Below are 56468 nucleotides of genomic sequence, written 5' to 3'. Positions count from 1 at the left end.
GAGCCGCCGCGAGGACGCCGACCACCAGCGCCGGGGCGCTCGGCATGCCGGTACGGGGGTTCACCCGGGCGAGGCGGCCGGAGAACGGCAGCTGTCCGTCGCGGGCCATGGAGAACAGCATCCGGCAGGCCGCCGTCTGGATGGCGAGCGTCGCCACCGCGATCGCCACCACCACGTCCGCCAGCAGCGCCTTGCCGACCCCGTCGCCGAGGCTGCTGGTGAGGACGTAGCTGAGCCCGTCGACCCCGAGGCGTCCGTCGGTCAGGCTGGGCGCGGCCAGCAGTCCGCCCAGCACGATCAGCCCGCCGAGCAGGCCGGCCGCGCCGAGCGCGGTGAGGATCGTGCGGGGCGCGGTGCGCCGCGGGTGGTGCGTCTCCTCGCTCATCTCACCGGCGCTGTCGAAGCCGATCATCACGTACGCGGCCGTGAACGAACCCACGAGCAACGCGCCGAACAGGCCGTTCTGCGCGGCCCCTTCGGTGTGGAAGGTGATGCCGGGAGTGCGCTCGGAGTGGGTGAGGAGCAGGACGACGATGAGTACCGCGCCGATGATCTCGGCGGTCACGCCGACCCGGTTGATCACGGACATCACGCGGTTGTCCAGGACGTTCACGAGCGTCGTCAGTGCCAGCAGGATCACGCCGAGCAGGGCCGCGTTGGCCGCGCCGTCCGGTGACGTGGGCGCCGGGTCGGTGCCGATCAGCTGGAAGCCCGACCAGATCGCCGGCAGCACCATCTGGAGCGCCAGCGCGGCGGCGGCGACCACGACGATCTGCCCGATCACCATGATCCAGCCGGCGAACCAGCCGAACGAGGGAGTCGACAGCCGCGACGACCACTGGTAGATGGCGCCCGAGATCGGGTAGCGCGCCGCCAGCTCGGCGAAGCACGCGGCGACCAGCAACTGGCCGGCCAGCACGGCCGGCCAGGCCCAGAAGAACACCGGGCCGCCGAAGGCGTATCCGAAGGCGAAGAACTGGAAGACGGTCGTCAGGACGGAGATGAAGGAGAACCCGGCGGCGAACGAGGCGTACCGGCCCAGGCTGCGGTGCAGCTCCTGGCGGTAGCCGAACTCGGCGAGGGAGCCGTCGCCCGCGTCGGGGGAGTGCGGCGGGTCGGGGCGTACGTCGGAGGGGGTCGTTGTCGTCACGGCGAAACCTGCCTTGGTCCCAGTGAACTTAATTCCTGTCGGGCGACAGAAATTAGGGACGGGCTGTTTCGTACGCGTCACGCCGCCGTGTCCGGGGCGGGCCCAAGTCCTCACGTCACCGCGGACCTCGACCGATCGCGTTATGTCGCGACTCGGCTCGGGTGTGTCCGGCGATGGCCAGCGGGTGCCGGTCGGTGTCGTTCGAAGTCGGTCGGTGTCGGTCATGCGAAGGGGGGATGAAGATGCTGCCACCCCGTCAGCCCCCGCCGCTCATGAGCGACTTGGGACCCACGTCGGCCCCCGCCGCTCATGGGCGACTTGGAACCCGCGGGGCGGTCGCACTCTGGGGGTGGTTCACTCGGGGCGGCCCGCTCCACGAGTGCGGGCCGCTTCCGTCGGGTCACGCGGCCGGCGCCGCACCCTCCTGCTCCGCCTCCACGCGCGCGTTCCAGTCCCGCTTCGAGGCCTGCCAGCCGTCCTCGTTGTGACCGAGCCGCCAGTAGCCGGAGATCGACAGGTCCTCGCGCGGGATGTCCAGCTCGACGCGCAGGAACTTGCGCAGCTCCTTCACGCAGGCGGCCTCGCCGTGCACGAACGCGTGCAGGCGGCCCTCGGGGAACTCCAGCGCCCGTACGGCCTCGACGAGCCTCTCGCCGATCGGCCGGTCGCCGCGGTGCAGCCAGACGACCTCCACGTCGGAGTCGATCTTCTGCTCCTCCTCGGGGCCCGTCACCTCGATGAAGGCGTGGGCGACGCTCCCGGCGGGCAGCGACTCCAGGGCGGTCGCGATGGCGGGCAGGGCGCTCTCGTCGCCGGCCAGCAGGTGCCAGTCGGCTGCCGTGTCGGGCGCGTAGGCGCCGCCGGGGCCCATGAAGCGGACGATCTCGCCCGGCTGGACGCGCGCCGCCCACGGCCCGGCCAGACCCTCGTCGCCGTGCACCACGAAGTCCAGGGTCAGCTCGCCGTGTTCGGCGTCCCAGTTGCGCACGGTGTAGGTCCGGGTCACGGGCCAGTGCTCGCGGGGGAACTCGGCGCGGATGCGTTCCAGGTCGAAGGGCTCGGGGTAGGTCACGCCCTCGGGGCCGAAGAGCAGTTTCACGTAGTGGTCGGTGCAGGCGCCCGCCGTGAACTCGGTCAGGCCCTCGCCGCCGAGCACGACGCGCTGCATATGGGGGGTGAGCCGTTCGGTGCGGACGACCTGCGCGGAGTGGGGCTTCCGCGGCTTCCGTGCCGGACGTTCTGCCATGTCGGCCTCCCATGCCTATGGTTAGGTTTACCTAAGTTAGCATCTCTCCCCCCGGTGATGCCCTTCCCCGTTCGAGAGCTCGACCGACTCTCCACCGGATCTCGTCCGAGGATGACTCCCGGCTCCCGGCGCTGTCATTCCTCCACGCGAGACCCATGATCACGCGGGCGGCGCGCCCAGCGTCGTCAGCAGCCGCTGCAGCGACCCGCCGAGTCCCCACCGCCGCCCCAGTGCCTCCAGTGTCGCTCCGTCCCGCGGCGCACGGGGCAGCGCGGTGTCCACGTCCGGCAGCGGCACGTCGTGGGCGACCTCGACCACCTTCGGCGCGACGGCGAGGTACGGCCGGGCCTCGTCCAGCCGCAGCCGCTGCGACGGAGTCAGTTTCGCCTTCGGGTCGTCGACCGCCGCCACGATCCCGGCCAGGTCGCCGAACTCGGCCAGCAGCTTGGCCGCGGTCTTCTCCCCGATGCCCGGCACGCCCGGCAGGCCGTCGCTCGGGTCGCCGCGCAGCAGGGCCAGATCCGCGTACCCGCTGCCGTCGACGCCGTACTTCTCGCGCAGCCACGCCTCGTCCGTCAGCTGCAGCGTGCCGACGCCCTTCAGCGGGTACAGCACGCGCACCCCGCGCGCGTCGTCCACCAGCTGGTAGAGGTCGCGGTCGCCGGTGACGATGTCGACCGGGCCCTTCGCCCGCCCGGCGAACGTGCCGATCACGTCGTCCGCCTCGTAGCCGGCGACGCCCACGCGCGCGATGCCGAGCGCGTCCAGGACCGCTTCGATGATCGGCACCTGCGGCGAGAGCGTGTCCGGCACCTCCTCCTCGTCCGGTCCGCTCTCGCGCTCCTCGGCGACGCGGTGCGCCTTGTAGGAGGGGATCAGGTCGACCCGCCACTGGGGGCGCCAGTCGGCGTCCATGCAGGCGACCAGCTCGTCCGGCCGGTGGTCCTTCACCAGCCGGTCGATGAAGTCCAGCAGTCCGCGCACGGCGTTCACCGGAGTGCCGTCCGGCGCCTTCACGGAGTCCGGGACGCCGAAGTAGGCGCGGAAGTAGAGCGAGGCGGTGTCGAGGAGCATCAGTCGTCCGGTCACGCCTCGCATCATGCCGCACGCGTACCCGGCTGACCGGCCCGTATTCACTCCCGTGGCACTCGTGAACCTCCTGTGAAACCTCCTGTGAACTGAACCACTCGTGCGTTTGCCCTGATCGGTCCAGGGCAGGGGCGGCCTCGGAGCAGTGCCGGTTGCGATTTCAATCGTTTGCTGTTGCCGAGTGCTCCGATTCCTGTCCCCGACGAGAGGTACGCGTGTCCTCCAGGCTTGAGGCCGAGCATCTGTACAAGGTGTTCGGCAGACGACCGCAGCAGGCAGTCGAGCGGCTCCGGGAGGGAGCCGGCCGGGAGGAGTTGCGCGCCGACGGCGCCACGGCCGCCGTCACCGACGCCTCCTTCACCGTAGAACCGGGCGAGATCTTCGTCGTCATGGGTCTGTCGGGCTCGGGGAAGTCCACCCTGCTGCGCATGCTCAACGGGCTGCTCGAGCCGACCGCCGGACGCGTCCTCTTCGACGGCCAGGACCTCACCGCCCTCGCCGACCGCGAGCTGCGCGAGGTCCGGGCGAGGAAGATCAGCATGGTCTTCCAGCACTTCGCGCTCTTCCCGCACCGCAGCGTCCTCGACAACGCCGCCTACGGCCTCGCCGTGCAGGGCGTCCCCCGCCGGGAACGCGAGGAACGCGCCGCCGAGGCGCTGCGGCTGTGCGGTCTGGCCGGCTGGGAGAAGTCCTGGCCGGACGAGTTGTCCGGCGGCATGCAGCAGCGCGTCGGCCTGGCCCGCGCTCTCGCCACCGACGCCGACCTGCTCCTGATGGACGAGTCCTTCAGCGCGCTGGACCCGCTGATCCGCCGGGACATGCAGGACCAGCTCCTCACGCTCCAGCAGACGCTGAGGAAGACCATCGTCTTCATCACCCACGACCTCAACGAGGCCATGCGCCTGGGCGACCGGATCGCCGTCATGCGCGACGGCCGCATCGTGCAGACGGGCACGGCGGAGGACATCCTGATCCGCCCCGCGAACGACTACGTCGCCTCCTTCATCCAGGACGTCGACCGCTCCCGCGTGCTGACCGCCTCGGCCGTCATGGACACCGCCGTGCGCGGCGACGAGGCCGACTGCGGCTGCGAGACCGCCACCCCCGGCACCCCGTTCACGGCGCTGTGCGCGCTCAGCGCCCGGCTGACCCATCCGGTCGCCGTCCTCGACGGCGGGCGGAAGCTCGTCGGTGTCGTGTCGGGACAGCGCCTCGTCCGCTTCCTCGGTGACGAGCGGGGCCGGACGACGGCCTGCGACAGTCCGCGCGACGGCGGGAAGAAGGCGATGGCCCGTGCCTAGGCTCCACCTCGGCGACCGGGTCGACTCCGGCGTCGACTGGCTCGTCACGCACATGTCCTGGCTCTTCGACGCGATCAAGGCGGTCGTCGAAGGCATGTACGACGGCCTCGACGCCGTTCTCACCGCACCCGAACCGCTCCTCCTCGCGGGCGTTCTCGCGGTGCTCGCCTGGTGGCTGCGCGGCCTCCTCGCGGGCGTCCTCGCCTTCGCCGGATTCGCCCTCATCGACTCTCTCGCCCTGTGGGACGAGGCGATGTCGACGCTCTCCCTGGTGCTCGTGGCCACGGCGATCGCCCTGGTGATCTCCCTCCCGCTGGGTGTCTGGGCCGCCCGCTCGAAGGCCGTCGGCGCCACCCTCCGCCCCGTCCTGGACCTGCTCCAGACGATGCCGTCGATGGTCCTGCTGATCCCGGCCATCCTGTTCTTCGGCATGGGCGTCCCGGCGGGTGTCATCGCCACCCTGATCTTCGCGCTCGCGCCGGGCGTGCGGATGACCGAGCTCGGCATCCGCCAGGTCGACGCCGAGCTCGTCGAGGCCGCCGAGGCGTTCGGTACGAGCCCCCGCGACACCCTGCTGCGCGTGCAGCTGCCGCTCGCCCTGCCGACGATCATGGCGGGCGTCAACCAGGTCATCATGCTGGGCCTGTCGATGGTCGTCATCGCCGGCATGGTCGGCACCGGCGGACTCGGCGGCGCCGTCAACGAGGCCATCGGGCAGCTCGACATCGGCCTCGGCTTCGAGGCCGGCCTGGGCATCGTGGTGCTCGCCATCTACCTGGACCGGATGACCGGCGCCCTCGGCACCCGGATCTCCCCGCTCGGCCGCCGCGCCGCCGCCAGGACCCGCGGCTCGGTGTGGACGTACCGCCCGCGCCCGGCCGTGGCCGTGGTCGGCGTGGTCGTGCTCGCCCTGGTCGCCGGCGGCATGGGCGTCTTCGGCTCCTCCCCGGGCACCGCCGAGGCCTCCGCCTCGGACATAGGCAAGGGCAAGGAGGTCAAGATCGGCTACATCCCGTGGGACGAGGGCATCGCCTCCACCTACCTCTGGAAGGAACTGCTGGAGGAGCGCGGCTTCGAGGTCGACACCACCCAGTACGCCGCAGGGCCCCTCTACACCGGCGTCGCCACCGGGCAGATCGACTTCCAGACCGACGCCTGGCTGCCCACCACCCACGGCGAGTACTGGAAGAAGTACGGCGACCGGCTCGACGACCTGGGCTCCTGGTACGGCCCCACCTCCCTGGAGCTCGCCGTCCCGTCCTACGTGAAGGACGTCGGCTCGCTGGCGGACCTCAAGAGCCACGCCGCCGAGTTCGACGGCAGGATCACCGGCATCGAGCCCAGCGCCGGAATGATGGGCCTGCTCGAGGACAAGGTCCTGGGGCAGTACGGCCTCGAAGGCGCCTACACCGTCGTCGACGGCTCCACGCCTGCGATGCTCGCCGAACTCAAGCGCGCGTACGCCGCCAGGAAGCCGATCCTCGTCACGCTCTGGTCGCCGCACTGGGCGTACAGCGACTACGACCTGAAGAAGCTCGAGGACCCCAAGGGCGCCTGGGGCAAGGGGGACGGCGTGCACACCGTCGCCCGCGAGGGCTTCGCCGCCGACAACCCCGAGGTCGGCAGGTGGCTGAAGGACTTCCGGATGACCGAGGCCCAGCTCACCGGTCTGGAGGCGCGGATCCAGCAGGCCGGCAAGGGCAGGGAGCAGGACGCGGTCCGGACCTGGCTGAAGGAGAACCCGGGTCTGGTGGAGAAGTGGGTTCCGGTGGCCGATCCGGGGCAGAAAAGCCGGGCGGCCCGGTGACCTGACAGCACCGGGACCGTCCGACGAGGGGCGGGCGCCGACGCACGGCCTTCGGGCCTGCGACGGGGCCCGCCCCTCGTGTCGGGTGACGACCAGCGCCGCTCCGCCGCTCGTTCCCGGCCCCCGGCGCTCTCCTCGGCCGGCCCGAAGCCGCCCCTCCGCGGGGTCGTCCGCACCGCCCCCCGGCAAGGCCCTCCGCACGGTAAGGATCCGGCCAAGTACGGAGAGCTATGCCCATGCCCGAACCGCGGTCCCCGTGAAGCGGGGACGAGCGGGAACATGCGTGGCCGTTCGCGCATTGAAGCAAGAAGCCGCGAGGCGGATGCGCGTCCGGCCCGTCCGGGGCCCGATCGGCTGGCGCGAACTGTGAGGTCCGGCGTCACGCCGTGTGTCCTCGATGTGACGGGCGCATGAAACGGTTTGCCGAACATGCGTAGGGTGCAGACAACTCCTCAGGGGAAGCAGAGGGAGTAACGGTACCGACGAGCGAAGGAGGGAGCCGGAGCGATGGGCGACCACAAAGATCAGCCCCTGCGGGTGGGCGCGGCCGTACGGCGTCGACGCCGGTCCCTGGAGCTCACCCTCGCCGTCGTGGCCGAACGCAGCGGTCTGTCGGTCCCGTTCCTGAGCCAGATCGAGAACGACCGCGCGCGGCCCAGCACCGGCTCCCTGGAGAAGGTCGCCGACGCCCTGCGCACCACGGCCGTCGAGCTGCTGGCCGCCGCCGACCCCGCGTGCAGCGTGGACGTCGTGCGCGCCGAGGTGACCGAGCCGGACCCGGGTCCGGAACCACGCTCCCGTTCCCTGGTGCGCGGTCATCACCAGATGCACGCCTCGGAGTTCACCGGCGACCATGAGGCGGGCCGCGAATTCCAGTACCGCAACGACCAGTTGATGTTCGTGGCCGACGGCGCCGTGGAGATCGAGGCGGAGGGCCGCGCCTATCGCCTCGGCCGCGGCGACACCCTGTACCTCACCGGCGGGGTCCGGCACCGCTGGCGGGCGACCGTGCCGGACACCCGGGTGGTCGTCGTCGCCGTGGCGGAGCACATCGAGGCGGTACGGGACCGCGACCGGGGCCGGAAGCGGTAGTGCGGATCGTCTCGCTGGTGCCGTCGCTCACCGAGGCGGTGGCCTCCTCCGTGCCCGGCGCCCTGGTCGGTGCCACCGACTGGTGCACCCACCCGGCGGGCCTCGACGTCACCCGGATCGGCGGGACCAAGAACCCCCGGGTCGACCGGATCGTCGCCCTCGCCCCCGACCTGGTGATCGCCAACGAGGAGGAGAACCGGGAACCCGACCTCGCCGCTCTGCGCGCGGCCGGCGTCGAGGTCCTGGTGACCGTCGTCCGGGACGTGCCGCAGGCCTTCCGGGAGCTGGCTCGGGTGCTCCGGGCGTGCGGGGCGCCGGCGCGACCGGCGTGGCTGGCGGAGGCGGAGGAGGCGTGGGCGGCGCCGCTGCCGCTCACGGGCCGCCGGACCGCCGTCGTACCGATCTGGCGCCGGCCGTGGATGGTGCTGGGCCGCGACACCTTCGCCGGGGACGTACTGACCCGCCTGGGCGTCGACCAGCTGTACGCCGGGCACGCGGAACGCTATCCGCGGATCGCGGTCGAGGAACTGCGCGCCGCCGCGCCGGACCTGGTCGTGCTGCCCGACGAGCCCTACCGCTTCACCGCCGACGACGGCCCCGAGGCTTTCCCCGGGCTGCCCTGCGCGCTCGTCAGCGGACGGCACCTGACGTGGTACGGACCGTCGCTCGCCGAGGCGCCGAAGGCGCTGGGCGAGGCCCTGCGAGCAGCTCACCGCTGAGCAGCCCGCGGACGGTGTGCGCGGCGGCCACGCCCCACGCGGCGACGAGGACGACGTACAGCGCGCAGGCGAGCCCGGCGTAGATGGCCAGCCCGGTGTACCGGGCCAGCGCCGCCGCCCCGGTCACACAGGTGCCGACCGGGAAGGTGAACGCCCACCACGTCATCGCGAAGCCCAGCCCGTGCCGGCGGGCCCGCACCACGTGCGCCGTGGCCAGACAGAGCCAGAGCAGCGCGAACCCCATGACGGGCACCCCGTACAGCACGGCGAGCACGGCGAATCCGCGGCTGTCGGGGCCGGGCACGACTCCTGGAGCGACGTCCGCGAACTTCCCGACGGCGGTGGTGGACTGGCCGAGCGGACCCAGGACGAGGAACAGGGTCGGGGTGAGGACGAGGGGCAGCGGCCCACCCGTCACCAGCCGCGCGAACACGACCGGCAGCATGACGAACGTGGCGAGCAGGCTCAGCCCGAACAGCGCGAAGCACGCCAGGAGCAGGGTCTGCCGCGGCTGCCCGGCCGGCAGATACGGCACCAGCAGTGGCCCCAGCGCGGCCGACACCATGGGCGCGACGAGCGGCAGCAGCCACACGGGCGTGGCCTCGGACGCCGAGACGCGGTGGCTTACGGCCATCAGATACGGGACGGCGACGGCGGCCGTGAGCGCGACCGCCGTCCCGACGGTGAACAGCACGGCGTCGACGGCGACCGCGGTCCGGGTGCCGATCAGATCCCGGCCGACGGTGAGGGCGCCGCCCCCGACGGCGAGCAGGGCCATCGCCAGGCAGCCGTAGAACGGCGCCGTCGCCGGATCGAGCAGGTGCGCGCGGGCCTGGTCGCGGTGATGGCGCCAGTGCAGGGCACGGGCGCCGAGCAGGACCAGCAGCAGGACCAGGGAGAGGACCCAGCAGACGGCGCAGAGCGTCCGCAGCCCCGGCACACGGACCGGCAGCGCGGCGCCCGCCGTGGCGAGGATCGCGGTTCCCATGACCGTGGCGTACCAGTTCGGTCCGAGGTGACGGACGGCGCCGGCGCGCGCACGGGGGAGGGCGTACAGGGGCTGGGCGGCGGTGACCATGACTCCACGGTCGCGCGGCCGCCCGCCCGCGACCAGGGAGGACGACTCTATGGGGGCATAAGCTGGGCTTATGGGGAGTGTCGAGGAACAGCCCGCGGAGACCGTGACGGGTTCGATCGCGCACCGCGTCCCGGACCTGGGCGCGCTGGAACTGCTGCTCGCGGTGGCACGGCTGGGCAGCCTGGGCGCGGCCGCGCGGGAGCTCGGCATCACACAGCCGGCCGCGAGCAGCCGGATCCGTTCCATGGAACGCCAGTTGGGCGTCGCCCTGGTGGACCGGTCGCCGCGCGGCTCCCGGCTCACGGACACCGGCGCGCTGGTCACGGACTGGGCGGGGCGGATCGTCGAGGCGGCGCGGGCGTTCGACGCGGGGGCGCAGGCGCTGCGCGTCCGCCGGGACTCGCGGCTGCGGGTGGCGGCGAGCATGACGATCGCCGAATACCTGCTGCCCGGCTGGCTGCTCGCGCTGCGGGCCGGGCGGCCGGACACGGCGGTGTCGCTGCTCGCGGGCAACTCGGCTGCCGTCGCCGAGCGGTTGCTCGCCGGGGAGGCGGACCTGGGCTTCGTGGAGGGACTCTCGGTGCCGCCCGGCCTGGACTCCGCCGTGATAGCCCACGACCATCTGATCGTCGTCGTCGCGCCCGGCCACCCGTGGGCCCGTCGGCGGCGGCCGCTGCCCGCGTCCGAGCTGGCCTCCACGCCGCTGATCCTACGGGAGCAGGGCTCGGGGACCCGTCAGGTCCTCGACACGGCGCTGGGCGGTCTGGCGCGGCCTCTCATCGAGCTGTCCTCGACGACGGCGGTCAAGGCGGCGGCGGTCAGTGGGGCGGGGCCGGCGGTGCTGAGCGAACTGGCCGTCGGTGAGGAGTTGGGGCTGCGGCGGCTGGTGAAGGTGCCGGTGGAGGGGGTCGCGCTGGCCCGTGATCTGCGGGCGGTGTGGCCCACGGGGCATCGGCCTGCCGGGCCGGCGCGGGAACTGCTGTCGCTGACGCGGGGGTAGGTTTCCCGCCCCCGCCGCCCCTTCCCTTCCCGTCCCTGGGGTCGGTGCCCCCGGACGCCCCTCAGGCCTGAAGGCCTCGTCCTCAAGCGCCGGACGGGCTCGATCGTGCCGCTTCCACCAGGGCGCGCATGACCCGGACGTCCTTGTCCATCTCCGGGTGCCACTGGACGCCCAGTACCCAGTTCACGGACGGTAGTTCGACGGCCTCCACGGTGCCGTCCCCCGCGTACGCCGACGGGATCAGGCCCGCGCCCAGGCGGTCCACCGCCTGGTGGTGGTAGGTCGGTACGGAGGTTTCCTCCTCGACGGCCTCGGCGTACCGCGTGCCGGGGACCGGCTTGACCGGGTGGCGGCCGAAGACACCGACGGCCTCGGCGTGGCCGTCGATGTGCTGGGTCAGGGTGCCGCCGAGGGCGACGTTCAGCAGCTGCATGCCCCGGCAGATGCCCAGCAGCGGGACCTCCGCGGCCAGCGCCGCCTCGATCAGGGCCAGCTCCCAGGCGTCCCGCTCCCGGGCCGGCGGGCCGGTGCGGGGCTCCGGCTCGGCGCCGTAGCGGACCGGCTCGACGTCGGGTCCGCCCGCGATCACCAGGCCGTCCAGGCGGGCCACGGCCGCCGCCGCGTGCTCGGGAGCGTCCGGCGGGAGCATCGCGGCCAGTCCGCCGGCCCGCTGCACGAGCCGCGGATACCCGGCCGGCAGCATCGCCGCGTCCAGCTCCCACACGGCCCAGCGCACCCGGGACTCCAGGTACGTGCTGACGCCGATCAGCGGACGTGCGCCGTTCGTCATGTGCCCTCCCACTCCCGCAATGGATCGCGTGCACACCATTTCATGTCAGGAAGCCCCTGAGCAGGGCCGCCGTCCCCCCGCAGTGCTCCCGCATCATCTCCCGCGCGCCGTCCGCGTCCCCGTCCAGCACCGCCTCGACCAGCGCGATGTGCTGGCGCTGCGAGTGCTCCAGGTTGCGCACGAGGAGCGGGATGCAGTCGAGCAGGTCGTTCACGGTGGCCCGGACCGCCGCGTACCGCGCGGTCAGTGAGGGCGAGCCGCACAGCTCGGCCAGGGTGAGGTGGAGCATCGTGTCCAGGCGGCGGTAGTCGGCCAGCGGCGCGTCCGCCGTGCGGGCCAGGGCGTCGCGCAGCCTGCCCGCCTGCTCCGCGTCCAGGCCGTGTGCCGCGCACAGGCCCGCCGCACCCACCTCCAGCACCTCGCGGAAGCGCAGCACGTCCTCGATGTCGACCTCGGCGATCCGCCGCCGCAGCTCGTCCTCGCCGCCCGCGTCCGTACGCGGCAGCACGAACGTTCCGCCGTACCGGCCCCGGCGGGACTCGACCAGTCCCTGGTCCTGGAGGACCTTCAGGACCTCGCGCAGTGTCACCCGGCTGATCCCGAGCCGTTCCGCCAGGTCCCGCTCGGCCGGCAGCCGTTCCCCGCCCGGCACCAGACCCAGGCGCACCACCTGGAGAATCTGCTCCAGCGCCTCCTCGAAGCCGTTCCCGGCCCGCACCGGCCGCAGTACCGGCGTCAGCCGGTCGTCCGGTCCGCCGTCAGTGTCCACCGACATCTGGCCGCGCCCCCTTCCCAAGCAATGGTTCTCCGCAATACCTTATGGCTCCCGGCCCGCCCGAAGAAGACGAGGGAGCCGGGAAAGCCGAAGGAGGCCCTTCCCGTGGCAGACCGCACACCCCCGCTCGGCGTCGACGAGCTGCACGCTCACGTCGCGAGCGGCGAGATCGACACTGTCGTCCTGGCCTTCCCCGACATGCAAGGGCGTCTCCAGGGAAAGCGGTTCGCCGCCCAGTTCTTCCTCGACGAGGTCCTCCGGCACGGCACCGAGGGCTGCAACTACCTCCTCGCCGTCGACACGGAGATGAACACCGTCGACGGGTATGCGATGTCCTCCTGGGAGCGCGGCTACGGCGACTTCGCCATGCGCCCCGACCTGTCCACCCTGCGCCGCGTGCCCTGGAACGCCGGTACCGCCATGCTCATCGCCGACCTGGCCTGGAACGACGGTTCACCCGTGGTCGCCGCCCCGCGTCAGATCCTGCGCCGTCAGCTGGAGCGGCTGGCCGGGCACGGTTTCACCGCCCAGGTCGGCACCGAGCTGGAGTTCATCGTCTTCAAGGACAGCTACGAGGCGGCCTGGGACGCGAACTACCGCGGCCTCACCCCGGTCAACCAGTACAACGTCGACTACTCGGTGCTCGGCACCGGCCGGGTCGAGCCGCTGCTGCGCCGCATCCGCAACGAGATGGCCGGCGCCGGGCTCACCGTCGAGTCCGCCAAGGGCGAGTGCAACCCCGGCCAGCACGAGATCGTCTTCCGCTACGACGAGGCCCTGGTCACCTGCGACCAGCACGCGATCTACAAGACCGGCGCCAAGGAGATCGCCGCCCAGGAAGGCTTCTCGCTGACCTTCATGGCGAAGTACAACGAGCGCGAGGGCAACTCCTGCCACATCCACCTCTCGCTCACCGACGCCGACGGCGCCAACGTCATGGCCGGAGACGGCGAAGGCGGGATGTCCGACGTCATGCGGCACTTCCTCGCCGGACAGCTCGCCGCCCTGCGCGACTTCTCCCTCCTCTACGCCCCCAACATCAACTCCTACAAGCGGTTCCAGCCGGGCTCCTTCGCCCCGACCGCCGTCGCCTGGGGGCACGACAACCGCACCTGCTCCCTCCGAGTCGTCGGCCACGGCCGCTCGACGCGCTTCGAGAACCGGCTGCCCGGCGGCGACGTCAACCCCCACCTCGCGGTCGCGGGCCTGGTGGCGGCCGGGCTGTACGGCATCGAACAGAAGCTGGAGCTGCCCGAGGCCTGTCCCGGCAACGCCTACACCGCCGAGTACGCGCACGTCCCGACCACCCTGCGCGAGGCCGCCGAGCTCTGGGCGGACAGCCCGATCGCGCTGGCCGCGTTCGGCGAGGAGGTCGTCGCGCACTACTCGAACATGGCCCGCGTCGAGCTGGAGGCCTTCGACGCCGCGGTCACCGACTGGGAACTGCGCCGCTCCTTCGAACGTCTCTGACGCACCCGCGATGCACCCGCCCGTGAAAGGCCCTTCCTTGTCCGGTCCTGCCCCGTCCGCTCCCACCGCCTCCGACCCGCAGCCGCACCCGCGTGAGCTGACCGTCCTGAACCCGGCCACCGAGGAGGTCGTCGCCGTCGTCCCGGCCGCCGACGCGGCCGACGTGGACCGCGCGGTCGTCCGCGCGGGCGCCGCCCAGGCGGCCTGGGCGGCCGCCGCCCCGGCCGACCGGGCCCGGCTGCTGCGCCGCTTCGCCGACGTCGTCGACGCGCACCTCGAGGAACTGGCGCTCCTGGAGGTCCGCGAGGCGGGCCACCTCCTCGGGAATGCCCGCTGGGAGGCCGGGAACGCCCGCGACCTGCTGCTGTACGCGGCCGGTGGCGTCGAACGGCTCCTGGGCCGGCAGATCCCCGTGCCCGGCGGCTGGAACGTCACCTTCCACGAGCCGCTCGGCGTGGTCGGTGTGATCGCCCCCTGGAACTTCCCGATGCCGATCGCCGCCTGGGGGTCCTTCCCAGCCCTCGCGGCAGGCAACGCCGTCGTCCTCAAACCGGCCGAGACCACCCCGCTGACCGCTTTGCGCCTGGCCGAACTGGCACTGGAGGCGGGACTGCCGGAGCACCTCTTCCAGGTGCTGCCCGGTCACGGCGCCGTCGCGGGCCGTGCGCTCGTCGACCACCCGGGCGTGGCGAAGATCGTGTTCACGGGCTCCACCCGCACCGGCCGGGAGGTCATGGAGCGCTGCGCCCGGCAGGTCAAGCCGGTCACCCTGGAACTCGGCGGCAAGAGCCCCAACATCGTCTTCGCGGACGCCGACCTGAAGACGGCCGTCGACCCCTTCTCCTTCCTCGACAACTCGGGCCAGGACTGCTGCGCCCGCACCCGCGTCCTCGTCCAGGAGTCGGTGTACGACGAGGTGGCCGACCACCTGGCACGGGAGCTGGCCGCCGTGCGGGTCGGTGACCCGGCCGACGAGAAGACGCAGATGGGACCGCTGATCTCCCGCCAACAGGTGGACCGCGTACGGTCGTTCGTGCCGGACGACGCCCGTGCGCTGCGCGGGAGCGCCCCCGACGGACCCGGCTTCTGGTTCCCGCCGACCGTTCTCACCGGGGAGCGACCCGATTCCGAGGCGGCCCGCGAGGAGATCTTCGGTCCGGTCGCCGTACTGCTCCCGTTCACCGACGAGGCGGACGCGATCCGGCTCGCCAACGACACCCCCTACGGACTCTCCGGCTCCATCTGGACCCGGGACGTCGGCCGCGCGCTGCGCGTCTCCCAGGCCGTCCGCGCGGGCAACCTGTCCGTCAACTCCCACTCCAGCGTGCGCTACTGGACCCCCTTCGGCGGCTACAAGCAGTCCGGCGTCGGCCGTGAACTGGGTCCGGACGCCCTGGCCGCCTTCACCGAAACCAAGAACGTCTTCATCAGCACGGAGGGCCCCGCACAGTGACCGCATCGCCTGACGAGATCATCTGCCGCCGTCTGGTCGGCCGCACCGCCGTCATCACCGGAGCCGGCAGCGGCATCGGCCTCGCCACCGCGCGCCGGCTCGCCTCCGAGGGCGCGCACGTGGTCTGCGGCGATGTCGACGAGACCCGCGGCAAGGCAGCCGCCGAGGAGGCCGGCGGCACCTTCGTGAAGGTCGACGTCACCGACCCCGAGCAGGTCGAGGCGCTGTTCAAGACCGCCTACGACACCTACGGCAGCGTCGACATCGCCTTCAACAACGCGGGCATCTCCCCGCCCGACGACGACTCCATCCTGGAGACCGGCCTCGAGGCCTGGAAGCGCGTCCAGGAGGTCAACCTGACCTCCGTCTACCTGTGCTGCAAGGCCGCGATCCCCTACATGCGGCGCCAGGGCAGGGGCTCCATCATCAACACGGCGTCCTTCGTGGCGCGGATGGGCGCCGCGACCTCGCAGATCTCGTACACGGCGTCCAAGGGCGGTGTCCTCGCCATGTCCCGTGAGCTGGGCGTGCAGTTCGCACGGGAGGGCATCCGGGTGAACGCCCTCTGCCCGGGGCCGGTCAACACCCCGCTGCTGCGGGAACTGTTCGCCAAGGACCCGGAGCGGGCCGCCCGCCGGCTGGTGCACATTCCCGTCGGCCGGTTCGCCGAGGCCGAGGAGATCGCCGCCGCCGTCGCCTTCCTGGCCAGCGACGACTCCTCGTTCGTCAACGCCTCCGACTTCCTGGTGGACGGCGGGATCTCCGGGGCGTACGTCACCCCGCTGTAGGACGCCCGGCGCCGGACGCCCGACGTCCCGTACCGGCCGGCCTACAGGAAGGTCTGCCCCTCACCCCGGTAGGTCGGCACGGTCGCCGTCACGGCGTCCCCCTCGACGAGGTGCAGCACGTCGAACCGCTCGCACAGCTCACCGGCCTTCGCGTGCCGGAACCACACCTTGTCGCCGATCAGCAGATCGTCGGCCGGGGAGCCGAGCAGCGGCGTCTGCACCTCGCCGGGCCCCTCCTGGGGGTCGTAACGCAGCCCTTCCGGCAGGTACGGCACGGGCAGCCGGTCGGGCCCCGCCGCACCGGACGCGGGATACCCGCCGCCGAGGACGGTCACGATCCCCACCCCGGGCCGCCGGACGACGGGCTGGGCGAACAGGGCCGCCGGACGCCCGCTGAAGGACGTGTAGTTGTCGAACAGACGCGGCACGTACAGTCCCGACCCGGCCGCGATCTCCGTGACCGCGTCCTCGGCGGCGGTGTGCTGCACACTGCCGGTGCCGCCGCCGTTGACGTACTCCAGATCCGGTACGACGGCCCGCACCGCCCGTACGACCGCGGCACGGCGCTCGGCGAGCTCGCGCCGGGCGGTGGCCTGCATCAGCCGGATGGCCCGGGACCGGAACGGCCGCCCGGCCACGGCGTCGCCGACCCCGGCGATGTGTCCCTCGTAGGCCATGATCCCCACGAGCTTGAAACCGGGCCGCCGGGACACCGCCCTCGCCACGTCGGCGACCTGGGCGGGGGAATGCAGCGGCGAGCGCAGGGCGCCGACCCGGAACCGGCCGCCGAGGAGCTTCAGGGCGGTGTCCAACTCCAGGCAGACGCGGATGACTTCGCTCCCCTCGCCGCGCGCCCCGTCGATGAGGTCGAGCTGGGCGACGTCGTCGACCATGACGGTGACGGCGGCGGCGAGCTTGGGGTCGGCGGCCAGCTCGGCGAAGGCGGTGCGGTCGGCCGACGGGTAGGCGAGCAGAATGTCCTCGAACCCCGACCGGGCCAGCCACAGGGACTCGGCGAGGGTGAAGGACATGATGCCGGCGAAGCCGTCCTTGGCCAGGACGCGCTCAAGCAGCGTCCGGCAGCGTATGGACTTGCTGGCGACGCGGATCGGCTTGCCGCCGGCCCGGCGGACCAAATCCTCGGCGTTGGCGTCGAAAGCGTCCAGGTCCACAAGGGCCAGAGGGGCGTCGAGATGGGCGGTGGCCCGGTCGTAACGGGCCCGGTCGGCGGCGCGCGCAGTCATGAACGAAGCCTGCCAGACAGGATTACCCCAGGGTAGGGGGACGTTCCGGGCAGAAGCCCCGGGCGTCGCGGACTGGTTCCCGCTTGCCCGGCGACAAGCCGTAGAGTGACGCGCACGCATGGCGGAACGGCTCCGGCCGGGCACCCGCGTCGGGATGCAGGTCCACCCGTGTGGGTATGCGTGCCCGGACGGACTGCCGCGCCCGCGCCGGGCCGCCCGGGCACGAGACCGACCGCCCGGGCACGGAACCGACCGCCCGCGTACCAGAACGACGGCCCGGGGACGAGGAAACGGGGGGTGCATGAGTACGGAAGCACGCCGCGCCTCGGTTCCCCCGCGCCCGGACGTGCCGCCCCACCCCGGTGTCCCGCCGCGCCCCACGACCCCTCCCCGCCCGTCCCTGCCGCCGACGGACCCGGAGCCCACTCGCCGGGCCCCCGCCGACCCGCCGGAACCCGACCCCGCCCGCCGGACGCCCCCCGACGGGCAGCAGGACCCCACGCGGCCCCGGCCCCTCACCGACCCGCCGCGGCAGCGGTCCGCGCCGGGGGAGATCTTCGATGCGGAGGCGCGGCGGTTCCCGTCCTGGGCGGCCAGTGGGACTTCCGGCTCGGAGGATCGCGGGTTTTCGTCCTGGGCGACCAGCGGTCCGGGAGAGCGGGAGGCCGAGCGGGGGGAGACTTCCGGTTCGGGCGAGCGGGCGTTCGGCTCTCGGCCCCCTGCCGGCCCGCCGCACCAGGAGGCCCCGCGTGCGGTGACTCCCGGCCCGGCCGGCTCGGCTGAGCCGCGAGGCACGCGCGGGGCGTCCGCCGGTCCGGCCGGAGCGCCCACGACCAGGGGTGAGGGCGCGGCCGAGGACGGCTCTTCCTCCTCGGACACGGTTTCTCCCAGCCCCAGCCCCGGCCCCAGCACCGCCCCCCGCTTCACCGACCTGCGGGCACCGCACACGGACGCCATGATCCCGCCCCCGCCGCCCGCGTCGGCACGCTTCCCCGACACCGCGCCGCAACCGGCCCGCCCCGCCTCGGCGCCCCGGCGCGACGACACCGGCATGCCCGCGCGAGCCGAAGAGCGTCCGGCCACCCCGCATGTTCCCCGCCCCGCCCCGCCCCATGACTTCCGCCGCGCCCCGCGACCCACCAGGCCGGCCCCGCGCCCCACGTCCTCGGACGACTCCCGCGCCTTCGGCTCGGACGGTGCTGCCCCTCCGGCAGGCCCCGACGCCGCGCGTCCCGCGGATGACGGCGCCGCCCGCCCCTCCGGTCCCGACGGCTCCCGTCCCGCAGGCGCTGACGGCGCCCGTCCGGCCGGTGACGGCTTCCGTCCCGCGGGTCTCAACGGCGCTCGTCCGGCCGGTGACGGCTCCTCGCGTGCCGCCGGTGGTGACGGCTTCCGTCCCGCGGGCGCTGAGGGTGCTCGTCCGCCGGGTGACGGCTCCTCGCGTGCCGCCGGTCCCCACGCCAGGCGTCCTGCCGGCTGGGAAGGTTCCAGGCCCTCCGGTCCCGACGGCGCCCTTCCCGTGGGCGCCGGCGGGGCGCGTCCCGCAGACCCCGAAGGCACGCGCACGGCGGGCCGGCAAGGTGCCCGGCCCACCGGTCCCGCGGCCGCGCGTCCGGCCGACCCGGACGACTTCCGGCCCGCCGACTCGGACGGCGCGCGTCCCGCCGGTACCGACGACCTCGGCTCCGCAGGCACGGGCACCCGCCCCGCTGACTCCGGCAGTCACTTCGCAGACCCGGGCGCCCGCCCCGTCGGTCCCGGCTCCCGCTCCTCCGGCTCGGGGACTTCCTCCCGTCCCGCGGGCCCGACGGGGACCGCCGTGCCCGAGTCCGGCGGAGCCTGGTCGCCGTTGCCTCGTGGTTGGGTGCCCGCGCCAGGGCGGAGTCGGCAGGAGGCGCCAGCCGGGGGCGGTCTGCACAGCGACTCTCCGGCGGTCCCGGCGGCGGACGACGGGCCGGGCTGGAGTCCCGGGACGGCCGTGCGCCGGCCCGAATTCGTCATGCCGCCCGAGCCGCCGATGCCGCCCGCGGCTCCCGGGCCGCAGGCTCCGCACCGGCCCGACACTGCCCCGGACGGGACGAGCGGCCCCGATCCGTCCCTCTCCTGGAGCGCTCCCATGACGCCGGGCGGGACCCTCGGCGCCACTCGGCCCGTGGTGACGTTCGCGCGGCCCGAGGGGTACCGGGACACGCCCCGCGTTTTCGGCAGGCGGGGACGCGCCGCCGCGGCCGCCGTCTGCGTCGTCCTCGGAATGGGGCTCATCGGCGGCGCGGTCACCGGCAGTTGGCTGGTCGGGGACCCGGCGGACGCCGCCGAGCGCAGCACCTACGCCACCGCCGGCGGCTTGTGGCACAACGTCCCGGTCGATCAGCTGTTCCCGCCCACGGTCGACGGACAGGGCGCGGGCCCCGGCGGCGCCGATCGCACCTGGACGCGGATCGGCGTCGCCCCGGACGGCGGCTGCGCCGACGCCTTCGACCCGCTGCTGCTCAAGGCCCTCGCCCCGGTCGGCTGCCAGCGGCTCCTGCGCGCCACCTACACCGACGCCACGCAGAGCTACGTGACCACCGTCGGCCTGCTGTTCACCACGGCCGACGCCGCCACCATGCGCGCGCTCGACACCCGCTTCGCGAAGGAAGGGCTGGCGGGACGGGCAGACCTGATGCCCAGGCCGTACGCCGCGAAGGGCACCGTCGCCGCCGCCTTCGGCGACAAGCAGCGCGCCGCGTGGACGCTCTCCGTCCTCACCGACGCGCCCGTCGTCGTCTACGCCGTCTCCGGCTGGGCCGACGGCCGCGTCGTCGACACCGCGCAGCCCGCCCCGGCGGCCACCGCGACCGGCGCCACCACGGCCCCCGCCCAGGCCGGTCTCGGCAACGAGGCGCAGGGCCTCGCCGACCGCATCGAGCGCGGCCTGCGCAAGACCGCCGTCACGCCCTCGGAGCAGCCCTCATGAGCACCCGTACGACCCGCAGGGCCGGGCTCCTGTGCTGCCTCCTCGCCGCCACCGTCGCCCTCGTGCCGCCCTCCACGGCCTACGCCGATGGCATCCGCGCCAAGCAGTGGGCCCTGGAGGCCCTGCACACCCAGGAGGCCTGGCGGACCACCAAGGGCGCCGGCATCACCGTCGCCGTCCTGGACACCGGCGTCGAGGCCGACCACCCCGACCTGACCGGCAACGTGCTCACCGGCAAGGACATGGTCGGCTTCGGGGCCGGGCCCGGCGATCGCGCGTGGGCCCGCCACGGCACCGCGATGGCCGGCATCATCGCAGGTCACGGCCATGGTTACGGCAACGACGACGGAGTGCTCGGCATCGCCCCGGAGGCGAAGATCCTTCCCGTCCGGGTGATCCTCGAGGACGGCGACCCGCAGCGCACCAAGGCCCGCAACACCCGCGGCAACGCCCTCGCCGAAGGCATCCGCTGGGCCGCCGACCAGGGCGCCGACGTCATCAACCTCTCCCTCGGCGACGACTCCGCCTCCGCCCACCCCGAGCCCGCCGAGGACGAGGCCGTCCAGTACGCGCTGAAGAAGGGCTCGGTCGTCGTCGCCTCGGCCGGCAACGGCGGTGAGAAGGGCGACCACATCTCCTACCCGGCCGCCTACCCGGGCGTCATCGCCGCGACCGCCGTCGACCGCTACGGAACCCGCGCCTCCTTCTCCACCCGCCGCTGGTACGCGACGGTCAGCGCGCCCGGCGTCGACGTCGTCATCGCCGACCCCGACCACAAGTACTACGAGGGGTGGGGGACCAGCGCCGCTTCCGCCTTCGTCTCGGGGGCCGTGGCGCTGGTCAAGGGCGCCCACCCGGGCCTCACTCCGGCCCAGATCAAGAAGCTCCTGGAGGACACCGCCCGCAACGCCCCGACCGGCGGCCGTGACGACTCCCGGGGCTTCGGCTTCATCGATCCGGCCGCCGCGATCAAGGCCGCCGCCGACCTCGAGCCGGAGGGCCTGCAGTCCGCGGCCTACGGACAGCGGTACTTCGGCTCCGGCCCGGACAAGCCGAAGGCGGACGACGGCACGTCGAGCGGGGCGGGCCTGCTCGCGGGCGGCGCCGGGGGAGTGCTGCTGGTGGCGGCGGTCGTCCTGTGGCGTGGCCGCCGCGAGCGCGACCGGCACGAGACCTACGAGACCCTCTAGGTCGGGTCCGCAAAGTCCCGCCTGGCTCGCCCTGCCCTCCGGGCAGTCGGCGCTACGTTGCGGACCCGACCCAGCGCCGCCCGACCGCACGTCCACCCGTCACCGGTCCCGGGTGGGCCCGGGCAGCGAGGGAACGGAGGGCTATTCGGTGGCGGACGACGAGGCGGACGCGGACGTGGACGTCGACGCCGGCGCGGACGCCGAAGCACCGTCGCCCCGGAACGACGACACCGCCGCCCGTGCCACCTGCTCGACCAGCGAGATGCCGGCCGCCTGGGTCGCGTTGCCGTTCGACACCACGGCCACCAGGCAATCGTGCCCGTCGACGGTCACCCGGCCGATGCTGTTGATGTCCCACAGCCCGGTCGTGCTGCGCGCCAGCCAGCCGTTCTTCAGCGCCCACGAGGACCCGTCGGCCGCCGCCGAGACACCCCAGCGCTGGTCGGCCGCTATCCGCCCCATCAGGCCCTGGACGTACGTCCGTGACGCCTCGCTCAGTTCCGAGTCGTCCCCGAAGACCTGCTGGAGGAGGGTGAGCTGATCGGCGGCCGTGGTCTGCGTCAGGCCCCACAGCATGTCGTCGCCGCCCGCGGTGTCCGTCAGCCCGAACCGCTCGTTCGCGGCGTCGAGGCCCTGCGCCTTCCCGATGATCCGCCAGAGCGCCGACGCCGAGTCGTTGTCACTGTTCTCGATCATCGCGGTGGCGTACGACTTCTCCGCCGCCGTGAGATGCCGGTCCGCGTCCTGCGCCTGGAGCAGCAGTGTCGCCAGGATGTCCACCTTGACGATGCTCGCCGTGTCGAAGGCGCCCGAGCCGTACGTGGCACCGTCACCGGAGTCCAGGTCGAGCACGGCCACGGAGACGGCCGCGTCGCCGGGCACGGTCACCGAGTCCAGCGCCGACGCCAGCAGCGCGTCGTCGTCCTGCTCGGGCGCCGCCACCGTCTCCACCGACACCTCTCCGCTCCCCGAACCGGACGCCGACGCCGAGGCCGACGGCGTCGCGGAGGACGACGATACGGCTACGGTCCCCGGGCGCGCCTGCGCCTTCACGTAAACGGTCCCGCCCGCCGTCGCGCCCAGGACGGCGACCGTGGTGAGCGCGGTGCAGAGGAGCGGACGGCGCCGGGAGGTGCGAGCGCGGCCGCGACGTGCTCTGGAGGACTCCATGACCGTCGATGGTCGGGGCGGCGACTGTGCACGCCGTTAGACGCACGTTAGAGGTGTGTCAGGGATCGCTGAGAATTCGGTGAAAGGCGTCACCACCGTGTTTCGGGCCCCGCACAAGCCCAGCAGCATCCCCCCGATAGGGTCGACGACCGTGGCGAACAAGAACATTCCCGACTCCGGCTTCTCCGACGACGACGGCTCCGCCGACCCCCGGCTGAGCGCGGCGCTCGCCGCCTGGGCCGAGGACCGCACCGCCGTGGGCCCGGTCCTCGCGGCCCTCGAGGGCGCTCGGCTGCTCGTCCCCGTGGTGGCCGTGCTCGGTGAGGTGGAGGAGGACGAGAACGGGCTGCGCCGCGAGAAGACGAGCGACATGGCCGTGCCCACGCTGAAGGCGGGCGCCCGCACCGCGCTGCCCGCGTTCACCTCCACGGACTCCCTCGCCCGATGGGATCCCGAGGCCCGCCCGGTCGCCGTGCCCCTGCACCAGGCGCTCCGGGCCGCCGCCCATGAGAAGGCGGACACGGTCGTGCTCGACCTGGCCGGACCGGTGGCCTTCGAACTGACCGGCCCGGCGCTGCTGGCGCTCGCCGAGGGCCGTACGTCGACCGACCCGCTCGCCGATCCGGCCGTGGTGGCGGCGGTACGGGCCGCGGTGGCCGCCGAACCGGAGGTGCTCAGCGCCCACCTCGGGCCGGGGCAGGCCGACGGCACCCTGGCCCTCGTCCTCGACCCGGCCGCCGTCCCCGCCGAGGCCGCCCGGGCGGTGGCCCGGCGTCTGGCCGCCGACGAAACACTGAGGGCCCGCCTGGTGCGCGGCCTCGACCTGGCACTGCTGCCGGCCGGGACGACCCCTCCGGGCGAGCCCCTGTACGTGAAGAACTGAAACAGCCGAAAGACCCCGGAACAGCCGAAGTAATCCGGAACTGCCGAAGGACTGGAGCAGCCGAAGAGCCGGAGGCCGCCTGAGCGCCGGCTCAGCCGTAGACCGGGCCCGTGTACTTCTCGCCCGGGCCCCGGCCCGGCTCGTCCGGGACGATCGACGCCTCGCGGAACGCCAGCTGGAGCGACTTCAGACCGTCGCGCAGCGGCGCCGCGTGGAAGGAGCTGATCTCGGTCGCGCTGCCGTCCATCAGGCCGGCGAGGGCGTGGATCAGCTTGCGGGCCTCGTCGAGGTCCTTGTACTTGTCGCCCTCCTCGGTGAGCCCCAGCTTCACGGCGGCGGCGCTCATCAGGTTGACGGCGACCGTCACGATCACCTCGACGGCGGGGACCTCGGCGATGTCGCGGGTCATCTCGTCGAAGTCGGGGGTACCGGGGGTCTCGGCGGAGCCGGCGGGGGAGGTCTCACTCATGCCCCACACGATAGGGGCAGGTCGGCCCGGACCTCGTACCGAGGCTCGATTGGCTGTTCCTGGCGCGGGCTGGTAATCTCGTGTAACGACCGGTCGGACACGCGTGCCCCTCAGCAGGCGGGCCCGGCCCACAAGTGGAGGCTCCGAACTCCCACCCGACCGTCCCCAGGGATGGCGGGTCACCCCGGTCAGGCGGCCACCATCGTTCCGTACGGACGATGGAGTCGCCCGGTAGTGCGCCCCGCGATCCTTGCGGCGGTGTTCCGGTAGTGCTTGGAGCCCCGCATGTGATCGTTCGGGGCATTTTTTGTGCTTCGGCGTGGTTATAAGACTACCGAACACAGACGTTACGCGGCCGTCCGCCAGACTGCCGTGTGGTGCTACCAAGGAGGATCCATCAGCACCGAGCCCCGCATCAACGACCGGATTCGCGTTCCCGAAGTGCGACTTGTCGGTCCCAGTGGCGAGCAGGTCGGCATCGTGCCGCTGGCCAAGGCCCTGGAGCTTGCGCAGGAGTACGACCTCGACCTGGTCGAGGTCGCGGCGAGCGCCCGCCCGCCGGTCTGCAAGCTCATGGACTACGGGAAGTTCAAGTACGAGTCGGCCATGAAGGCCCGTGAGGCGCGCAAGAACCAGGCGCACACGGTCATCAAGGAAATGAAGCTCCGGCCGAAGATCGACCCGCACGACTACGACACCAAAAAGGGTCACGTCGTCCGGTTCCTCAAGCAGGGCGACAAGGTCAAGATCACGATCATGTTCCGTGGTCGCGAGCAGTCCCGGCCGGAGCTCGGCTACCGACTGCTGCAGCGTCTCGCGTCGGACGTCGAGGACCTCGGCTTCATCGAGTCGAACCCCAAGCAGGACGGCCGGAACATGATCATGGTTCTCGGTCCGCACAAGAAGAAGACCGAGGCCATGGCCGAGGCCCGCCAGGCGCAGGAGGCCCGCAAGGCCGAGGCGAAGGCCAACCCGGGTCGTTCGCAGAACGCCGCGGACGCCGACGCCGTGAACGCCGAGGGTGACGTCGAGACCGACGTCGAGGTCGCGGCCGACGCCGAGGCTTCGGCCGAGGCCCCTGCCGAGGCTTCCGCCGAGGCGTGATCCGCGGGACGCGAGTCCCAAGGACGTAACCGATACCAGCGACGTTCCACCGTGCCCGGTTTCACGACCGGGCACCGGAACGCCACCGACGAGGAGAGAACGGCGCTATGCCGAAGAACAAGTCGCACAGCGGTGCCAGCAAGCGCTTCAAGATCACCGGCTCCGGCAAGGTGCTCCGTGAGCGCGCCGGCAAGCGCCACCTGCTCGAGCACAAGTCGTCCCGCGTGACGCGCCGCCTCACCGGCAACGCCGAGATGGCCCCGGGCGACGCCGCGAAGATCAAGAAGCTTCTCGGCAAGTGACGTCGGGCGCGTGACTCGCGCCTGATCTCAGACCGGGACCCCATCGATTCCGGGTCGTGTGAGTCCAACCACGGCCCCGCTACAAGGAGTTAAACAAGTGGCACGCGTCAAGCGGGCAGTCAACGCCCACAAGAAGCGCCGGGCGATCCTCGAGGCGGCCTCCGGCTACCGCGGTCAGCGCTCGCGCCTGTACCGCAAGGCCAAGGAGCAGGTCACCCACTCGCTGGTCTACAACTACAACGACCGCAAGAAGCGCAAGGGCGACTTCCGTCGGCTGTGGATCCAGCGCATCAACGCCGCTGCCCGCGCCAACGGCATCACGTACAACCGCTTCATCCAGGGTCTGAACGCCGCGAACATCGAGGTGGACCGCAAGATCCTGGCCGAGCTGGCCGTGAACGACGCCACCGCGTTCGCCGCGCTGGTCGAGGTCGCGCAGAAGGCCCTCCCGGCGGACGTGAACGCGCCCAAGGCCGCGTGACGCTGCGCCGGCTCCAGGCCGACGTGACTCAAGGACCCGCAGGTTTCAGCCTGCGGGTCCTTTGTTGCTGACCGCCGGGTCTGTCGTTCGGGCGCCGGCCGTCCGTGGCCGGTCGCGCCCACCCGGCGGGGCCGCACATCGACACAGCCCCGCGCCCCTCGGGGGTTGCGGTCGCCCCCGCCGCCAAGCCGGCCGCACAGATACCGAAGGTGAACCACATGCCCTCCGCCAGCCCCGAGCCGATCTCTCCTCGTTCCCCCCGGGTCTCCGCCGCCCGGCGGCTCGCCAGGCGGAACTTCCGGGGCAAGGAGCGGCTGTTCCTCGCCGAGGGACCGCAGGCCGTGCGGGAGGCGGCCGCGCACCGGGCCGGTGGCGAAGCGACCCTCGTGGAGCTGTTCGCCACCGTCGAGGCCGCGGAACGGTACGCCGACATCGTCGGCGAGGCCCGCGCCGCCGGCGCCCGGGTGCACCTGGCCGCCGAGCAGGTCATCGAGGACGTCTCCACCACCGTCACCCCGCAGGGGCTCGTCGGGGTCTGCCGGTTCCTGGACACGCCCTTCGAGGAGATCCTCGCCGCCCGGCCGAAGCTCGTCGCCGTCCTGGCCCATGTACGCGATCCGGGCAACGCCGGCACCGTCCTGCGGTGCGCGGACGCCGCGGGCGCCGACGCCGTCGTACTGACCGACGCCTCCGTCGATCTCTACAACCCCAAGGCCGTCCGCGCCTCCGTCGGCTCCCTCTTCCACCTCCCCGTGGCGATCGGCGTCCCCGTCGACAGGGCCGTGGCCGGGCTGAAGGAGGCCGGGGTCCGGATCCTCGCCGCCGACGGCGCCGGGGACGACGACCTCGACGACGAACTGGACAACGGGACGATGGGCGGACCCACGGCGTGGGTGTTCGGGAACGAGGCCTGGGGACTCCCCGAGGAGACGCGGGACCTCGCGGACGCCGTCGTACGGGTCCCGATCCACGGGAAGGCCGAGAGCCTGAACCTCGCGACCGCCGCCGCCGTATGTCTCTACGCATCGGCCCGTGCACAGCGCGCCTCCGGAGGGTGCCGCTCCGTCACCGAGAGCTAGTAGGGTGACCAGCTCGGGGGCCCCTCAGTCGTCTGAGAGGTGGGGTACGGGGAATGAGCGTCGGCATGAGCGGTACAAGGGACGCACAGGTCACGCCCGACGGCTCCGCGCCCAGGCCGGCCGGTGACCTCGCCGGCCTCGGCATCGACCCCGACGACCTGCCCGACGGGCTCGTGGTCGCCGACGAACACGGGCACGTCGTCTGCTTCAACGCCGCCGCCCAGCGCATCACCGCCGTCCGTGCCGAGGACGCCCTCGGACGGCGGCTCGAGAAAGCCCTGCCGCTGGAGGACCTCGAAGGCCGCCGCTGGTGGCAGCTGACCGACCCCTACGGCGGCCTCGCCATCCGGGTCGGCCAGCCCGAGCGCAACCTGCTGCTGCCGGGCGGGCGTGAGGTGCTCGTCTCGGTGAGATACGTCCGCGGCGAACCCACCGGACCCGTCCGCCGGGTCGTCGTCTCGCTCCGCGACACCGAGGCCCGCCGCCGCACCGAACGCAGCCACGCCGAGCTGATCGCCACCGTCGCCCACGAGCTGCGTTCGCCCCTCACCTCGGTCAAGGGCTTCACCGCCACCCTGCTCGCCAAGTGGTCGCGGTTCACCGACGACCAGAAGCGGCTGATGCTGGAGACCGTCGACGCCGACGCGGACCGGGTCACCCGCCTCATCGCCGAACTGCTCGACATCTCGCGCATCGACTCGGGGCGGCTGGAGGTGCGCCGCCAGCCCGTCGACATGGGCGCGGCCGTAGGACGGCACATCCAGGCCCACGTGGCCGCCGGACAACCCGCCGACCGGTTCCTGCTCCGCCTCGAACAGCCGCTGCCCGCCCTGTGGGCCGACCCCGACAAGGTCGACCAGGTGCTCAGCAACCTCCTCGAAAATGCGGTGCGCCACGGCGAGGGAACCGTCACCATTGACGTCACGCCCGCCGCGTCACCCCGTGAGGGGGAGGAAACCGGCACATCGGTCACCGTGAGCGACGAGGGCGCTGGCATCCCGGAGGAGTCCATGAACCGCGTCTTCACCCGCTTCTGGCGGGGCAGCAAGCGCGGCGGCACGGGCCTCGGGCTGTACATCGTCAAGGGCATCGTCGAAGCCCACGGCGGCGTCATCACGGTCGGCCGCGCCCCCGGGGGCGGCGCCGAGTTCCGATTTACCTTGCCCGTGAGCGCCCCGGCGTATCTCACCTGAGAACCGGCCGGGCGGCCCGCGGGCGCGTTCGTACACCTTCACCCCGTTAGACTCGGCCTTTGGCACCCTTGTGTCCCATGGACGGCCCTCTGACCTCTGCGTGAGTCGGTGACGGGGACCTTCAGCCAGCCAATCGGAAGCACGGGAAGAGATGTCGGCACCGAATAAGTCGTACGACCCGGTAGAGGTCGAGGCCTTGAAACCGGAAGAGATCGAGCGCATGCGGGACGGGGCGCTCGCCGCCTTCGCCGCCGCGGACTCCCTCGACGCACTCCAGGAGGCCAAGGTCGCCCACACCGGCGGCACCTCCCCGCTGGCCCTCGCCAACCGCGAGATCGGCGCCCTGCCCCCGCACGCCAAGGCGGCCGCCGGCAAGCTGGTCGGCCAGGCCCGGGGCGCGGTGAACAAGGCCCTCGCCGCCCGCCAGGAGGAACTCGAGGCCGAGCGCGACCAGCGCGTGCTCGTCGAGGAAGCGGTGGACGTCACGCTGCCGTACGACCGCGTACCGGCCGGCGCCCGCCACCCGCTCACCACGCTGTCGGAGCGCATCGAGGACGTCTTCGTGGCCATGGGCTACGAGGTCGCCGAGGGCCCGCAGGTCGAGGCCGAGTGGTTCAACTTCGACGCCCTCAACATCGGCCCGGACCACCCGGCCCGCGGCGAGGCCGACACGTTCTTCGTGCAGGGCCCGCAGGGCGGCACCGAGTCCGGAGTCGTGCTGCGCACCCACACCTCCCCGGTCCAGATCCGCTCGCTGCTCGGCCGTGAGCTGCCGGTGTACGTGATCTGCCCCGGCCGCGTGTACCGCACCGACGAACTGGACGCGACGCACACCCCCGTCTTCCACCAGGTCGAACTGCTGGCCGTGGACGAGGGCCTGACCATGGCCGACCTCAAGGGGACCCTGGACCACATGGTCCAGTCGCTGTTCGGCGAGGGCATGAAGACCCGGCTGCGGCCGAACTTCTTCCCGTTCACCGAGCCGTCCGCCGAGATGGACATGGTGTGCTACGTCTGCCGCGGCGAGTCCGTGGGCAACCCCGACCGCCCCTGCCGCACCTGTTCCAGCGAGGGCTGGATCGAGCTCGGCGGCTGCGGCATGGTCAACCCCAAGGTGCTGGCCGCCTGCGGCGTCGACCCGGAGAAGTACAGCGGGTTCGCCTTCGGGTTCGGCATCGAGCGGATGCTGATGTTCCGCCACAACGTCGAAGACATGCGAGACATGGTCGAGGGTGACGTCCGGTTCACCCGGCCGTTCGGGATGGAGATCTGATGCGGGTCCCGCTTTCCTGGCTGCGGGAGTACGTCGACCTGCCGGCCACCGAGACCGGTCGTGACGTGCAGGCCAAGCTCGTGTCGGCCGGCCTCGAGGTCGAGACGGTCGAGCAGCTCGGAGCCGACCTCAAGGGCCCGCTCGCCGTGGGCCAGGTGCTCACCATCGAGGAGCTCGAGGGCTTCAAGAAGCCGATCCGCTTCTGCACCGTCGACGTGGGTACGGCCAACGGCACCGGTGAGCCCCAGGAGATCGTCTGCGGCGCCCGCAACTTCGCGGTCGGCGACAAGGTCGTGGTCGTGCTCCCGGGCGCCGTCCTGCCCGGCGGCTTCGCGATCGCCGCGCGCAAGACGTACGGCAGGACCTCCCACGGCATGATCTGCTCCAGCGACGAGCTGGGCATGGGCGACGACGGCACCAAGGGCATCATCGTGCTGCCGCCGGAGACCGAGGTCGGCAAGGACGCCATCGAGCTGCTCGAGCTGGTCGACGAGGTCCTGGACATCGCCGTCACCGCCAACCGCGGCGACTGCCTGTCCATCCGCGGCGTCGCCCGCGAGGCCGCCATCGCCTACGGTCTGGCGCTGCGCGACCCGGCGCTGATCGACGTACCGGCGCCGAACGCCTTCGGCTACCCGGTGCGGGTCACCGAGCCGATGGGCTGCGACCGCTTCACCGCCCGCACCGTCACCGGTCTGAGCCCCGAGGCACGCTCCCCGATCTGGCTGAAGCGCCGGCTCCAGAAGGTCGGCATGCGCCCGATCTCGCTCGCCGTCGACATCACCAACTACGTGATGATGGAACTCGGCCAGCCGCTGCACGCCTACGACCGTTCGCTGGTCCAGGGCACCATCGGCGTGCGCCGGGCCGGGGAGGGCGAGCGGATCGTCACCCTCGACGGAGTGACGCGCGAGCTGCACGCCGAGGACCTGGTGATCACCGACGACCGCGGGCCGATCGGCCTCGCCGGTGTCATGGGCGGCGCGAACACCGAGATCGCCGACCACGATGCCGCGGAAAGCCTGACGACCGACGTGGTCATCGAGGCCGCGCACTTCGACGCGGTGTCGATCGCGCGCACGGCCCGTCGGCACAAGCTCTCCTCCGAGGCGTCCAAGCGCTTCGAGCGCGGCGTCGACCCGCAGGCCGCGGCCGCCGCCGCGCAGCGCACGGTCGATCTGCTGGTGCTGCTCGCGGGCGGTACGGCCGACGCGGGCGTCACGGAGATCATCGCCCCGTCCGCCCCGCACACGATCAGCGTCCCGGCGAACCACCCGGACAAGGTCGCGGGCGTGGAGTACGGCCGGGAGATCGTGGTCCGCCGCCTCCAGGAGATCGGCTGCGACGTGTACGGGCAGGACGAGCTGATCGTCACCGTCCCGTCCTGGCGGCCCGACCTCGCCGAGGTCAACGACCTGGCGGAGGAGGTCATCCGGCTGGAGGGCTACGAGAGCCTGCCCTCCACGCTGCCCAAGCCGCCCTCGGGCCGCGGCCTCACCCACCGCCAGCGTCTGCACCGGCGCGTCGGCCGCGCGCTGGCCGGCTCCGGCTACGTCGAGGCGCCGAATTACCCGTTCGTCAACGAGCAGGTCTTCGACCAGCTCGGCCTGGCCGCCGACGACCCGGCCCGCCGCGTCGTGAAGCTCACCAACCCGCTCAACGACGAGGAGCCCGCGCTCCGTACGTCGCTGCTGCCGGGTCTGCTGGCCGCCCTGCGGCGCAACGACGGCCGGGGTTCGCACGACCTGGCGCTGTTCGAGACCGGGTTGGTGTTCCTCCCGCACGAGGAGCAGCGCGTCGCCGGGCACCTGCCCGTCGACCGCCGCCCCACCGACGAGGAGCTCGCGTCGCTGGACGCCGTGCTGCCCGCGCAGCCGCGCCATGTCGCCGCCGTCCTCGCGGGCGCCCGCGAGCAGGCCGGCTGGTGGGGCAAGGGCCGTCCGGCCGACTGGGCCGACGCGGTCGAGGCGGCGCGTGCCGTCGCCCGCGAGGCCGGGGCCGAACTGACCGTCCGCAGCGGCCAGTACGGGCCGTGGCACCCGGGCCGGTGCGCCGAGCTGGTGGTCGTCGTCGACGGTGCCGAGCGCGTCGTGGGCCACGCCGGCGAGCTGCATCCGCGGGTGCTGAAGGCCCTGGGGCTGCCCTCGCGCACCTCCGCGATGGAGCTGGACCTGGATGTCCTGGAGCAGGTCGGCGACGACACGCCCCGGGCGCCGAGCATCTCGGCGTTCCCGGTCGCCACGCAGGACGTCGCCCTCGTCGTCGACACGTTCGTCCCGCACGTCGAGGTCGAGGCCGCGCTGCGCGAGGGCGCCGGTGAACTGCTGGAGGGCATCCGGCTGTTCGACGTGTACGAGAACGCGGAGCAGCTCGGTGACGGGCGGAAGTCGCTCGCCTACGCGTTGCGCTTCCGCGCGGGTGACCGGACGCTGACCGTCGACGAGGCGTCGGCTGCCCGGGACGCCGCGGTCGCCCTGGCGGGCGAGCGCACGGGAGCGGTGCTGCGGGGCTGACGCGGGGCGTCAGCCGGCCTGCCCTTCCCCGGCCGCAGCCCGGCGCCCCTGCCCCAGGGGGAGGGGCGCCGGGGCCTGTGGGGGGTGGGGGTTCGTCGTGGCTGGTCGCGCAGTTCCCCGCGCCCGTGAGGTGCGGGGGCTGCGCGCGCTGCGTCGCGGGCGGTGGTGCCGTGTGGCGGGTGCGGGTTGGTCGTGGCCTGGTCGCGCAGTTCCCCGCGCCCCTGCGGTGCGGGGGCTGCGCGCCCTGCGCCCTGGGCGGTGATGCCGTGTGTCGGGTTACTGGTCGTGCGGGTGCTCGCGTTTCTGGGGTGCGGGGCTGTGCCCGCTGTACGCCGGTGACTTCGCGACGGGGGTAGGTACAACCCCCAAGGGGCGCGGGGGACTGCGCGACCGGCCCGCACCCACCCGCAGCCCGCGACGCACCCCGAGCCGGCCGAACCCGCGAAGCGCAAAGCGCCGGGCCGTCGTTCATGAGGGGGAGCCGACGGCCCGGCGAGCCTCTTGCGAGGCAATCCAGTCAAGCGGCCGCAAACGCTCCGCGACAGCGTGCACACCCTGCGAATGCGCGTACTTCGTTCACACCCCGTGTGAAGAGGGACCCACTAGTCTGACGGGACCGAGGCACCGGGGGGCACCCAATGCAGCCCAACACTCTGCTCGACGCGATCCTGGACGAGGCGGGCGTCTCGCACGCGGGCCTCGCCGCCCACGTCAACCAGGCCGGACGGGCCCGCGGACTCGCCCTGCGGTACGAGCACACGGCGGTGGCCCGGTGGCTCAAGGGCCAGCGGCCGCGGGGTCAGGTGCCCGACCTGATCTGCGAGGTGCTCGCGGCGCGGCTGCACCGGACGGTCACCCTCGACGACATCGGCCTCGGTGTGCCGGGCGAGCCGGCCGGACCGCACGGCACCTCGCTCTCCGGCTTCGTCGAGCGGGCCACCGCCCTGTGGCGCTCCGACGAGCAGCAGCGTCCGCACGTCCTGGGAGCGCCCGCCGTCACCGGCACGCCGGCCGTGATGCCGGTGTGGGAGTGGGAGAACCCGCCGGAGGACGTCGATGTCTCGCGGGGCGGCCGGCATCGCGTCACCTCGGCCGACATCGAAATGCTGCGGTCCGCCCGCACCCACTACGAGCAGATGTACCGCAAGGCGGGCGGCATCGCGACCCGCAGCCGTATCGTCGGCTTCCTCAACGCGGAGGCGGCGCCTGTGCTGCGCGGCAGCTACACCGATGCGACGGGCCGTCAACTGCACCGCGCCACCGGTGGGTTGGTCGCGGTCGCGGGGATCTGTGCGTATGACTCGGATGCGCACGGTCTGGCCCAGCGTTACTTCCACCAGGCCCTCCGACTGGCAAAGGCCAGTGGGGACCGGGGACTCGGGGCGTACGTCATCGCCCTCCTCGTCAACCAGTCGCTGTTCATGAGGGAGTTCCGGCAGGCCGTCGCCTTCGCGGAGGCCGCGCTGCGGGCCGCGGGCCGGCACATCACGCCCGCCCTCTCCTCCGACCTGTACGCGATGCAGGCCAAGGCGTACGCCCACCTCGGCGACGGCACGAGCGCCCTGTCGTGCATCCGGCGTGCCGAGACGGCCGCTGATCACATCCGGCGCGGTCACGAGCCCGACGAGACCGGTTATGTCCAGCCGGGTCTGGTCAACGTCCAGGTGGCGGAGGCCCTGCTCAGCCTCGGCGACCTCACCGCCGCCGCCGAGCACGCCGCGGCAGCCGTGGGCACCCCGGCGCACGACCGGGGGCGCGTGCACCGGCTCGCCATGCTCAGCACGATCGAACTGCGCCAGGGCAACACCGACAAGGCGGTGGTCACCGCGGTGCAGATGGCCGAACAGGCCCGCGGCATGGAGTCACAGCGTCTGCGCGACAGACTCCGGACAGTGCGCGAGCACCTGGCCCGCAGCGGCTGCACGGGCACGACCGAGGCCGCCGAACTCATCGACGGGGCACTGCGCGTACCGCTCTAGGCGCGGCACGGCGGGGTATCCGACCCCAGAGACGAACACCGGCACGAACACCGAACAATCACACCGGCGTCCACGCCGATGCTGCACAGTTCCTGCTGCGATATTGCCACTCACTCGACGGAAGGTGGCAGAACCGTGCAGTGGACAAATCAGAACGAACAAACGGTGTATGAAAACCGCTGGTTCAGCGTCAATCTGGCAGATGTGGAGCTGCCGGACGGCCGGCACCTCGACCACTTCCTCATACGGCTGAGGCCGGTCGCGGTGGCGACGGTCGTGAACAAGGCCAACGAGGTTCTCCTGCTGTGGCGCCACCGCTTCATCACCGACAGCTGGGGGTGGGAGCTCGCGGCGGGAATAGTCGAGGACGGCGAGGACGTCGCCCGCGCGGCCGCCAGGGAACTCGAGGAGGAGACCGGCTGGCGGCCGGGACCGCTGCACCACCTGATGAGCGTGGAGCCGTCCAACGGACTCACCGACGCCGTCCATCACATCTACTGGTCGGACCACGGCGAGTACGTGGGGCACCCCGTGGACGACTTCGAATCGGACCGCCGGGAGTGGGTGCCCCTCGACCTCGTTCCCGGCATGGTCGCCCGGGGGGAGGTCCCGGCCGCCAACATGGCGGCCGCGCTGATGCTGCTGCACCACCTCAGGCTCACCGAGGACCCGGACCTGTCCTAGACGGCAGGGGCCGGCGTGTTCAGCTCGTCGAGTACGGGGAAAGGGTGCGCGGGGCGCGTGCGGGCCCGCGGCACACCCGGCGTGTGCATGGCGCGGGCCCGGAACTCCGAGGAGCGCCGGGCCCGTGGGGAAACGCGGCGGGTGATCAGTACGCGTAGAAGCCCGAGCCGGTCTTGCGGCCCAGCCGGCCCGCGTCCACCATGCGCTGGAGCAGCGGGGGAGCGGCGTACAGCGGCTCCTTGTACTCGTCGTACATGCTCTGCGCCACCGAGGCGACCGTGTCCAGGCCGATCAGGTCCGACAGCTTCAGCGGGCCCATCGGGTGGGCGCAGCCCATCTCCATGCCGTTGTCGATGTCCTCGCGGCTGGCGATACCGGTCTCGAACATCCGGATCGCGGAGAGCAGGTAGGGGATCAGCAGCGCGTTGACGACGAAGCCGGACCGGTCCTGGGCGCGGATCGCGTGCTTGCCCAGCACCTTCTCGGCGAACAGCTGCGCCCGGCCGAGCGTGGCCTCGGAGGTGGTCAGCGCCGGGATCAGCTCGACGAGCTGCTGCACCGGAGCCGGGTTGAAGAAGTGGATGCCCACGACGTGGTCGGGCCGCGAGGTGGCGACCGCCAGTTTCACCAGCGGGATGGAGGAGGTGTTGGAGGCGAGGATCGCGTCCGCGCGGGTCACGACCTGGTCGAGGACCTGGAAGATCTCGGTCTTCACCTGCTCGTTCTCGACCACGGCCTCGATCACCAGGTCGCGGTCGGCGAACTCGCCGAGGTCGGTGGTGAAGCTGAGCCGCGCGAGCGCCTCGTCCCTCTCCTCCTCGGAGATCTTGCCGCGCTCGGCGGCCTTGGCCAGGGAGTTCAACAGCCGGGTACGGCCGATCTCCAGGGCCTCGCCGGTGGTTTCGGCGACCTTGACGTCAAGACCGGCGCGGGCGCAGACCTCGGCGATGCCCGCCCCCATCTGGCCGCAGCCCACCACTCCGACCCGTGAGAGATCTCCCGCTGGGGTGCCCGTCACATCGTCCCTTTCGCCGCGCTGACTCTGATGGCAGGAGCAGGTCTGCCGGGTCCCGGTCGTCGCCCTGCTCCGATCGTGCACGTTACTAGCAAGTATCGATGATCGATCGCCGGGGTGGGGGCATGCTGGGGCGCGAAACGATCCGTGACCGAGCGGATCCGCGGAGTATTTGGGGATGTGTGCGATGGGGCGACTGACCCGGCGGGCGTTCGCGCTGGCAGCGCTGTCGACGTTCACCACGACGGGCGCCGCGGCCGCTCCCGTGAGGGAGCGCCGGGCGGCGACCGAGATGCGGGGGATGTGGCTGGCGACCGTCGGCAACCGCGACTGGCCGTCCCGCCCCGGGCTGACCGCCGCCGCGCAGCGCGCCGAACTGATCGCCATGCTCGACCTGGCGGTGAGCCGGCGGCTCAACACGGTGATCTTCCAGGTGCGGCCCACGGCCGACGCGCTGTGGCCCTCCCCGTACGAGCCGTGGTCGCAGGTCCTCACCGGCACCCAGGGGAAGTCGCCGGGCTGGGACCCGTTGGGCACGGCCGTCACGGAAGCCCACGCCCGGGGACTGCAACTGCACGCCTGGTTCAACCCGTACCGGGTCGCGACCCACGACGACCCCAAGAAGCTCGTGGCCTCCCACCCCGCGCGCAAGCACCCGCAGTGGGTGGTCCCGTTCGGCGGCAAGCTCTACTACAACCCGGGACTGCCCGAGGTCCGCGCCTTCGTCCAGGACGCGATCCTCGACGCCGTGAAGAAGTACCCCCTGGACGCCGTGCACTTCGACGACTACTTCTATCCGTACCCGGTGGCCGGCCTGACCTTCGACGACGAGGCCGCTTACGACGCGCACGGCGGCGCCTTCCCCGGCCGGGCCGCCTGGCGGCGCGACAACGTCGACAGGCTGGTGCTGGAGACGGCCGCCCGGATCAAGGCCGTACGCCCCGGCACACAGTTCGGGATCAGTCCCTTCGGCGTGTGGCGCAACGCCTCCACCGACTCGCGCGGCTCGGACACCCGGGCGCTCCAGTCCTACGACGACATCCACGCGGACACCCGCAAGTGGGTGCGGGAGGGCTGGATCGACTACGTCGTCCCGCAGCTCTACTGGAACATCGGACTGTCGGTCGCCGACTACGCCAAGCTCGTGCCCTGGTGGGCCGAGGTGGCGAAGGGCAGCCGTACCCGCCTCTACCTCGGCGAGGCCCTGTACCGGGCGGGCGACCCAGCGCAGTCCGCGGCCTGGCAGGACCCGGCCGAACTCTCGGACCACCTCGATCTGGCCGCCGCTCACCCGCAGGTGCGCGGGCACGTCTTCTTCGCCGCCAAGGACGTGCGGACGGACCGGATCGGGGCGATGGCGCGGGTGGTCGCCGACCACTACCGGCAGCGGGCGGACCCCCCGCGCTGATCTACCGCTGTTCCTCGGCCATCCTGTGCCGGATCTCGGTGTCGGGGCCGGGCGAGCAGACGCCCACGTGCCCGTCCGTGAACCGGACGCGGTACGGCGGATTTCCTCCCTGGCCCAGAACTTCGACGATTTCGCCGACCTTGTCGTGTTGTCCGACCACCCTGCCGTGCTGGACAAGCTGGTCGCCCGTGGTTGCGCGCATCTGTGAGGCCTCCTCACCGTGCGGTAAGCGGCGGTACCTTCTGTCGGGACTGGCCGCGCGCCCGCTGCGTGACGGCGATGCAGACGAGCACGGCAGCCGCCGTCAGCGGAGCGGCGGGCGTGAGGTGCTCGCCCAGCAGCAGCACCGACCACACCAGTGTGAGCAGGGGCTGGGCCAACTGCAACTGGCTGGCCCTGGGAATGCCGATGGCCGCCATGCCCCGGTACCAGACGACCAGGCCCAGGAACTGCGAGCCCGCCGCGACCCACAGCAGTCCGGCCGCGCTGTGCGCGGTCAGCCGGACGGGTTCGTGGGCCAGGGCGAGCGCGGCGGCGGGCACGGTGAGCGGCAGACAGAACACCAGCGCCCAGCCGATGACCTGCCATCCCGGCATGACCCGGGCCAGCCGGCCGCCCTCGGTGTAGCCGGCCGCGCACACCAGCAGCGCCCCGAACAGATACAGATCGGCGCCGGTCAGGGCTCCGCCGCTCTGCTGCACGGTGAACGCCGCCACCGCGGCGGCACCCGCCAGGGCGGCGGCCCAGAAGGTGCGGGAGGGGCGGGTCCCCATGCGCAGGGCGGACAGCAGCGCGGTCGTCAGCGGGAGCAGGCCGACCACCACGGCGGCGTGCGCGGTGCTGGACGTCCGCAACGCGAGCGTGGTGAGCAGCGGAAAGCCGACGACGACCCCGGCGGCGACGACGGCGAGCCCCGGCCAGTGCCGCCGGGCGGGCGGCGGAACACGGAGGACGAGCAGACACCCGCCCGCGATCAGCGCCGCGAGGACGCTGCGTACGGCGACCAGCGCCCAGGGCCCGAACCCTTCCAGGCCCCAGGCGGTCGCGGGGAAGGTGAGGGAGAAGGCGACGACACCGAGGGCGGCCAGGAGGGTGCCGGCGCCACCCGTCCGCAGGGTGTCGGCCGAGGTGTCGACCGCTATCGCGGGCCGTGTGGTAGCGCTACTCTGTGTCTTCATGCAAGAGCGTAGCAGTGTGAGTGAGCTGGCGGATCATCTGCGGCGGGAGATCAACCGCTACTCTCCCGGTGGAAAGCTGCCGTCGAGCCGGGCCCTGGTCGAGCGGTTCAGGGTCAGCCCCGTGACCGTCTCGCGGGCGCTGGCGCAGCTGGCCGCCGAGGGACTCGTGGTCACCCGGCCCGGTGCGGGCGCCTTCCGGGCCCGGCCGTCGTCCGTGACCGCCGCCCCCGCCGGCGACACCTCCTGGCAGGAGGTCGCGCTGAGTGCGGACGGCGCCGCCGACCTCGTCCCGCGCTCGGTCGACGCAGCAGGCGTCACCGTGTCGCTGGCCGCACCGCCACCCGGGGTGATCGAGTTCAACGGCGGCTATCTGCACCCCTCCCTGCAGCCGGAACGGGCGATGGCCGCGGCCCTGGCCCGGGCCGGGCGGCGGCCCGGCGCATGGGGCCGGCCGCCCATGGAGGGCCTGCCCGAGCTGCGCGAGTGGTTCGCGCGGACCATCGGCGGCTCCGTCACCGCGGCCGAGGTGCTGATCAGCGGCGGCGGCCAGGCGTCACTCACCACCGCCCTGCGCGCCCTAGCCCCGCCCGGGGCGCCGGTCCTCGTCGAGTCGCCCACCTATCCGGGCATGCTCGCCATCGCCAGGGCGGCGGGACTGCGCCCGGTACCCGTCCCGGTCGATCCGGACGGCGTCAGGCCGGACCTGCTCGCCGACGCGTTCCGGGCGACCGGCGCCCGGGTCTTCGTCTGCCAGCCGCTGTTCCAGAACCCGACCGGCGCCGTCCTCGCCCCCGAGCGGCGTGCGCGGGTGCTGAGCATCGCACGGGAGGCGGGCGCGTTCGTCGTCGAGGACGACTTCGTGCGGCGGCTCGCGCACGAGGACGCCGGGCAGCTGCCGCGTCCGCTCGTCGCCGACGACCCCGACGGCGTCGTCGTGCACGTCGGCTCGCTGACCAAGGCGACCTCGCCGAGCTTCCGGGTCAGTGCGCTGGCCGCCCGCGGCCCGGTCCTGGAACGCCTGCGCGCCATCCAGGTCGTCGACAGCTTCTTCGTGCCCCGTCCGCTCCAGGAGGCGGCCCTCGAACTCGTCGGCTCGCCCGCCTGGCCACGTCATCTGCGGGCCGTCGCCGCCGAGTTGAGGGCCCGGCGGGACGCGATGACCGCCGCCCTGCGGCTGCGGCTGCCCGAACTCGCCCTCCCGCACGTCCCGTCCGGCGGTTACCACCTGTGGCTGCGGCTGCCCGACGGCATCGGGGGCGCCTCCCAGGCCTTCGGCTCCGGGGGAGAGAGCGCGTTCACCGCTGCCGCCCTGCGCGCGGGCGTCGCCCTGACCCCCGGCCGCCCCTACTTCAGCGCCGAACCGCCGGCAGCCCACGTGCGGTTGAGCTTCGCGGCCGTCGGCGGGACGGAGGAGATCGCCGAGGGGGTGCGCCGGCTGCGGGCGGCGTGCGACGAGGTGCTCCCCGGAAACCGGTCGACACGATGAACGCCGTCCTGTGAGGATCCGGCCATGGACGCCGTGAACGCTATGAACGCCACCCCACCCCTCGCCGAGGGCTACGAGATCTCCACCGACCCCGCTCGGATCGACGTCGAGCGGGTGCACCACTGGCTGTCCACGGACGCGTACTGGGCGCTCGGGCGCGAGCGGGAGAAGCACGACCGGGCGATCACCGGATCGCTGAACTTCGGCGTCTACGACACCGCGTCCCTCGAGCAGGTCGCCTACGCGCGGATCGTGACCGACCTCGCGACCTTCGCATGGCTGTGCGATGTCTACGTGGACCCGGCGGTGCGGGGCAAGGGCATCGGGACCGCCCTCGTCGCCGCCGTACGCGACCACCTGCGGCCGTACGGACTGCGCCGCATCCTGCTCGCCACGCACGACGCGCACGGGGTGTACGAGCAGGTCGGCTTCGAGTCGCTGGAGAAGCCGGACCAGTGGATGGCGCTGATCTTCGAGAAGCTCGGGGTGGCATGAACGGGGCGCACGGGTGGAGCGGCGTGAGCGGGGCGGCACGGGCGGGACGCTGATTTCGGGGGACTTGTCCGGCAGATCCTGACCCGTCGGTAAGTTTTCTTCCGGCCGTCGCTCAACACCTCTTGACCTGCTCAGTTGCGCGGCTCACCATCACCGCATGCCACTTCGGGTCACGTTCGTCGCCGCCGCTCGCAGCTCCTCGCTGCTCGCGGAACGCTTCGAGGACGACCGGCCGCTGGACCAGGACGGCTGGGGTGAGGTGCTGCGCGTGGCCGACGCTCTGCTGCCGCTCGCGGCCGCCGAGCTGCGCTACTGCTCGCCGACCCCGCGCAGCCGCGCCACCGGGGACGCGCTGGGATACGCCCCGCTGGTGCAGCTCGCCCTGCGGGACTGCGACATGGGCCGTTGGCGCGGATTCACGCTGGGCGAGGCGATGGCCCGCGAGCCGGAGGCCGTGGACGCCTGGCTCGCCGACCCGCTCGCCACTCCGCACGGCGGTGAGTCGCTGCTGGCGTTCATCTCCCGCGTCGGCGGCTGGCTCGACACCCGGCCGGTGGGGGACGGCGGCCGCATTGTCGCCGTCGCCGAGCCGAGCGTGATCCGTGCGGCCCTGGTGTACGCGCTCAAGGCGCCGCCCTCGACGTACTGGAACATCGATGTGCGTCCGCTGTCCACGACCACCGTCACGGGCCGGGGCGGTCGGTGGAACCTCCGTCTGGAAGGCGCCTCGGTTCAGCCGACGCGCGCGTAGTCGGTGGTGAGCAGCAGGTCCTTGGCCGGTCCTGCCACCCGCCAGACCGTCCGCCAGTGGTTCGCGTCGCGCACGGTGAACTCGCCCCGGTAGAGGTCCGCGGAGCAGGGGTGGTCGGCCACGTGCCGCCCGGTCGACAGGTCCAGGTGGTGGAAGGGGCGGCCGTCGGCGAACCGCACGTCCGCCGTGCCGGGTGTCGGCCCCGGCAGAAAGCGCAGGGTGCGCTCGGCCGGCCGGGGGACCCCGAGCCAGACGAAGGTGCCGGACTCCTCGTGCAGCAGTCCGTTGTGCAGTAGCCCGTCGTGCAGCAGTCCGTCGTGCCGCTGTCCGCCGTCGTCCGGCCCGTCCCCGTCCGGCCCGCCTTCGTCCAGTGCGCCGAACACGGTGACCCCGTCGAAGCGGCCCTCGTCGCCGCTCGCCCGGTCCCGTACCGACCTGCGCACCCGCCAGCTCCCCGCCAGGTACGCCAGTACGTCCGGCACTGGCCGGAACTCGCCCATACGGTGCCGCCCTCCGCCTCATCCGTTGCCGCACGCCCCATTGACGCGTCTCGGCCTCCTCCCTATCTTGCCGTTCGAAGTGCTGATCGTCGTCTGATATTTCGAACGACTCGCAGACAACTCGCATCACCGAGCCGCGGAGTTATTCATGTCACGCAGCACCACCCGCACCACCCGCACGCGCTGGAGAGTCGGCCTCTTCGCCACCGCCCTGCTGACGGCCACCGCCCTCGTCCCCGTCCCGGCCCACGCCGAGACCGTGACCGACTACGCCATCACCGTGGATCCCACCGCCAAGGGCGCGAAGATCGCCGACACGATGTACGGCGTCTTCTTCGAGGACATCAACCGGGCGGCCGACGGCGGGCTGTACGCCGAACTCGTGCAGAACCGGTCCTTCGAGTACTCCACCGTCGACAACAGGTCGTACACCCCGCTGACCTCCTGGACGGTCGAGGGCGCCGCGCAGGTTCTGGACGACACCGGCCGTCTGAACGACCGCAACCGCACCTACCTCTCCCTGGGCGCCGGTTCCTCCGTGACCAACGCCGGCTACAACACCGGGGTCCGGGTCGAGCAGGGCAAGAAGTACGACTTCTCGGTATGGGCCCGAGCCGCCGGCGGCAGCACGCTCACCGTGAGCCTCCAGGACGCCGACGGCGCGCTGGCCACCGCCCGCAAGGTCGCCGTGCGCAAGGGCGGCTGGGTCCAGTACCGGGCGGCCTTCACCGCGGCCCGCACCAGCAGTGACGGCCGCCTGACGGTGGCCTCCTCGGCCGCGGCCGCCCTCGACATGGTGTCCCTGTTCCCCCGGGACACGTACCGGAACGAGCCCAACGGGCTGCGCAAGGACCTCGCCGAGAAGATCGCCGCCCTGCATCCGGGCTTCGTGCGCTTCCCCGGCGGCTGTCTGGTGAACACCGGCTCCATGCAGGACTACAGCGAGGCCTCCGGCTGGCAGCGCGCCCGCTCCTACCAGTGGAAGGACACCGTCGGACCCGTCGAGGAGCGCGCCGTCAACTCCAACTTCTGGGGTTACAACCAGAGTTACGGACTCGGCTACTACGAGTACTTCCGCTTCGCCGAGGACGTCGGCGCGATGCCGCTGCCCGTCGTGCCGGCCCTGGTGACCGGCTGCGGCCAGAACAGGGCCGTCGTCGACGACGCGCTCCTGAAGCGCCACATCCAGGACACGCTGGACCTCATCGAGTTCGCCAACGGGCCGGTCACCTCCACCTGGGGCAGGAAGCGCGCCCGGATGGGTCACCCCGAACCCTTCCACCTGACGCACCTCGAGGTGGGCAACGAGGAGAACCTGCCCGTCGAGTTCTTCGCCCACTTCGAGCAGTTCCGCGCCGCGATCGAGGCCAGGTACCCGGAGGTCACCGTGATCTCCAACTCCGGTCCGGACGACTCGGGTTCCACCTTCGACACGGCCTGGCAGCTGAACCGGGACGCGGATGTCGCCATGGTCGACGAGCACTACTACAACAGCCCGCAGTGGTTCCTCCAGAACAACGGGCGCTACGACTCCTACGACAGGAACGGCCCCAAGGTCTTCCTCGGCGAGTACGCCTCCCAGGGCAACGCCTTCAAGAACGGCCTCGCCGAAGCGGCCTACATGACCGGTCTGGAGCGCAACGCCGATGTCGTCGAACTCGCCTCCTACGCACCGCTGTTCGCGAACGAGGACTATGTGCAGTGGAGCCCGGACATGGTGTGGTTCAACAACCACGCCTCCTGGAACTCGGCCAACTACGAGGTCCAGAAGCTGTTCATGACGAACGTCGGTGACCGGGTGGTGCCGTCGACGGCCACGGGGACCCCGTCCCTCCAGGGCCCCGTCACCGGCGCCGTCGGCCTGTCGACCTGGGCCACCGCCGCGGCGTACGACGACGTGAAGGTGACCGGCGCGGACGGCGACGTGCTGCTGAGCGACGACTTCTCCGGCGACGCCTCGAAGTGGACGCACATGGGCGGCGGCAGCTGGTCGCTCCAGGACGGGCAGTACGCGCAGACCGACACCGCCGCCGAGAACACCATGGTCTCGGCCGGTGACACCGCCTGGCACGACTACGACCTGCATGTGAAGGCCACCAAGAAGTCCGGCAAGGAGGGCTTCCTGGTCGCCTTCGGCGTCAAGGACACCGGTAACTACTACTGGTGGAACCTGGGCGGCTGGAACAACACCCAGTCCGCCGTCGAGCAGGCCGTGGACGGCGGCAAGTCGACGCTGATCTCCAAGGCCGGGTCCGTCGAGACGGGCCGCGCCTACGACGTCGACGTCAAGGTGCGGGGCCGCCAGGTCACGCTCTACCTCGACGGCCAGGAGTGGGGCAGCTTCACCGACGACAAGCCGGCCGAGCCGTTCCGTCAGGTCGTCACCAAGGACAGGAAGACCGGAGACCTGATCGTCAAGGTCGTCAACGCCCAGTCCGCGGACGCCCGTACCACCATCGACCTCGGTGGCGCCAAGGTCGCGTCCAGGGCGAAGGTGACCACGCTGGCCGCCGCGCCGGACGCGGTGAACACGGAGACCGGAACCGCGGTCGCACCCGTGACCTCCACCTTCACCGGGGTCGCCGACGAGTTCACCTACACCTTCCCGGCGAACTCGATCACCTTCCTGCGGATCGGGCAGCGGTAGCGGATGCCGGCGGGCGTGGGCGGAAGCAGCCCGCGCCCGCCGGACGACCGTGCCCCCTCAGACGTTCTTGCGCCGGAACCAGCCGCGCCTGGGCGGCGGCAGGTGGGGCAGCGACTGCGGCGGCGGTGACTGCGGGGCGTCCGGCCCGCCGAACGGCGGCAGGGCCTTGAAGCGGTCGTCGAAGGTGATCGTGGGCGTGATCCGCTGCAGGGCGGCGCGCACGAGGGTGAGCGGATGGCCGGGGAACTGCGCGTCCCACTCCTCGTGGTCGCCGACGTGGTAGGGCAGACCGCCCAGCTGCCCGCCCGCGTAGGGGTGGGGCCGGAAGTACTCGGCAGGGCCCACCCGCGTCATGATCACGGCCTCCCGCATCCCGGTCGTGGCGCCTTCGGCGGCCTGTACCTTCACGACCGTGCTGGACTCCGCCCGGGGCACGGTCCAGGAGCCGAGGAAGGCCTGCCCGGTCCGGCTCCCCAGCGGCATCTTGACCAGTTGGCGGACGGCCGGGACGCCGTCCACCGAGCCGGGCGCCGCCTCGATCAGCCCGCCGCCGGCCCCGGCCACGAGCTGCGCGAGCCCTGTGCCGAGCCGCTGCGGCTCGTGCAGCGGAGCGGGCAGATCCGGTATGAGCGGGAAGAAGTGGACCGACAGGACGAGTCCCGCCTCGTCGGTCCACACCCCCGGCTCGCGCTCGGTGAAGCCGGTCAGGTCCAGGCTGGTTATCGGGGTCATGGCGATCACCGGGTCGAGGTTACGCAGCCCCGCGGCCCGGGCAAAGATCACTCCGGGCCCCACCCCGGACATGGATTGCATAAACGTGCAGCGATACGTATAGTCATGCCATCCAGGAGGAGGAGTCATGGTGGTACGTGCGGCGGTGGCCGGAGCGAGCGGGTACGCGGGCGGAGAGCTGCTGCGCCTGCTCCTCACGCACCCCGAGATCGAGATCGGCGCCCTGACCGGCAATTCCAACGCGGGCCAGAAGCTGGGCGCGCTCCAGCCGCATCTGCTGCCGCTGGCCGACCGGGTCCTCCAGGAAACCACCGCCGAGGTCCTCGCCGGACACGATGTCGTCTTCCTCGCCCTGCCGCACGGCCAGTCCGCCGCCGTCGCCGAACAGCTCGGCCCGGAGGTCCTCGTCGTCGACATGGGCGCCGACTTCCGGCTGAAGGACGCGGCCGACTGGGAGCGGTTCTACGGTTCCGCGCACGCCGGGACCTGGCCCTACGGCCTCCCCGAACTGCCGGGCGGCCGCGCCGCGCTGGAGGGGTCCAAGCGCATCGCGGTCCCCGGTTGCTACCCCACGGCTGTCTCGCTCGCGCTCTTCCCGGCGTACGCGGCGGGCCTGGCCGAGCAGGAGGCCGTGATCGTCGCCGCCTCCGGCACCTCCGGCGCGGGCAAGTCGCCCAAGACGCACCTGCTGGGCTCCGAGGTCATGGGCTCGGTCGCCCCGTACGGCGTCGGCGGCGGTCACCGGCACACGCCCGAGATCATCCAGAACCTCAGCGCGGCGGCGGGGGAGCCGGTCACCGTCTCCTTCACGCCCACCCTGGTGCCGATGTCCCGCGGCATCCTCGCCACCTGCAGCGCCAGGGCGAAGCCCGGCGTCACCGCCGAGTCCGTCCGCGCCGCCTACGAGAAGGCCTTCGCCGACGAGCCCTTCGTCCACCTCCTGCCCGAGGGCCGGTGGCCCGTCACGGCGTCCGTCCACGGTTCCAACGCCGTTCAGGTGCAGGTCGCGTACGACGAGGCCGCGGGGCGCATCATCGCCATCAGCGCCATCGACAACCTGACCAAGGGCACCGCGGGCGGCGCCCTCCAGAGCATGAACCTCGCCCTCGGACTCGACGAGACCACCGGGCTTTCCACGATCGGAGTCGCACCGTGAGCGTCACGGCAGCCAAGGGATTCACGGCGGCGGGCATCGCCGCCGGGATCAAGCAGAACGGCAACCCGGACCTGGCCCTCGTGGTCAACACCGGGCCCCGCCGCGCGGCCGCCGGCGTCTTCACCTCCAACCGCGTCAAGGCCGCGCCGGTGCTGTGGTCCGAGCAGGTCCTCAAGAGCGGACAGGTGTCCGCCGTGATCCTCAACTCCGGTGGCGCCAACGCCTGTACCGGGCCGAAGGGCTTCCAGGACACGCACGCGACCGCCGAGAAGGTCGCCGAGGTGCTGGGTCTGGGCGCGGGCGAGGTCGCCGTCGCCTCCACCGGCCTCATCGGCGTTCTGCTTCCGATGGACAAGCTGCTCCCGGGGGTCGAAGCGGCCGCCGGTCAACTCTCCGAGCACGGCGGCGAGAAGGCCGCCATCGCCATCAAGACCACCGACACCGTCCACAAGACGTCCGTCGTCGCGAAGGACGGCTGGACCGTCGGCGGCATGGCCAAGGGCGCGGGCATGCTCGCCCCCGGCCTCGCCACCATGCTGGTCGTCCTCACCACCGACGCCGACGTCGACAGCGAGACGCTGGACGAGGCGCTGCGCGCCGCCACCAGGGTCACCTTCGACCGCGTCGACTCCGACGGCTGCATGTCGACCAACGACACCGTGCTGCTGCTCGCCTCCGGAGCCTCCGAAGTCACCCCGCGGTACGAGGAGTTCGCCGCCGCCGTACGGACCGTCTGCGACGACCTCGGCCAGCAGCTGATCCGGGACGCCGAGGGCGCGAGCAAGGACATCAAGGTCGAGGTGGTCAACGCGGCGAGCGAGGACGACGCCGTCGAGGTGGGCCGCTCCATCGCCCGCAACAACCTCCTCAAGTGCGCGATCCACGGCGAGGACCCCAACTGGGGCCGCGTGCTCTCCGCGATCGGCACGACCGGGGCCGCCTTCGAGGCCGACCGGCTCAACGTCGCCATCAACGGCGTCTGGGTCTGCAAGAACGGCGGCGTCGGCGAGGACCGCGAGAAGGTCGACATGCGCTACCGCGAGGTGCACATCGTCGCCGACCTGGCCGCCGGCTCCGAGACGGCCACCATCTGGACCAACGACCTCACCGCGGACTACGTCCACGAGAACAGCGCGTATTCGTCATGAGCGCCACCCGCAAGCACACCGCCCTGCCCAAGGCCCAGATCCTCATCGAGGCACTGCCCTGGCTGACCCGGCACAACGGCAGGACCGTCGTCATCAAGTTCGGCGGCAACGCCATGGTCGACGAGGACCTGAAGGCCGCCTTCGCCCAGGACGTCGTCTTCCTGCGGCAGGCCGGCCTCCATGTCGTCGTCGTGCACGGCGGCGGCCCGCAGATCAGCGCCGCCCTCGACAGGCACGGCATCGTCAGCGAGTTCAAGGCCGGCCTGCGCGTCACCACCGAGGACGCCATGGACGTCGTACGGATGGTGCTCGCCGGACAGGTGCAGCGTGAGCTGGTCGGGCTGCTCAACCAGCACGGGCCGCTCGCCGTCGGCATGACCGGCGAGGACGCGCACACCATCACCGCCACCAAGCACCAGCCCGAGATCGACGGCGAGTTGGTCGACATCGGCCGGGTCGGCGAGATCACCGCGATCGACACGGGCGCCATCGAGGCGCTGCTCGCCGACGGCCGCATCCCGGTCGTCTCGTCGATCGCCCGCTCCCAGGACGACGGACATGTCTACAACGTCAATGCTGATACGGCGGCTGCGGCACTCGCTGCGGCACTTGGCGCCGAAACCCTCATGGTCCTCACGGACGTCGAGGGCCTCTACGAGGACTGGCCGAACAGCGACGAGGTGATCAGCCGCCTCACCGCTTCCCAACTGGAGAAGCTGCTGCCGGAGCTGAGCTCCGGGATGGTCCCGAAGATGGAGGGCTGCCTGCACGCCGTGCGCAACGGCGTGAACACCGCCCGCGTCATCGACGGCCGGGTCCAGCACTCGATCCTGCTGGAGATCTTCACCGACGAGGGCATCGGCACGATGGTCGTGCCCGACGAGAAGCCGCACGCACAGCCGGCCGCGCGGCCGGACGCACAGGGGGAGCCGTCATGAGCAACCAGGAACTGACCGCGCGGTGGCAGGGCGCGCTCATGAACAACTACGGCACCCCGCTGCTGCCCCTCGTGCGCGGTGCGGGCAGCCGGGTCTGGGACGCCGACGGCAAGGAGTACCTCGACTTCGTCGGCGGCATCGCGGTCAACGCGCTCGGCCACGCCCACCCGGCCGTCGTCGACGCCGTGAGCCGGCAGATCGGCTCCCTCGGCCACATCTCCAACTTCTTCATGTCCGAGCCGACCGTCACGCTCGCCGAACGGCTGCTCCAGCACTTCGGCCGGGACGGCAGGGTCTTCTTCTGCAACTCGGGCGCCGAGGCCAACGAGGCCGCCTTCAAGATCGGCCGGCTGACCGGGCGGACCCATGTCGTCGCCACCGAGGGCGCCTTCCACGGCCGGACCATGGGCGCCCTCGCACTCACCGGCCAGGCCGGCAAGCGGGATCCGTTCCTGCCGCTGCCCGGCGACGTCACCCATGTGCCGTTCGGTGACGCGCAGGCGCTGGCGGCCGCGGTCACCGAGGAGACGGCGCTCGTCGTCCTCGAGCCGATCCAGGGCGAGCTGGGTGTCGTGGTGCCCCCCGCCGGCTATCTCAAGGCCGCCCGCGCGATCACCGCCGCGACCGGCGCGCTGCTGGTCCTCGACGAGGTGCAGACCGGGGTCGGCCGGACCGGGCACTGGTTCGAGTACCAGGCCCACGAGGGCGTCCTGCCGGACGTCGTGACGCTGGCGAAGGGCCTCGGCGGCGGGCTGCCGCTGGGCGCGACGATCGCCTTCGGGCGGGCCGCCGAACTGCTTCAGCCCGGCCACCACGGCACCACCTTCGGCGGCAACCCGGTCGCCTGCGCCGCCGGACTCGCCGTTCTCGACACCATCGAGAACGAGGGGTTGCTGGAGAACGTCAAGCGGCAGAGCGAGACGCTGCGGGACGGAATCGAGGGCACGGGCCACTCGTTGATCGATTATGTCCGGGGAGCGGGCCTGCTCCTGGGTATCGTGCTCACCGAGCCCCGGGCGCCCCAGGTGCGGACGGCGGCTCAGGAGGCCGGATTCCTGGTGAACGTGCCCGCCCCCGACGTCGTCCGGCTGATGCCGCCGCTGAACCTCGGCGACGACGAGGTGGAGGCGTTCCTCGGGGCGCTGCCAGACATCCTCGACGCAGCCGCGGCGAGCGGGGAGTGACGATCCGGACAACCGGAGAATGAGACGACGATGAGCCACGCGCAGGACCATGAGCAGCCCGGGGTCAACGGCCCCGCCGTGCCGCAGACCCGCACCGCGCGTCACCGCCGGATCGTGGACATCCTCAACCGGCAACCGGTGCGGTCGCAGAGCCAGTTGGCGAAGCTGCTGGCCGACGACGGGCTGAGCGTCACCCAGGCGACGCTGTCGCGGGACCTGGACGAGCTGAACGCGGTGAAGATCCGCAACAACGACGGCGACCTGATCTACGCGGTGCCCAGTGAAGGGGGTTTCCGGACCCCCCGGGCACCGCTGGGGGAGTCGGCGAAGGAGGAGCGGATGCGGCGGCTCTCGCAGGAGCTGCTGATCTCCGCGGAGGCTTCGGCGAACCTCGTGGTGCTGCGCACCCCGCCGGGTGCCGCGCAGTTCCTCGCCTCGGCGATCGACCAGGCCGAGCTGCACGACATCCTCGGGACGATCGCGGGTGACGACACCCTGCTGCTGATCAGCCGGGAGCCGACGGGCGGGCAGGCGCTGGCGGATCATCTGCTGCGGCTCGCCCAGAACGGTCACTGAGGAGACTCTTCGCGCCGTGCGCCACTCGAGGGCGAGCGGGGGCCGGTCGCGCCCGCGCGGCGGAGTCGGCTGTCAGCACGGCCCCGCGCCCCCGAGGAGTCACCGTCGCTCGCACTGGGCAGTGGCCCTTGTGAGCCGCGGGGCGATCGTGCTTCCCCCTCGCCTGGAAGTCCTGGAAGTCCTGGAAGTCCTGGGAGGCGGCCCCGGGGCGGTACCGGGGCCACCGGGGTCCCCCTTCCGAGGGTGGCAGCCCGTCAGGCCGGGTCGCGCCACCCGCACCCGGCCCGGCAACCGCTCAGCCCAGCCTTCTGGCCAACCCACCCGTGCAGCGCACTTCGTCGCCCGCCGTGATCAGCAGGGCTTCCACGTCCGGCAGGGCCTCCAGCCACGCCAGCGCCTCCCGCGAGCCCATCGCGAAGGCAGCCGTGGCCCAGCAGTCCGCCCAGGTCAGCCGAGGCGCCACCACGGTGACGGCGACCAGGTCCGTCACCGCGGAGCGGCCGGTGCGCGGGTCGACGATATGGGCCCCCCGCTCCGCCGTACCCGAGGTCGCGACCGCCAGTTCGTCCGCTCCCGCGGCCGACACCACCGCGGCCAGACCGCCCGGCCGCAACGGATCCGACACCCCGACCCGCCACGGCCGCTCCGGCCCGGGGACGCCCAGCAACTGCACGTCCCCGCCACCGTTGACGCTCACCCCGCTCACGCCCGCCGCCGCGACCAGACGGGCCGCGCGCTCGGCGGCCCAGCCCTTCACGATGCCGGTCGGGTCGAGCCGGCCCCGGTAGCGCATGCTGAACCAGCCGTCGCTCACCCGCTCCGCCTCGGCGCCCAGCTCCAGCACCTCGGCCACGTCCGGATCGCACTCCTCGACGGTCAGCTCACCGCGGACCAGCCGGGACACCTCGCTGTCCTCGCGGTAGGTGCTGAACACCTCGTTCACCCGGTGCAGCGAGGCGATCGCCTCCCCCAGCGCCGCCCGCACCGCCCCGGGCTCCCCGCCGCGGACGTCGAAGGAGAAGACGGTCCCCATGACCTCTTCCGCGTGACGCACCACGGCGGGGGCCGCCGCCGACTCGGCCACGGTGTCAGCCACCGGCCTGGTCCAGCGCCGACTGGAGGGACTTCTTGTAGCCCTCGCTGGTGTAGGTGGCGCCGGAGACGGAGTCGATGTCGGCGTTGCCCGCCGCGACGGCTTCCTGGTTGAGCTTGGGGACGGAGAGTTCGGTCTTCTGGTCGCTGGTGCCGCCCTTGGGGGCCTGCACGGCGTCCGCCTTGGTGATCTTGCCGCCGGCGACCGTGATCCGGACCTGGACCGGCCCGTACTGCGTCTGCACGACGCTGCCGGTGACGGTCTTGGCCTGCGCGGCTCCCGAGGAGGACCCCGCGCCCGCGTTCCCGGAGCCCGACGACGGACCCGCACCGGCCTTCGCCTTGTCCAGGGCCGACTGGAGGGACTTCTTGTAGCCCTCGCTGGTGTAGGTGGCGCCGGAGACGGAGTCGATGTCGGCGTTGCCCGCCGCGACGGCTTCCTGGTTGAGCTTGGGGACGGAGAGTTCGGTCTTCTGGTCGCTGGTGCCGCCCTTGGGGGCCTGCACGGCGTCCGCCTTGGTGATCTTGCCGCCGGCGACCGTGATCCGGACCTGGACCGCGCCGTACTGCGTCTGGACCGCGTCCCCGGTGAAGGTGCCGGAGGCCTGCGCGCTGCCGGATCCCTGTCCCTGGGAGGACCCCGCGCTCGCGTTCGCCTTGTCGATCGCCGACTGGAGGGACTTCTTGTAGCCCTCGCTGGTGTACGTGGCGCCCGACACCGTGTCGACGTTCGCGCTCTGCTTGGCGACCACATCGGCGTTGAGCTTGGGGACGGCCAGCGCGGTCTTCTGGTCGCTGGTGCCGCCCTTGGGAGCCTGGACGGCCTCGGCCTTGGTGATCTTGTTGTCGACGACGGTGATCCGGACCTGCACGGCCCCGTACTGCGTCTGGGCCGCGTCACCGGTCATCGTTCCCGACACGACCGCCCCGGATCCGCCCTGCGCCGCTTCCTGCGCCGCCGCGCCCGCGCCCGCCGCCTGGGTGGCGCCCGGGTCGGACGACGGCTTCAGCGACAGCAGCAGCACGATCCCGGACACGGTGGCGGCGGTGGCGAGCACGACGCGCCGAAGAGGGTGGCTCTTCCTCATCTCTTCCTGAGCTCCTGATTCCCGTAGGTGGCGAGGTTCCCGTGAGTGCGGGTCGCTCACATCTCGAACGACTCGTGGTGGATGCGGCGGGCGGGGACCCCGGCGCCGCGCAGTGCCTCGTACACCCCTTGGGCGAAGCCGTTCGGTCCGCACATGAAGACGTCGTGGCTGTCGATGTCGGGGATCTTCCGCTGGAGGGACTCCGCCGAGATGTCGGGGCGCTCCCCGTCGGGGCTGTTCACGGCGTACATCAGCCGCGCCCCGCGCTCGTCGGCGATCTTCGCCAGCTCGTCCCACAGCGCCAGGTCCTGGGTGCTGTTGGCCCGGTAGAGCAGGGTGATGTCACCGGCCGCGCCCGGCAGCGTCTCGAACAGCGCCCGCATGGGCGTGATGCCGACTCCGCCGGCCACCAGCAGCACCTTGCCGCGGCTGCGCCGGGACGCCGTCATCGCACCGTACGGACCCTCGGCCCACACCTTGGTGCCCGGGCGCAGCTCACGCAGCGCGGCGCTGTGGTCGCCGATCGCCTTGACGGTGATGCGCAGGAGGTCCGGGCGGGGGGCCGCCGACAGCGAGTACGGGTGGGAGCTGAACCGCATGCCCGGCGCCATGAACCGCCACCGGAAGAACTGTCCGGCCTCAGCGCCCATCCGGTGCAGCTTGCGCCCGCCGATCAGCACCGACACGATGCCCGGCGTCTCCTCGATGACCGCCTCGACGCGCAGCCGGTGCCGCAGGTTCAGCCGCACCGGCGCGATGACGCGGTACCAGAGGACCAGCGCGGTGACCGACCCGTACAGCGCGTACCAGACGGTCTTCGCGGTCGGTTCGATCGCGAAGTCGTTGCCGGTGGTGATCTGGTGCCAGAACGTCAGGAACACGGCCGCGTACGTCATCAGGTGGATGTGGTACCAGGTGTCGTACGGCATCCGGCGGCGCACCGGTCCGATCGAGACCAGGCCGATCAGCAGGAACAGACCGGTGCCGATCGCCGCCTTGCCCATGTCCGGCAGCTGGTTGATGGAGTCGATCGTCTGCTGGACGATGTCCCCGAGCGACTTGCCGGCCTGCAGCGCGTATCCCCACATGATGAGGAACACGTGCGCGAAGACCAGGCAGAGCGTGTACCGGCCGCTCATCGCGTGCCAGCGGGCGACCCGGTCCGAGCCCACTCGCCGTTCCAGCGCCGGCACCCGGGCCATCTGCAGCACGACGAGCGCCATCAGGTACCCGGCGAGGAGCCCGGTGATCCGTCCCGCGTTGAGGATCTTGCTGTTGTCGTCCGCGATGTTCGGCGTGTTGGACCACCACAGCCACAGCACGCCCGCCGCGCCCGCCCATACGGCGAGCAGCAACGGGACGGCCGGCGAACGGCGCGGGCGGATGCGGCGCATCGTCTGGCGGCGGGCGGCACGGCCGCCGGCGATCGTCGTCGTCACTGTTCCTCCGTGGATACGGACCCTTGGCCCTCAGATACGGGCCGGGGACGCGGAGTGTTCAGCGTTCCGCCGAGACCGTTACGGGGGCGACCGGCGGTAACCCCCGTCCGCGCGGGCCGGCCGCCGACGGCCGTGCGCCGGACGCGCACCCGGGGCTCAATAGCGGGTGATCGCCGTCCGCCCGCCGGCCGTGCCGATCGCGAGGTGCGGCCGTCCCCCCGGCCGTACCCACGTCAGCATCCGCCGCATGGCCCCCACCGGCACCGACACACAACCGGCCGTCGCCCCACGCCCGTCGACGTGCAGGAAGATCCCCGCCCCACGGCCCCGCACCGGCTTGCGGTAGTTGAACCCGATGACCAGCGCGTACGCGTACTGCGTCCGGTACGTGACCAGGTGCTCGGACTCGGCGGCACGGCAGTGCCCCGGCCGGGGCTCGGTCCACCGGTTGTAGGCACGGGAGTCGTTGTCCTGGCACCACCAGGAGTCCGGGCGCACCGGACGGTAGGCGTACGACGTCCCGCGCGGCGCCGGCCGGATGCCGAAGGCGTACGGGAGGTCGTACAGGCCCGTCGGCGTCGTGTTCGTGCCCTGCCGGCGCGAGGCACCCTCGACCAGGCCCTGCGCGCCGAACCGCGCGGGCGTGGTGCCGGTCGGTACCCAGCGACCGTCCCGCAGGTCCCACCAGGTGAGCGTGCCCGAGGTGGAACCGGCCTTCGGAGCCACGGCGGTGATCAGCTGGGCGCCACCGCCCGTGTCCGCCATCCGCGTGGGCAGCGGTGTGGTCGCCCCGGTGTCCGGAGCCGCACCGAGCAGGACGAGGGACGCGCAGACGAGGGCGGTGGCGACGACACGAGGGCGCATGCTCAGACGCTAAGCGCGGGCAGCGGCACCGGCAGGCCGGGTGGGCCGACCGTGCACGGCGCCGGCTGTCCGCGCAGGCCGCTCAGGTCACCGGACCCAGCGGGTTGAGCTGGTCCGCCCGTCCCTCGAAGGCGTACAGCAGCAGGTCGGTCATCTCGAAGACGTCCTGGGCGTTGCGGTCCTCGACCGGGCTGAGGAAGGGGCGCCAGAACGGGTCGCGCACGATGGAGTGCCGGCTGCCCTCGATGGCCCGGTGGAACACCTCGGCGACGATGCGGCCGCCTACGCCGGTCAGCTTCCCGTCGCCCCTCACCTCGGCCTCGCGCAGGACGTAGAACCACAGCGGTGCGTGCTTGGCGACCGCGTCCGCGAGTCCGGCTGACAGCTGCGCCCCGCCGCCCTGCGCGAAGTCGGCCTTGGTCAGCGGCTCCACGTCGACCTTCCGGTCGACGAAGTACTCGGCCATCTGCTGTCCCGTCGCGAGCCGCAGCATCGACGCCCGGGTGAGGTTGCGGAAGGCGAGGTTCAGTTCGATCTCCGGGGGCGCCGACTGCCCCCGGCCGCCGAAGGAGCCGAGCGGCAGGTTGGCCAGCGGATTGACGAGCAGGGTGTCGATGCGCTTGGCGAGGTTGAACTGCGCCTCGGGCACCTGGAGTTCGGGCCGGTCCGGCACCGCCTCCCGGAAGGCGAACAGCCGCCGGAAGTCGGCGATCCAGTTGGTGGGCAGGCGCTCGAAGTCGCCCGCCTCCGGGTCCGTCGTCTCGGCGGGAGGCGGGGAGAGGATGCCGCTGGTGCCGCTGAACCGGAACAGCAGCTCGAGCGTGCCCCGGCCCTGGTCGAAGACGCGGTTCCAGTTGTAGCGGCCGCGGACCATGCTGTGGCCCAGCCGGTAGGCGCCCACGGAGAACTCGATCGGCATGGTCGGCAGGTCGTACTCACCGGGGGCCGGCTCGAACACCCGGCGGCCGTTGCTGAACACGTCGTCGACGATCTCGGGGTCGACGATCCTGCGCAGGAAGTCGTGGCGCAGCATCCACTGGTAGTGCTTGACGACCGTCTCGCGTGCCGACTCGAACAGCACGGCGCTCGACACCCCCTTGCCGACGAGATCGGCCACCACCTTGTTGTGGAACCGGATGAAGGCGGTGTGGATCTGGGCGACGATCAGGTTCTCGTCGTTGCGCGGGTCCGGGATCAGCGCCCGGCGCCGCTCGGACTTCAGTGAGCCCGTGCCCTGCCGGGGCAGGTCGAAGCCGGTGAGCGGCCGGCCCACGATGGAGGGGTCGTTCGGCACGCCCTGGGTCGTCCCGGACTTCAGGCGGATTCCGTCGTCCTCGTAGAACCGGCGATCGAAGCGGTGGTCGGGGCCGAGGCCGTAGAGGGAGTCGAGATCGAGGGCCGGTGAGCGGCCCTGCAGGAGCTGGCGGACGGTGATCTCGTCCTCCAGGCGCACCGCGGTGGCGTCCAGGGTGAGGTCGTGGTCCACGAACTGGCCGAGGTACGTGAACCCCGACGGCACCCCCGGCTGGTCGGGATGGTCCCGCCCGGGGTCCGTCATCGCCCTGGCCAGCTCGGTGCGGGCGTCGCGGTCGAGCTGCTGGGCCGGCCTGGAGGGCGGGCCCAGCCGCGAGAAGCGGAACTTGCGCAGCTCCGCCACGGTGTTGGCGGCCAGCGGCTGCGCGGGGCCGCCGTCCCGGGACTCGGCGAGGATGCCCTCGCCGACGACGTAGAAGGAGGAGCGGACATGACGTTTGCTCTGTGGTTCGCGTGCGGGTCGGAACATGTTTCCCCCATGTGTTCGCACCTGCGCGAGAGCGCCTGCGTGAGCCACGCTAGGGGACGAGAGCGGCGGAAGGGGGAATTCCGTCAAATGCCCCAAGAGGAACAAGGGTTGACTGTCTGTACAGTCAGCATATGCGCGTCAAATCGGACGCAGGGGCAACGGCAGTCCGGGCAGTCCGTCCATGCTCGTGGCGATGTGCTCCTTCTTCGCGAAGTATGCGCTGAGCGAGGCGTCGTCCTCCCGTGCGAACCGCTTGGCGTGCAGTTCCCGGTCCTCGTCGTACGTCATGAAGGGCACCGCGTACCCGCACGTGTCCCGCACGAGTTCGGCGTGCACGACGATGATCGCGCGCAGCCCGTGCGGGGTCGTGTCCAGGTCGGTGAAGTGGGCGCGGAGCTCCTGGAATCGGGGGTCGTCGCGGAAGACGGGTTCGCCGCGGCCGTGCACCCGCACGATGTTCGGCGGCCCCTGGAAGGCGCACCACATCAGGGTGATCCGGCCGTTCTCCCGCAGGTGCGCGATGGTCTCCGCGTTGGAGCCGGCGAAGTCGAGGTAGGCCACGGTGTGCTCGTCCAGGACGGCGAACGAGCCCTTGAGGCCCTTGGGGGAGAGGTTCACCGTGCCGTCGCCGGACAGGGGGGCGGTCGCGGTGAAGAAAAGGGGCTGCTCCTCGATGAACGTGCGGAGCCTGCCGTCGATGCGCTCATAGG

General features: G+C 72.2%; 50 protein-coding genes (2 of these 50 only partly in view). 30 read left to right on the top strand and 20 right to left on the bottom strand.

All coding sequences use genetic code 11. From position 1 onward, the window contains the following. The 3 genes from ACIPFH_RS30900 to ACIPFH_RS30890 all read right to left on the bottom strand — a co-directional run. Positions 1-1150: the 5' portion of an amino acid permease gene (locus ACIPFH_RS30900; protein WP_356254811.1), read on the bottom strand. The gene continues 407 nt to the left of window position 1, outside the view; only the first 1150 of its 1557 coding nucleotides appear in the window; its start codon is at positions 1148-1150; its stop codon lies beyond the left edge, outside the window. 400 nt (positions 1151-1550) lie between these two features. Next, positions 1551-2396: a siderophore-interacting protein gene (locus tag ACIPFH_RS30895; RefSeq protein ID WP_401831536.1), complete on the bottom strand. Its 846-nt coding sequence runs from the start codon at positions 2394-2396 to the stop codon at positions 1551-1553. Between the two features lie 159 nt (positions 2397-2555). Continuing rightward, a complete protein-coding gene (locus tag ACIPFH_RS30890; protein WP_401831918.1) occupies positions 2556-3494 on the bottom strand; it encodes a 5'-3' exonuclease H3TH domain-containing protein in 939 nt (312 codons plus the stop codon). 206 nt (positions 3495-3700) lie between these two features. Here ACIPFH_RS30890 and ACIPFH_RS30885 point away from each other — a divergent pair, with 206 nt between their 5' ends. The 4 genes from ACIPFH_RS30885 to ACIPFH_RS30870 all read left to right on the top strand — a co-directional run bounded on the left by ACIPFH_RS30885 (position 3701) and on the right by ACIPFH_RS30870 (position 8404). Further along, entirely contained in the window at positions 3701-4786 is a 1086-nt protein-coding gene (locus ACIPFH_RS30885) for a glycine betaine/L-proline ABC transporter ATP-binding protein (protein WP_401831534.1), read from the top strand. Continuing rightward, positions 4779-6593 (top strand): ABC transporter permease/substrate binding protein, encoded by a 1815-nt coding sequence (locus ACIPFH_RS30880; RefSeq protein ID WP_401831531.1) that lies wholly within the window; start codon positions 4779-4781, stop codon positions 6591-6593. The genes ACIPFH_RS30885 and ACIPFH_RS30880 overlap by 8 nt, the downstream gene beginning before the upstream one ends. A 507-nt stretch (positions 6594-7100) precedes the next feature. Next, positions 7101-7685, top strand: coding sequence for an XRE family transcriptional regulator (locus ACIPFH_RS30875; RefSeq protein WP_356254822.1), 585 nt, complete (start codon positions 7101-7103; stop codon positions 7683-7685). Then, positions 7685-8404, top strand: a complete 720-nt coding sequence (locus ACIPFH_RS30870; protein WP_356254825.1) for a helical backbone metal receptor — start codon at positions 7685-7687, stop codon at positions 8402-8404. The genes ACIPFH_RS30875 and ACIPFH_RS30870 overlap by 1 nt, the downstream gene beginning before the upstream one ends. Here ACIPFH_RS30870 and ACIPFH_RS30865 read toward each other — a convergent pair. After that, positions 8316-9482 carry a TDT family transporter gene (locus tag ACIPFH_RS30865; protein WP_401831528.1) on the bottom strand — a complete coding sequence of 389 codons (1167 nt, stop codon included), beginning with the start codon at positions 9480-9482 and terminating at the stop codon, positions 8316-8318. The genes ACIPFH_RS30870 and ACIPFH_RS30865 overlap by 89 nt on opposite strands. A 70-nt stretch (positions 9483-9552) precedes the next feature. Here ACIPFH_RS30865 and ACIPFH_RS30860 point away from each other — a divergent pair, with 70 nt between their 5' ends. Continuing rightward, positions 9553-10482 (top strand): LysR family transcriptional regulator, encoded by a 930-nt coding sequence (locus tag ACIPFH_RS30860; protein ID WP_401831526.1) that lies wholly within the window; start codon positions 9553-9555, stop codon positions 10480-10482. Positions 10483-10564: 82 nt separating this feature from the next. Here the strand turns inward: ACIPFH_RS30860 and ACIPFH_RS30855 are convergent, their stop codons facing one another. Continuing rightward, positions 10565-11272: a gamma-glutamyl-gamma-aminobutyrate hydrolase family protein gene (locus ACIPFH_RS30855; RefSeq protein ID WP_401831524.1), complete on the bottom strand. Its 708-nt coding sequence runs from the start codon at positions 11270-11272 to the stop codon at positions 10565-10567. A gap of 40 nt (positions 11273-11312) precedes the next feature. Continuing rightward, positions 11313-12047 carry an FCD domain-containing protein gene (locus ACIPFH_RS30850; protein WP_359127548.1) on the bottom strand — a complete coding sequence of 245 codons (735 nt, stop codon included), beginning with the start codon at positions 12045-12047 and terminating at the stop codon, positions 11313-11315. Between the two features lie 105 nt (positions 12048-12152). On the opposite strand from ACIPFH_RS30850, the gene ACIPFH_RS30845 reads away from it, so the two are divergent. Genes ACIPFH_RS30845 through ACIPFH_RS30835 form a run of 3 tightly spaced genes read left to right on the top strand, consistent with a single transcriptional unit; the run spans position 12153 to position 15758 of the window. After that, positions 12153-13517, top strand: a complete 1365-nt coding sequence (locus tag ACIPFH_RS30845) for a glutamine synthetase family protein (RefSeq protein ID WP_401831521.1) — start codon at positions 12153-12155, stop codon at positions 13515-13517. A gap of 37 nt (positions 13518-13554) precedes the next feature. After that, on the top strand, positions 13555-14970 hold the full coding sequence (locus ACIPFH_RS30840) for an aldehyde dehydrogenase family protein (RefSeq protein ID WP_401831518.1): 1416 nt from the start codon (positions 13555-13557) through the stop codon (positions 14968-14970). Further along, entirely contained in the window at positions 14967-15758 is a 792-nt protein-coding gene (locus ACIPFH_RS30835; protein ID WP_401831516.1) for a 3-oxoacyl-ACP reductase, read from the top strand. The genes ACIPFH_RS30840 and ACIPFH_RS30835 overlap by 4 nt, the downstream gene beginning before the upstream one ends. A gap of 41 nt (positions 15759-15799) precedes the next feature. Here ACIPFH_RS30835 and ACIPFH_RS30830 read toward each other — a convergent pair whose 3' ends face one another. After that, on the bottom strand, positions 15800-17002 hold the full coding sequence (locus tag ACIPFH_RS30830) for an amino acid deaminase/aldolase (protein WP_401831513.1): 1203 nt from the start codon (positions 17000-17002) through the stop codon (positions 15800-15802). A 2116-nt stretch (positions 17003-19118) separates the two neighbouring features. On the opposite strand from ACIPFH_RS30830, the gene ACIPFH_RS30825 reads away from it, so the two are divergent. Both ACIPFH_RS30825 and mycP read left to right on the top strand, forming a co-directional pair. Further along, entirely contained in the window at positions 19119-19958 is an 840-nt protein-coding gene (locus ACIPFH_RS30825; RefSeq protein WP_401831511.1) for a hypothetical protein, read from the top strand. Continuing rightward, positions 19955-21148 carry a type VII secretion-associated serine protease mycosin gene (gene mycP, locus ACIPFH_RS30820; protein WP_401831509.1) on the top strand — a complete coding sequence of 398 codons (1194 nt, stop codon included), beginning with the start codon at positions 19955-19957 and terminating at the stop codon, positions 21146-21148. The genes ACIPFH_RS30825 and mycP overlap by 4 nt, the downstream gene beginning before the upstream one ends. 141 nt (positions 21149-21289) lie before the next feature. Here mycP and ACIPFH_RS30815 read toward each other — a convergent pair whose 3' ends face one another. Then, the gene (locus tag ACIPFH_RS30815; RefSeq protein ID WP_401831506.1) at positions 21290-22318 is read right to left on the bottom strand and encodes a serine hydrolase; all 1029 of its coding nucleotides are present in this window, start codon (positions 22316-22318) and stop codon (positions 21290-21292) included. A 151-nt stretch (positions 22319-22469) separates the two neighbouring features. Between ACIPFH_RS30815 and ACIPFH_RS30810 the strand changes: the two genes are divergently transcribed. Beyond that, positions 22470-23201, top strand: coding sequence for an SseB family protein (locus ACIPFH_RS30810; protein ID WP_401831505.1), 732 nt, complete (start codon positions 22470-22472; stop codon positions 23199-23201). A 91-nt stretch (positions 23202-23292) separates the two neighbouring features. Here the strand turns inward: ACIPFH_RS30810 and ACIPFH_RS30805 are convergent, their stop codons facing one another. Beyond that, positions 23293-23670, bottom strand: coding sequence for a DUF1844 domain-containing protein (locus ACIPFH_RS30805; RefSeq protein ID WP_356254864.1), 378 nt, complete (start codon positions 23668-23670; stop codon positions 23293-23295). Positions 23671-24042: 372 nt separating this feature from the next. On the opposite strand from ACIPFH_RS30805, the gene infC reads away from it, so the two are divergent. The 9 genes from infC (at position 24043) to ACIPFH_RS30760 (ending at position 34278) form a co-directional block, all read left to right on the top strand. Continuing rightward, positions 24043-24774: a translation initiation factor IF-3 gene (infC, locus tag ACIPFH_RS30800; protein WP_356254882.1), complete on the top strand. Its 732-nt coding sequence runs from the start codon at positions 24043-24045 to the stop codon at positions 24772-24774. A 107-nt stretch (positions 24775-24881) separates the two neighbouring features. Continuing rightward, positions 24882-25076 carry a 50S ribosomal protein L35 gene (gene rpmI, locus ACIPFH_RS30795; RefSeq protein WP_003977225.1) on the top strand — a complete coding sequence of 65 codons (195 nt, stop codon included), beginning with the start codon at positions 24882-24884 and terminating at the stop codon, positions 25074-25076. Between the two features lie 97 nt (positions 25077-25173). Further along, positions 25174-25557, top strand: coding sequence for a 50S ribosomal protein L20 (gene rplT, locus ACIPFH_RS30790; protein ID WP_020132316.1), 384 nt, complete (start codon positions 25174-25176; stop codon positions 25555-25557). A 218-nt stretch (positions 25558-25775) separates the two neighbouring features. Then, a complete protein-coding gene (locus tag ACIPFH_RS30785; RefSeq protein ID WP_401831501.1) occupies positions 25776-26636 on the top strand; it encodes a TrmH family RNA methyltransferase in 861 nt (286 codons plus the stop codon). A 53-nt stretch (positions 26637-26689) separates the two neighbouring features. After that, on the top strand, positions 26690-27829 hold the full coding sequence (locus tag ACIPFH_RS30780; RefSeq protein WP_401831499.1) for an ATP-binding protein: 1140 nt from the start codon (positions 26690-26692) through the stop codon (positions 27827-27829). A gap of 151 nt (positions 27830-27980) precedes the next feature. After that, entirely contained in the window at positions 27981-29102 is a 1122-nt protein-coding gene (pheS, locus tag ACIPFH_RS30775; RefSeq protein WP_356254873.1) for a phenylalanine--tRNA ligase subunit alpha, read from the top strand. Further along, positions 29102-31615 (top strand): phenylalanine--tRNA ligase subunit beta, encoded by a 2514-nt coding sequence (gene pheT / locus ACIPFH_RS30770; RefSeq protein WP_401831496.1) that lies wholly within the window; start codon positions 29102-29104, stop codon positions 31613-31615. Before pheS ends, pheT begins: the two co-directional genes overlap by 1 nt. Positions 31616-32253: 638 nt before the next feature. Next, positions 32254-33594, top strand: a complete 1341-nt coding sequence (locus ACIPFH_RS30765) for a transcriptional regulator (RefSeq protein ID WP_401831494.1) — start codon at positions 32254-32256, stop codon at positions 33592-33594. A gap of 135 nt (positions 33595-33729) precedes the next feature. Further along, a complete protein-coding gene (locus ACIPFH_RS30760) occupies positions 33730-34278 on the top strand; it encodes an NUDIX hydrolase (RefSeq protein WP_401831491.1) in 549 nt (182 codons plus the stop codon). Between the two features lie 145 nt (positions 34279-34423). Here ACIPFH_RS30760 and ACIPFH_RS30755 read toward each other — a convergent pair whose 3' ends face one another. Further along, a complete protein-coding gene (locus ACIPFH_RS30755; protein WP_356262627.1) occupies positions 34424-35296 on the bottom strand; it encodes a 3-hydroxybutyryl-CoA dehydrogenase in 873 nt (290 codons plus the stop codon). A gap of 184 nt (positions 35297-35480) precedes the next feature. Here ACIPFH_RS30755 and ACIPFH_RS30750 point away from each other — a divergent pair, with 184 nt between their 5' ends. Then, positions 35481-36701: a glycoside hydrolase family 10 protein gene (locus tag ACIPFH_RS30750; RefSeq protein ID WP_401831488.1), complete on the top strand. Its 1221-nt coding sequence runs from the start codon at positions 35481-35483 to the stop codon at positions 36699-36701. Position 36702: 1 nt separating this feature from the next. On the opposite strand, the gene ACIPFH_RS30745 is transcribed toward ACIPFH_RS30750, so the two are convergent. Further along, the gene (locus ACIPFH_RS30745; RefSeq protein WP_356262633.1) at positions 36703-36903 is read right to left on the bottom strand and encodes a DUF1918 domain-containing protein; all 201 of its coding nucleotides are present in this window, start codon (positions 36901-36903) and stop codon (positions 36703-36705) included. A 13-nt stretch (positions 36904-36916) separates the two neighbouring features. Beyond that, a complete protein-coding gene (locus tag ACIPFH_RS30740) occupies positions 36917-37879 on the bottom strand; it encodes a DMT family transporter (protein WP_401831486.1) in 963 nt (320 codons plus the stop codon). On the opposite strand from ACIPFH_RS30740, the gene ACIPFH_RS30735 reads away from it, so the two are divergent. From ACIPFH_RS30735 to ACIPFH_RS30725, 3 genes are all read left to right on the top strand, one after another. Then, on the top strand, positions 37878-39365 hold the full coding sequence (locus ACIPFH_RS30735) for a PLP-dependent aminotransferase family protein (protein WP_401831483.1): 1488 nt from the start codon (positions 37878-37880) through the stop codon (positions 39363-39365). The genes ACIPFH_RS30740 and ACIPFH_RS30735 overlap by 2 nt on opposite strands. Before the next feature lie 42 nt (positions 39366-39407). Next, positions 39408-39860: a GNAT family N-acetyltransferase gene (locus ACIPFH_RS30730; protein WP_356262651.1), complete on the top strand. Its 453-nt coding sequence runs from the start codon at positions 39408-39410 to the stop codon at positions 39858-39860. 157 nt (positions 39861-40017) lie between these two features. Beyond that, the gene (locus ACIPFH_RS30725) at positions 40018-40611 is read left to right on the top strand and encodes a histidine phosphatase family protein (protein WP_356262642.1); all 594 of its coding nucleotides are present in this window, start codon (positions 40018-40020) and stop codon (positions 40609-40611) included. On the opposite strand, the gene ACIPFH_RS30720 is transcribed toward ACIPFH_RS30725, so the two are convergent. Next, on the bottom strand, positions 40593-41111 hold the full coding sequence (locus tag ACIPFH_RS30720) for a DUF6314 family protein (RefSeq protein WP_401831481.1): 519 nt from the start codon (positions 41109-41111) through the stop codon (positions 40593-40595). The two genes, ACIPFH_RS30725 and ACIPFH_RS30720, sit on opposite strands and share 19 nt — an antisense overlap. A 148-nt stretch (positions 41112-41259) precedes the next feature. On the opposite strand from ACIPFH_RS30720, the gene ACIPFH_RS30715 reads away from it, so the two are divergent. Then, the gene (locus ACIPFH_RS30715; RefSeq protein ID WP_401831478.1) at positions 41260-43758 is read left to right on the top strand and encodes an alpha-L-arabinofuranosidase C-terminal domain-containing protein; all 2499 of its coding nucleotides are present in this window, start codon (positions 41260-41262) and stop codon (positions 43756-43758) included. Positions 43759-43815: 57 nt separating this feature from the next. On the opposite strand, the gene ACIPFH_RS30710 is transcribed toward ACIPFH_RS30715, so the two are convergent. Continuing rightward, positions 43816-44490, bottom strand: coding sequence for a hypothetical protein (locus ACIPFH_RS30710; RefSeq protein ID WP_401831477.1), 675 nt, complete (start codon positions 44488-44490; stop codon positions 43816-43818). 127 nt (positions 44491-44617) lie between these two features. On the opposite strand from ACIPFH_RS30710, the gene argC reads away from it, so the two are divergent. Genes argC through ACIPFH_RS30685 form a run of 5 tightly spaced genes read left to right on the top strand, consistent with a single transcriptional unit; the run spans position 44618 to position 49492 of the window. Further along, positions 44618-45646, top strand: coding sequence for an N-acetyl-gamma-glutamyl-phosphate reductase (gene argC / locus ACIPFH_RS30705; RefSeq protein ID WP_401831474.1), 1029 nt, complete (start codon positions 44618-44620; stop codon positions 45644-45646). Further along, positions 45643-46794: a bifunctional glutamate N-acetyltransferase/amino-acid acetyltransferase ArgJ gene (gene argJ / locus ACIPFH_RS30700; protein WP_401831472.1), complete on the top strand. Its 1152-nt coding sequence runs from the start codon at positions 45643-45645 to the stop codon at positions 46792-46794. The genes argC and argJ overlap by 4 nt, the downstream gene beginning before the upstream one ends. Continuing rightward, positions 46791-47732 carry an acetylglutamate kinase gene (gene argB, locus ACIPFH_RS30695; protein WP_401831469.1) on the top strand — a complete coding sequence of 314 codons (942 nt, stop codon included), beginning with the start codon at positions 46791-46793 and terminating at the stop codon, positions 47730-47732. The genes argJ and argB overlap by 4 nt, the downstream gene beginning before the upstream one ends. Next, positions 47729-48916: an acetylornithine transaminase gene (locus ACIPFH_RS30690; RefSeq protein ID WP_401831466.1), complete on the top strand. Its 1188-nt coding sequence runs from the start codon at positions 47729-47731 to the stop codon at positions 48914-48916. The genes argB and ACIPFH_RS30690 overlap by 4 nt, the downstream gene beginning before the upstream one ends. Before the next feature lie 30 nt (positions 48917-48946). Next, positions 48947-49492 (top strand): arginine repressor, encoded by a 546-nt coding sequence (locus ACIPFH_RS30685; RefSeq protein WP_401831464.1) that lies wholly within the window; start codon positions 48947-48949, stop codon positions 49490-49492. 295 nt (positions 49493-49787) lie between these two features. Here ACIPFH_RS30685 and ACIPFH_RS30680 read toward each other — a convergent pair whose 3' ends face one another. The 6 genes from ACIPFH_RS30680 to ACIPFH_RS30655 all read right to left on the bottom strand — a co-directional run. Continuing rightward, positions 49788-50588 (bottom strand): FAD:protein FMN transferase, encoded by an 801-nt coding sequence (locus ACIPFH_RS30680; RefSeq protein WP_401831462.1) that lies wholly within the window; start codon positions 50586-50588, stop codon positions 49788-49790. Beyond that, positions 50581-51672 carry an FMN-binding protein gene (locus ACIPFH_RS30675; protein ID WP_356260744.1) on the bottom strand — a complete coding sequence of 364 codons (1092 nt, stop codon included), beginning with the start codon at positions 51670-51672 and terminating at the stop codon, positions 50581-50583. Before ACIPFH_RS30675 ends, ACIPFH_RS30680 begins: the two co-directional genes overlap by 8 nt. A 56-nt stretch (positions 51673-51728) precedes the next feature. Beyond that, positions 51729-53111, bottom strand: coding sequence for a ferredoxin reductase family protein (locus ACIPFH_RS30670; RefSeq protein WP_356260741.1), 1383 nt, complete (start codon positions 53109-53111; stop codon positions 51729-51731). Positions 53112-53267: 156 nt separating this feature from the next. Further along, positions 53268-53975 (bottom strand): L,D-transpeptidase, encoded by a 708-nt coding sequence (locus ACIPFH_RS30665; RefSeq protein WP_401831459.1) that lies wholly within the window; start codon positions 53973-53975, stop codon positions 53268-53270. An 82-nt stretch (positions 53976-54057) separates the two neighbouring features. Continuing rightward, complete coding sequence (locus ACIPFH_RS30660; RefSeq protein ID WP_401831456.1) at positions 54058-55758, bottom strand: heme peroxidase family protein; 1701 nt, start codon at positions 55756-55758, stop codon at positions 54058-54060. Between the two features lie 138 nt (positions 55759-55896). After that, positions 55897-56468 carry the 3' portion of a pyridoxamine 5'-phosphate oxidase family protein gene (locus ACIPFH_RS30655; RefSeq protein WP_401831454.1) on the bottom strand. 10 nt of this gene lie beyond the right edge of the window, so 572 of the gene's 582 nt are visible here — the last part of the coding sequence; its start codon lies off the right edge, out of view; it ends in the stop codon at positions 55897-55899.

This window comes from Streptomyces sp. NPDC088157 (assembly GCF_044741545.1).
In the GTDB taxonomy this organism is placed as follows: domain Bacteria; phylum Actinomycetota; class Actinomycetes; order Streptomycetales; family Streptomycetaceae; genus Streptomyces.
This window is presented reverse-complemented; position numbering and strand designations above follow the sequence as displayed.

Excerpts from the sequence above, each read along its gene's own strand:
- ACIPFH_RS30895 (WP_401831536.1), bottom strand. The coding sequence starts at position 2,396 with ATGGCAGAACGTCCGGCACGGAAGCCGCGGAAGCCCCACTCCGCGCAG.
- ACIPFH_RS30890 (WP_401831918.1), bottom strand. The coding sequence starts at position 3,494 with ATGCGAGGCGTGACCGGACGACTGATGCTCCTCGACACCGCCTCGCTC.
- ACIPFH_RS30875 (WP_356254822.1), top strand. The coding sequence starts at position 7,101 with ATGGGCGACCACAAAGATCAGCCCCTGCGGGTGGGCGCGGCCGTACGG.
- ACIPFH_RS30865 (WP_401831528.1), bottom strand. The coding sequence starts at position 9,482 with ATGGTCACCGCCGCCCAGCCCCTGTACGCCCTCCCCCGTGCGCGCGCC.
- ACIPFH_RS30860 (WP_401831526.1), top strand. The coding sequence starts at position 9,553 with ATGGGGAGTGTCGAGGAACAGCCCGCGGAGACCGTGACGGGTTCGATC.
- ACIPFH_RS30855 (WP_401831524.1), bottom strand. The coding sequence starts at position 11,272 with ATGACGAACGGCGCACGTCCGCTGATCGGCGTCAGCACGTACCTGGAG.
- ACIPFH_RS30850 (WP_359127548.1), bottom strand. The coding sequence starts at position 12,047 with ATGTCGGTGGACACTGACGGCGGACCGGACGACCGGCTGACGCCGGTA.
- ACIPFH_RS30830 (WP_401831513.1), bottom strand. The coding sequence starts at position 17,002 with ATGACTGCGCGCGCCGCCGACCGGGCCCGTTACGACCGGGCCACCGCC.
- ACIPFH_RS30825 (WP_401831511.1), top strand. The coding sequence starts at position 19,119 with ATGACGCCGGGCGGGACCCTCGGCGCCACTCGGCCCGTGGTGACGTTC.
- mycP (WP_401831509.1), top strand. The coding sequence starts at position 19,955 with ATGAGCACCCGTACGACCCGCAGGGCCGGGCTCCTGTGCTGCCTCCTC.
- ACIPFH_RS30815 (WP_401831506.1), bottom strand. The coding sequence starts at position 22,318 with ATGGAGTCCTCCAGAGCACGTCGCGGCCGCGCTCGCACCTCCCGGCGC.
- ACIPFH_RS30805 (WP_356254864.1), bottom strand. The coding sequence starts at position 23,670 with ATGAGTGAGACCTCCCCCGCCGGCTCCGCCGAGACCCCCGGTACCCCC.
- rpmI (WP_003977225.1), top strand. The coding sequence starts at position 24,882 with ATGCCGAAGAACAAGTCGCACAGCGGTGCCAGCAAGCGCTTCAAGATC.
- ACIPFH_RS30785 (WP_401831501.1), top strand. The coding sequence starts at position 25,776 with ATGCCCTCCGCCAGCCCCGAGCCGATCTCTCCTCGTTCCCCCCGGGTC.
- ACIPFH_RS30780 (WP_401831499.1), top strand. The coding sequence starts at position 26,690 with ATGAGCGTCGGCATGAGCGGTACAAGGGACGCACAGGTCACGCCCGAC.
- pheS (WP_356254873.1), top strand. The coding sequence starts at position 27,981 with ATGTCGGCACCGAATAAGTCGTACGACCCGGTAGAGGTCGAGGCCTTG.
- pheT (WP_401831496.1), top strand. The coding sequence starts at position 29,102 with ATGCGGGTCCCGCTTTCCTGGCTGCGGGAGTACGTCGACCTGCCGGCC.
- ACIPFH_RS30765 (WP_401831494.1), top strand. The coding sequence starts at position 32,254 with ATGCAGCCCAACACTCTGCTCGACGCGATCCTGGACGAGGCGGGCGTC.
- ACIPFH_RS30750 (WP_401831488.1), top strand. The coding sequence starts at position 35,481 with ATGGGGCGACTGACCCGGCGGGCGTTCGCGCTGGCAGCGCTGTCGACG.
- ACIPFH_RS30745 (WP_356262633.1), bottom strand. The coding sequence starts at position 36,903 with ATGCGCGCAACCACGGGCGACCAGCTTGTCCAGCACGGCAGGGTGGTC.
- ACIPFH_RS30735 (WP_401831483.1), top strand. The coding sequence starts at position 37,878 with ATGCAAGAGCGTAGCAGTGTGAGTGAGCTGGCGGATCATCTGCGGCGG.
- ACIPFH_RS30740 (WP_401831486.1), bottom strand. The coding sequence starts at position 37,879 with ATGAAGACACAGAGTAGCGCTACCACACGGCCCGCGATAGCGGTCGAC.
- ACIPFH_RS30730 (WP_356262651.1), top strand. The coding sequence starts at position 39,408 with ATGAACGCCACCCCACCCCTCGCCGAGGGCTACGAGATCTCCACCGAC.
- ACIPFH_RS30725 (WP_356262642.1), top strand. The coding sequence starts at position 40,018 with ATGCCACTTCGGGTCACGTTCGTCGCCGCCGCTCGCAGCTCCTCGCTG.
- ACIPFH_RS30720 (WP_401831481.1), bottom strand. The coding sequence starts at position 41,111 with ATGGGCGAGTTCCGGCCAGTGCCGGACGTACTGGCGTACCTGGCGGGG.
- ACIPFH_RS30715 (WP_401831478.1), top strand. The coding sequence starts at position 41,260 with ATGTCACGCAGCACCACCCGCACCACCCGCACGCGCTGGAGAGTCGGC.
- ACIPFH_RS30710 (WP_401831477.1), bottom strand. The coding sequence starts at position 44,490 with ATGACCCCGATAACCAGCCTGGACCTGACCGGCTTCACCGAGCGCGAG.
- argC (WP_401831474.1), top strand. The coding sequence starts at position 44,618 with ATGGTGGTACGTGCGGCGGTGGCCGGAGCGAGCGGGTACGCGGGCGGA.
- argB (WP_401831469.1), top strand. The coding sequence starts at position 46,791 with ATGAGCGCCACCCGCAAGCACACCGCCCTGCCCAAGGCCCAGATCCTC.
- ACIPFH_RS30690 (WP_401831466.1), top strand. The coding sequence starts at position 47,729 with ATGAGCAACCAGGAACTGACCGCGCGGTGGCAGGGCGCGCTCATGAAC.
- ACIPFH_RS30685 (WP_401831464.1), top strand. The coding sequence starts at position 48,947 with ATGAGCCACGCGCAGGACCATGAGCAGCCCGGGGTCAACGGCCCCGCC.
- ACIPFH_RS30675 (WP_356260744.1), bottom strand. The coding sequence starts at position 51,672 with ATGAGGAAGAGCCACCCTCTTCGGCGCGTCGTGCTCGCCACCGCCGCC.
- ACIPFH_RS30665 (WP_401831459.1), bottom strand. The coding sequence starts at position 53,975 with ATGCGCCCTCGTGTCGTCGCCACCGCCCTCGTCTGCGCGTCCCTCGTC.
- ACIPFH_RS30660 (WP_401831456.1), bottom strand. The coding sequence starts at position 55,758 with ATGTTCCGACCCGCACGCGAACCACAGAGCAAACGTCATGTCCGCTCC.